The sequence below is a fragment of the Cribrihabitans pelagius genome, assembly GCF_048820915.1.
Lineage (GTDB): Bacteria > Pseudomonadota > Alphaproteobacteria > Rhodobacterales > Rhodobacteraceae > Cribrihabitans_A > Cribrihabitans_A pelagius.
In genome coordinates this window covers 1-54537 of sequence record NZ_JBMERR010000002.1, presented here as the reverse complement: position 1 = coordinate 54537, position 54537 = coordinate 1, and the positions used below count along the sequence as shown (strand labels likewise).

The following is a 54537-nucleotide window of genomic DNA, read 5'->3' as shown; positions in this document are numbered from 1 at the left end:
GGCCTGCGCCGAGGTGGCCGCCGGTGACCGAAACGGCCGAGATGGTTTCCTGCCGCAGCTCATGCGCCAGCTGGTCAAGCTGCCGGTCGCTCAGCCCCTTCAAATCCGCCGGGCGGGCGATCTGGTCCAGAAGCGGGGTCTTGGGCCGGTCGGACATGGTGTCTCCTTGGGCTGCGCCGGGCAGGATGCGGGGGCGTGGCGCGCGGGGTTAGCTGTCGCGGGCAATAACGAAACGCGCAGCCTCCTTCAAGGTTGCGGCCGCAGCGCCATATGGGACGAGCGCCTCGCAGGCCTCGGCGGAAAGCTGCCGGGCGCGGGTCTTGGCGGCCTCCAGCCCCAGGAGCGAGACAAATGTCGCCTTGCCCGCCTCGGCATCCTTGCGCACCCGCTTGCCGACCTTGGCGGCGTCGCCCTCCACATCGAGAATGTCGTCGGCGATCTGGAAGGCAAGGCCAAGCGCGGTTGCATAGTGCCGCAGCGGGGCGGGGTCGGCGCCTGCCAGCACCGCGCCGGCGGTGGCAGACCATTCGATCAGGCAGCCGGTCTTGCGGCTCTGGAGCAGGGTGATCTGGTCCAGCGTCAGCGGGGTGCCCGCGGTTTCAGCCGCGATGTCCAGCATCTGGCCCGACACCATGCCGTCCTTGCCGGAAGCCTGCGCGAGGCCACGGATCAGCGGCAGCGCATTGGGGCCGAGGCCGGGGTCCGTCAGCAGCTCGAAGGCGAAGCTTTGCAGGCTGTCGCCCGCCAGCACCGCCGTTGCCTCGTCCCACTTGCGGTGCAGGGTGGGCTGGCCGCGGCGCAGATCGTCGTCGTCCATGCAGGGCAGGTCGTCATGCACCAGCGAGTAGGCGTGAATGCATTCGATCGCCAGCGCCGCCTCCAGCGCTGCGGCCTCGGCGACGCCGTGCAGCCGGGCGCTTTCCAGCACCAGGAAGCCGCGCAGCATCTTGCCGCCGGCCAGCGCATAACGCATCGCCGCGTGCAGATCGTCGCCGCCCGCCAGCCGCGCCTCCGCATGGGCGGATATGCGGGACTGGGCGTCCGCGAGCGCAGTCGCAAAAGGGCGGGAGGCTGCCTCCAGCACGGCCGTCATGTTCAGCCCGCGTCCAGCGGCGTGGTGCCGGTCGGCGTGCCGTTGGCGTCGAGCGTGATGGCGGCGACCTTTTCCTCGGCGCGCTTCAACTCGTCCTCGCAGCGCTTCTTCAGCGCGGCACCGCGCTCGTAAAGCGCGATCGAGGCGTCCAGCGCCACGTCGCCGCGTTCCAGCTGGTCGACCACGCCTTCCAATTCGCGCATCGCCTGTTCAAAGCTCATCTGTTCGACGGGGGTCTCGGTCATGATGCTGCCCTTATCAATTCTTCCACATGCGCGCGCGCCGACGCGGCCAGCGCGTTCAGATCATATCCGCCCTCCAAAGTCGAGACGATACGGCCCTGGCAGAGCTCCTCCGCAAGAGCGCAGAGTTCGGCAGTGAGCCAGGCGAAATCGGCGGTGCTCCAGTTCAGATTGGCCAGCGGGTCGTCCTGGTGGGCATCGAATCCGGCGGAGAGGATGATCAGCTCCGGCTTGAAGGCGCGCAGGCGCGGAAAGGCCTGGTCCACATAGGCCGCACGCATGTGCGGGCCATCGGTGCCGGGCGCCAGCGGCAGGTTGAGGATCTGGCCATGGGCGCCGTCCTCCTCGGGCCGGCCGGAACCGGGCCAGAGCGGCATCTGCTGGCTGGAGATGAACAGCGCGCGCGGCTCGTCCCACAAAAGATCCTGGGTGCCGTTGCCATGGTGCACGTCGAAATCCACTACCGCGACACGTTCGAGCCCGTGGTGGCCGAGCGCGTGTTTCGCGGCCAATGCCGCGTTGCCGAACAGGCAAAAGCCCATCGCGGTTTCGGTTTCCGCGTGATGGCCGGGCGGGCGCACCGCGGCAAAGGCGTTCTGCACCTCGCCGCCCAGCACCATGTCCACGGCGCGCAGCACGGCGCCCGCGGCACGGAAGGCCGCATCGAGCGAGCCCGGCGACATGAAGGTATCGCTGTCGATCTGGGCAAAGCCTTCGGCGGGCAGGGTGTCGCGCAGTTCGGCCAGGTAGGCGGCCGGGTGGAGGCGCAGGATGTCGTCCTCGGCGGCCATCGGGGCGGTGACCCGGGTGAGGTCCAGCGGCTCCAGTGCGTGCAGCACGTGTTCCAGCCGCGCGACCCGCTCGGGATGGCCGTCGGGGGTGACGTGCTGCAGGCAGTCGGCGTGGGTGATGAGGGCCGTTCTGGGGGCGGTGATCATCGGCTTCTTGTCCTCCTGCGTCCGGGGTTGCCTGCGAGGGTAGGGGGCGGGGCGGCAGCGGGGCAAGCGGGAACTGGAGCGGGCAGAGCCGGGGCGCTGTCCCGGACCCCGGGGTATTTCGGGTCAGAAAGTGGGGCGGGGGCTGCGTTTCAGAGGCGGCGGGAGCGAGGGGGAGGCCGGGCTATGGGTATTTTTGGTCAGAAAGCGGCTGCCAGGGGTAGCGGCCGGACGGCGCCGGAGCCAGCCGGGGGATTGGAAGCCTGAGACTGGCGAAACGGAGTTTTCTTGAGCAGCTTCAGTCGGGGGCCAGCATGTAGCCTGCGCCGCGCACCGTCTGCAGGTATTGCGGCTGCTTGGGATTCGGCTCGATCTTGCGGCGCAGGCGGGTGATCTGCACATCGACCGCGCGTTCCTGAGCCTGGCCGCGGTCGCGGCCGAGGTCCTCGACCAGTTTGCTGCGCGAGACCGGCTCGCCCGGCTGCGCCGAGAAGATCCGCATCAGCTGGCTTTCGGTGCCGGTGAGGCGGATCAGCTCGTCGCCCTGCCACATTTCGCCGCGTTCGATGTCATAGCGGATCGCCCCCAGGTGCAGCACCTTGGGGGCGCTGTCCGCGGCGGCGGTGTCCGGCATCCGCCGCAGGATGGCGTTGACGCGCAGCAAGAGCTCCTTGGGCTCGAAAGGTTTGGAGAGGTAATCGTCGGCGCCCGCCTCCAGCCCTGCGATGCGGTCGTCGGTTTCGCCCTTGGCCGTCAGCAGCAGCACCGGCGTGGCCATCCGGCTGCGCAAGGAGCGGGTGAGGGCAATGCCATCCTCACCGGGCATCATCACGTCGAGGACGATGAGGTCGAAGTCCAATCCTGTCAGCAGGCGGCGGGCATGGGCGGCATCGCGCGCGGCCGTGACCAGAAAGCCCGCGCGCATCAGGAACTTGCGCAACAGGCCGCGGATGCGCTCGTCGTCGTCGACGATCAGCAAGTGGGCATCGGCCGCGTTCATGGGCCGCTGTCCCGGAGCTTGGCGTAGGCGCGGCGCATGTCGGCGTCCATCATCGCCTCCAGCACTTTCTTGAAGCCCTGCACCGCGTCCGGTCCCGCCTCTTTGTAGGCGGCGCGCATGCGGGCGCGCTGCGCGTCCGAGAGGGTTGCCTCCAGCGCCTCGCCCGCCTCGGTGAGGGAGAGGTGGCGTTCGCGCTTGTCGAGCTGGCCGACCCGGCTTTCCACCAGGCCGTCGCCGATCAGCGTGCGCAGCACCCGGTTCAGCGACTGCTTGGTGACGCCGAGGATCGACAGAAGGTTGTTGACCGTGGTGCCGGGCGCGCGGTTGATGAAATGGATGGCGCGGTGATGCGCGCGGCCGTAAGACATTTCCGCCAGGATCCGGTCCGGGTCGGCGGTGAAGCCCTGGTAGGCGAAAAACATCGCCTCGATCCCCTGGCGCAGCTGCTCATCCGTTAGAAACAGCAGGCTTTCGCTGCCAAATCCCTGCCCTGATCGCCCTTCCGGCATTGGTGTCCCCTTCTTCGTCTTGCCGTCAGTTTAAGTCAGCCTTGTTGACATTCCAAGTCCGAAGATGTATCGAATCGAAGCTTTGGCGCAATATTATGTCCGCAGCGGCCATTTCGGGCGCAACTAATGCAAACACCCTGAGGGTGAGGAGGTATGACATGGCGGGATATGAGGACCGTGACGGTTTGATCTGGATGGATGGCGAGCTGGTCGATTGGCGGGATGCCAAGGTGCACATCCTGACCCATGCGATGCATTACGCCTCCTCGGTATTCGAAGGCGAGCGCGCCTATAACGGCAAGATCTTCAAGAGCCGGGAGCATTCCGAGCGGCTGATCGCCTCGGCCGATGCTCTGGACATGCCGATGCCTTACACCGTGGATCAGATCGAAGCCGCCAAGGAAGAGACGCTGAAGGCCAGCGGGCTGCAGGACGCCTATGTGCGGGCGCTGGTCTGGCGCGGCGCGGGCGAGGATATGGGCGTGGCCTCGGCCCGCAACCCGGTGCGGATGGCGATCGCGGTCTGGGGCTGGGGCGCCTATTACGGCGATGCCAAGATGCAGGGCGCCAAGCTCGACATCGCGGAATGGAAGCGGCCCAGCCCGGAGACCATCCCGGTGCATGCCAAGGCGGCCGGCCTCTACATGATCTGCACCATCTCCAAGCACAAGGCGGAGGCCAAGGGCTGCTCGGATGCGCTGTTCATGGATTACCGCGGCTATGTGGCGGAGGCGACCGGCGCCAACATCTTCTTCGTGAAGGACGGCGAGGTGCATACGCCCCTGCCGGATTGCTTCCTCAACGGGCTGACCCGGCAGACCGTGATCCAGATGCTGAAGGACAAGGGCATCACCGTGCATGAGCGCCACATCATGCCCGAGGAGATGGAGGGCTTCGAGCAGTGCTGGCTGACCGGCACCGCCGCCGAAGTGACGCCGGTGGGCGAGATCGGGCCCTACAAGTTTGAGGTCGGCGCGCTGACCCGCGGGATTGCGCAGGACTACGAGAAGCTGGTGCGCTCGTAAGCCGGGCGCGCGAGGAACTTTGGGCCGACCCCCGCCATGAGCGCCAGCCCTTCGCGGCACAAGGTGCAGGCGGGGGTTCTCAGGGCTTGGAGCGCAATGGCCGTTCCGGGCCCACCTCAACCGATGCTGCAGGCTTTACTTGGGTCCGCTTTTTTTGTGCGCGCCGGCTTTCGCTGTTCCCGAAGAACACGTAGCTGACAGGTATGCTTCGCAGCCCTCAACCACCAAGTCGTCGTTACACCGGCAAAATTGCCGATCCCGAGCGCTGGAACAGCTTGAAGCCGCGGCCGGGTGACATTGTGGTTTCCACGCCCCCAAAGTCCGGAACGACATGGACGCAAGGTATTCTGGCATTGCTTTTATCCGGCGATCCCAACGTAGATGCCGCGATCTCCCGGAATGCACCCTGGATAGACATCGAAACACCCGAACAGGACGAGATCATTGCAGCGCTCAACGCTCAGACGGGCCGCCGCCAGATAAAGACTCACACGCCTCTTGACGGTATCCCCCTGTGCCCTGATCTCAGTTACATTTCAGTTTTTCGCCATCCAATCGACGTGCACCTTTCCTTCAGGCGGCACGTCGAAAACATGAAACAGGATGTGCTAGGCGATATTTATCCGCCTGACATTCATGAAGGATTCCGCATTTTTCTCGAAGGCGATCATCGCGACGGAGCGAGCCTTGAATCCATCGCCGATCATTTTCGCAGCGCACTGGAGTTGGCTGGCCAGACGAACTTTTTGTGTTTGCACTACGCCGACATGATCCGTGATTTGAACGCTGCCGTCCATCAGATTGCAGAACACGTCTCCATCCTGCATCCGCCTGCTTTGATGGATGAATTGATCGCCGCCGCAAAGTTCGAGAACATGAAGAAAAACGCGGAGCGCTTCGCGGTTTCAGCAGGCGAAGGTTTTTGGCAAAAGGACTCGGATTTCTTCGACAGCGGAACTTCTCAAAAGTGGCTCGGCGTCCTCACCGGCACAGATCTAGCCGCCTACAACGCCCGTATAACTGACCTGCTCAGCGAAGAGGAACGGCATTGGCTTGAGCATGGTGGCGGCAGCTTGCGCAACGCGTTTCAGTACTTGCGCTAAACCGGTGTTGGTGCAGCCTTGGAGAAAGCTCACTTCGTCCATTTAATGCGGGGGCTGGCGATGTGCCGAAAATCCGCGCGGGGGGTCATCAGTCCAGGGCGCGCAGCAGGTGTTTGGCGCGCCGCCCGTTTCCGCTACCGTGGCATTCAGGCGGCAGGAGAACGGGATGGAACTGAATTTTGCCTATGTGGAGCTGACGGAACTGTGCCTGCGGCTGCTTTGTGCAGCGGCGGCTGGGGCGCTGCTGGGGCTCGACCGGGAACTGAGGCACCGCAAGGTGGGTATCCGCACCTATATGATTGTGTCCTTGGGCGCAGCCAGCTTTGCGCTGATTACGATGGAGATGTCGTTGCAGGCGGTGGAGCTGGAGCTGAACGCCGATCCGACCCGGCTGATGCAGGGGCTGATCGGGGCGATCGGCTTCCTGGGTGCGGGGGCGATTATCCAGGGCGACGAGCGGGTCGGCGGCATGGCGACGGCGGCGAGCCTTTGGGTGGCGGGATCGGTTGGGATGGCGTCGGGGCTGGGGTATTACGTGCATGCGGGGCTGGCGGCGGCGGCGACGGCAGCCATCCTGGCGATGAGCCGCCTGATGAGCAGCCGCGGCAGCAAGGACCGCCCGGATATGGATGGTTGAGCGCTCGGTCTACTGGCTCAGCAGCCAGCGGGCGACGACTGCGGCGGCGGGGCTGCGGGCGGGCCAGAGCACGTGGAAGCCCTGGTCCCGGGCGTGATCTTCGGTTTCGGGGGCCTGCCAGACGGCTTCCAGGGGCTGGCCGCCCAGAAACAACCGCGGCACCAAGGCGATGCCCTGGCCGTTCACCGCCGCGTCCATTGCCAGTGCGGTCTGGTTGAATTGCAGCATTCTGCCGCGCGGGTTCAGCCCGGAGTCGCGCAGCAGCCGGTCCCAGTGGCGGTGGCCGTCCTGGATCAGCGTGGCGCCTGCCAGTGTCTCCAGATCCGGCGATTTCCCAAGTGTCTGAGCCACGTCGGGATGCACCGCCGCCACCAGATCGAGCGGCGCGAGCAGCGCTGTCTCCAGTCCCGCAGCTTGCGGTTTGCTGCCTTGGCGGATCGCCAGCCCGGCGCCGCCGGGGCGCAGGTCGGCGAGGCTCTCTTCCGCCACCACGCGCAGTTCGATCTCCGGGTGGGCGGCGCCGAAGGCGGGCAGGCGGGGCAGCAGCCATTTTGAGGCCAGCGAGGGCGGCACCGACAGGGTGACGCGGTGGACATCAGGGGCCAGCTTGCCCGTTGCCTCGGCGATCAGCGCCAGCGCCTGGCGCACCGGGGCGTGGTAGCCGCGCCCGGCGTCGGTGAGGGTGAGGCCGCGGGCGTGGCGGCTGAACAGCTTGTGGCCCAGCTCCAGCTCCAGCTTGCGCACCTGCTGCGCCACGGCGCCCTGGGTCAGGTGCAGCTCCTCCGCGGCGCGGCCGAAGTTCAAGTGGCGGGCAGCGGCGTCGAACATCCGCAGGGCGTTCAGATTGGGCAGGCGCATAGGATTTCAGCCAGTAGTTTTGCTACAGTCTGAAGCGATCAGACATGATTGGTCAAGCGGCGATGCGGCGCGCATATTCGCGGCAGCAGCAAATCAGGAGAATTCGCCATGACCAAGGTAGCAGTCTTTACCGCCGCAGGCAGCGGCATGGGCGCAGACGCGGCGCGGCATCTGCACGAACAGGGTTACGAGGTGGCGATCCTTTCGCCCTCGGGCCGCGGCGCGGCGCTTGCGGAGGAGCTGGGCGGCGTGGGGCACACCGGCTCCAACCTGTCGCCTGAGGACCTGCAGGCGCTGGTGGACAAGACGATGGACCGCTGGGGGCGGATCGACGTGCTGGTGAACTCCGCAGGGCACGGGCCCAAGGGCGATATCCTGGAGATCAGCGATGACGACTGGCACCTGGGTATGGACGTCTACCTGATGAACGTGATCCGACCGGCGCGGCTGGTGGCGCCGGTCATGGCGGCGCAGGGCGGCGGCTCGATCGTCAACATCTCCACCTTTGCAGCATTCGAGCCCGATCCGCTGTTCCCCACCTCGGGCGTGTTCCGGGCCGGGCTTGCAAGCTTCACCAAGCTGTTTGCGGACAAGTTCGCCGCTCAGGGCGTGCGGATGAACAACGTGCTGCCGGGCTTCATCGACAGCCTGCCGGAAACCGCAGACCGCAAGGCGCGCATCCCTATGGGGCGCTATGGCACCGCCCGCGAGGTCTCGGCGCTGGTGGCCTATCTGGCCTCCGATGCGGCGGCCTATACTACCGGACAGAATATTCGCATTGACGGCGGGCTGACCCGTGCGGTCTGAAGCGCGCAGCCTGCCGGCGGCGTTGCCGCCGGTCTTCGTACTGAAATGGGCGGCGTCGGTGATCCAGATCCTGGGTTACGCCGCCACCGCCTGGGGCGCGCACCCCTGGAACATCTACCTGTTCTTTGCCGGTCTGACCGGGTGGTTCCTGGTTGGCGTGTTGTGGAACGACCGCGCGATCATGCTCATCCACGCGGTGGCGCTGGGCGCGATGGTCGTGGGCTTCTGGTCAGGATAGAGCCACGAGCCACACTTCGGGGGCGGTTCGTTCAGCCGCCCTTGAAGTCCATCATCGGCCGCGCCTTGCCGCGCTGCACGCCAAGCCGGCTCTCGCGCCAGATCACTACGGCGTTGGCAAGGATCACCAGGGCAGCACCCGCCAGCATCACCAGCGTTGGCCATTCGTCGAACCACAGGTAGCCGATCACGATGGCAAAGATCATCGAGGCATAGTCGTAGGGTGCCAGCATCGAGGCGGGCGCAAAGCGGTAGGAAGAGGTGACGAGGATCTGCGCCACCCCGCCGATCAGCCCGGCGCCAATCAGCAGCCACAGCGCCTCCGGCGGCGGCATCACCCAGCCGAAGGGCGCGGTCAGCAGGGCGAGGCCGGAGGCGGTGAGCGAGAAGTAGAAGACGATGGCCGCGGTATGCTCGCTCTGCACCATGCGGCGGATGTGGATCTGCACGAAACCGCGCGCCACCGTGGCGGCGAGCACCAGCACCACTCCCAGCGCGGCCCCGTCGCTGAGACCCGCGCTGCCGCTCAGCCCGCCAAGCCGCGGCCAGATCATGATCAGCACCCCCAGAAGCCCCACAGCCACCGCGGTGATGCGCACCATGCGAATGGTCTCTCCCAGAAACAGGGCGGCGAGGATCAGGGTGAAGATCGGGGTTGCATAGCCGATCGCGGTGACCTCGGGCAGCGGCAGCAGCGCCAGCCCCATGAAGGTCATCCCCATCGCCGAGGTGCCGACAAGCCCGCGCCAGACATGCACCATCGGATTGCGCGTGATCAGCCCGTGCCGCAGATCGCCGCGAAAGGCGAGCCAGACAACGATGACGGGGATCGCGAAGAAGGAGCGGAAGAACACCGCCTCCCCCGCGGGCACCTCGTCTGAGGTGGCCTTGATGAGCGCGGCCAGCACGGTGAACAGCCCGATGGCGGCGACCTTGAGCAGGACAGCCAGCACCGGCCGATGCGATGTTAACGGTTTTGCCATGACGCGACCCTGCGCCCGCGGGCGGCAAAGATCAATGGCTTGATTTCGACAGAGGGCCGGGCGCAAATGGCGCCGGTTCAGACAGGAGAGAGCCGATGTATGACGCCAACCCCCTGATCCGCGCCTTGCGCGCCGCTTCACTCGGTCGCGAGGACGCGGTCTTTGCCGCGCTGCCCTCGGGCAGTTCCGTCACCTTTGGCGCGCTGTTTGCCGGGGCCGAGCGGATCGCCGCGGCGCTGGTGGCGGAGGGAGTGGAGCCGGGCGGCCGGGTGGCGGCGCAGGTCTCCAAGACCATCGAAGCGATTGAGCTCTACTTGGGCACGGTGATGGCGGGGGCGGTCTTCCTGCCGCTCAACACCGCTTATACCGCGCCGGAGGTGGCCTATTTCGTCTCCGACGCCAGCCCCCGTGTTGTGGTCTGCGATCCGTCCCGGCTGGCAGAGATTCAGGGCGTGGCGGGCGCGGCGAAGGTGCTGACCTTGGACAGCGCAGGGCAGGGCACGCTGCGCGATCTGGCCGATTCGCAGGCGGGGTTCGAGCCGGTTGCCCGTGCGGGTGACGATCTGGCCGCAATCCTCTATACTTCGGGCACCACCGGGCGCTCCAAGGGGGCGATGCTGAGCCACGATAATCTCGCCTCCAACTCGCTCACCCTGCGGGACTATTGGCGCTTCACCCAGGATGACGTGCTGATCCACGCGCTGCCGATCTTCCACACCCACGGGCTGTTCGTTGCCACCAACGTCGCGCTGCTGGCGGGCTGCCGGGTGGTGTTCCTGCCGGGGTTCGATGCGGCGGCGATCCTTGATGCAATGCCGCGGGCAACGGCGCTGATGGGGGTGCCGACCTTCTACACAAGGCTGCTCGCGGAGGACCGGCTGACGCGGGAGCGCGCGGCGAGCATGCGCCTGTTCATCTCCGGCTCGGCGCCGCTTCTGGCGGATACCCACGCGCAATGGGAGGCCCGCACCGGGCACCGCATCCTGGAGCGCTACGGGATGACGGAAACCAACATGAGCACTTCCAACCCCTATGAGGGCGAGCGCCGCGCGGGCACGGTGGGGCTGCCGCTGCCGGGGGTGGAGGCGCGGGTGATGAATGGCGCCGTCGAGGCCGCGCCGGATGAGATTGGCGTGCTGCACGTGCGGGGCCCGAATGTGTTCCAGGGCTATTGGCAGATGCCGGAGAAGACCGCAGAGGAGCTGCTGCCGGACGGCTGGTTCATCACCGGCGACCTCGCGAAGATCGGCGCGGACGGCTATGTCACCATCGTCGGGCGGGAGAAGGATCTGGTCATCACCGGCGGCTTCAACGTCTACCCCAAGGAGGTGGAGAGCCTGATCGACGATCTGCCCGGTGTGCTGGAAAGCGCGGTAATCGGCGTGCCGCATCCCGATTTCGGTGAGGCCGTGGTGGCCATTGTGGTGCCGTCCGGCGAAGGCACCAGTGCGGAGGCCATCGAGGCGGCGCTTGCGGGACAGCTGGCCCGTTTCAAGCAGCCCAAGCGGATCCTGCTGGCGGAGGCGTTGCCGCGCAACACCATGGGCAAGGTGCAGAAGAAAGCCCTGCGCGAAGAACACGCAGGGCTGTTCGGTTAACCTGCAGAGGGCAGTGCCCGACCGCGGGCGGAAGCGAAGCGCCCGCCCGTTTTGCCGTAGGCAAACCTGCGGTTTGACGGGGGCGGTCGGGCGCTGCCCGTGCCGCAGGCGGCACGTGCGTGTGGGGTGACTGTGCAGCTGTCCTTAGTGGAATTTCCCAAGGAGCGGACGCGCATCCGCAGCCCTCAGCTTTGATGCGCCAGGCGGTGCGCCTCTTCCTCGCGCCGTTCCCGGAGGGCCTGCACCAGGATCAGGAAGGCAGAGTTCAGGAACAGCCCGGCCATGATGCCGGCCACGATCAGATCCGGCCAGCCGGTGGCGGTGCCCCAGACCCCAAGCGCCGCGATCATCACTGCCACATTGCCAATTGCATCGTTGCGCGAGCACAGCCAGACCGAGCGCACATTGGCGTCGCCGTCCTTGTAGGCGGCAAGCAGCAGCACCGAAATCAGATTGGCCGCCAGCGCCATGAAGCCGATGATGCCCATCACATGCGCCTGCGGCACGCCCACGTAAAACACCTGATAGACCGTCGAGCCGAACACCCACAGCCCCATCAGCAGCAGGCTGATCCCCTTGCCAAGCGCCGCCAGCGACCGGGTGCGCAGGCTGGCGCCGATCACCGCCAGCGAAATCCCGTAAGTCATCGCATCGCCCAGAAAATCCAGCGCGTCCGCCTTCAGCGCCTGGCTGCCCGCGAGCTGGCCCGCGCCCATCTCCACCGCGAACATGCCCGCGTTGATGGCGATCACCAGCCAGAGCCTGCGTTTGTAATCCGCCGATACCCCGTCGAAACGGGCCTCATGGTTGCAGCATCCTGCCATTGGTCTCTTGTCCCTATTCCTGATTCGGGACCAAGGTAGGTGCTCTAGTCACTAGAGCTTCAAGAGGGTTCCCGCGATGTTTTCCATCGGCCAGCTGTCGAAAACCACCGGCGTGAAAGTGCCGACCATCCGCTACTACGAGGAGATCGGCCTGCTGCCGGAGGCGGAGCGCAATGCCGGCAATCAGCGCCGCTACGGGCAGGACGGGCTGGAGGCGCTGGGCTTCATCAAACACGCGCGCGATCTCGGCTTTGCGCTGGAGGACATCAAGGTTCTGATGGGGCTCGACGGCCATCTGGGCACCGACTGCGCCGAGGCCGACCGCATTGCCCGCAGCCAGCTCGCCAGCATCCGGCAGCGCATTGCCCGATTGCAGCGGCTGGCGGCGGAGCTGGAGCGGATCAGCCATCTTTGTGACGGCGGCAATGGCGGCGAGTGCAAAGTGCTGACGGCGCTGGGCGACCACAGCCAATGCGAAAGCGAACACGGCTGAGGGGCGCCGGAGAGCCCGCCCAGCCAAGGGGCCAGACTGCGCCGGCGCCGTTCAGAGCCTGATGTTCAGCCGATATGACCCTGGTTCTGGCCGACCTGGCCGCGGTGCAGGAGCAGGTGATCGAGGATCACGCAGGCCATCATCGCTTCCGCCACCGGCACCGCGCGGATGCCGACACAGGGGTCATGGCGGCCCTTGGTGATGACCTCGGTCGCGGTGCCGTCCTTGCGGATCGACTTGCGCGGCGTGAGGATCGAGGACGTGGGCTTCACCGCAAAACGCACCACCAGATCCTGGCCGGTGGAAATGCCGCCGAGGACGCCGCCTGCGTGGTTGGAGGAATACTCCGGGCCGTTCCCGCCCATGAAGATCTCGTCGGCGTTCTCCGAGCCTTTCAGCCGGGCGGCGTTCATGCCCTCGCCGATTTCCACGCCTTTCACGGCGTTGATCGACATCATCGCGGCCGCCAGATCGGTGTCCAACTTGCCGTAGACCGGCGCGCCAAGGCCCGCGGGCACGCCCCGGGCAACCACTTCGACCACGGCGCCAACGGAATCATGCGCCTTGCGCAAGCCTTGCAGGTAAGCTTCCCATTCCGGCACCGCGGCGGCGTCGGGGATCCAGAAGTCGTTCCGGCTGATGGCGTCCCAGTCAAACCGGCTGCGGTCGATCTCCAGATCGCCCATGCGGGTCATGTAGCCCGTGATCTCCACCCCCGGAGCCAGCGCCTTGATTGCTTCACGTGCAACACCGCCCGCCGCAACCCGCGCCGCGGTTTCCCGCGCCGAGGAGCGGCCGCCGCCGCGGTAGTCGCGGTTGCCGTATTTCTGGAAGTAGGTGATGTCGGCATGGCCCGGGCGGAAGGTCTGGGCGATGTCGCCGTAATCCTTGGAGCGCTGGTCGGTGTTTTCGATCATCAGCTGGATCGGCATGCCGGTGGACTTGCCCTCGAACACGCCCGACAGGATCTTGACCGCGTCCGGTTCCTTGCGCTGGGTGGTGTGCTTGCTCTGGCCCGGGCGGCGCTTGTCGAGCCAGTGCTGCAGCATCGCCTCCTCCAGCGGCACGTTCGGCGGGCAGCCGTCGACGGTGGCGCCAAGCGCGGGCCCGTGGCTTTCGCCCCAGGTGGTGACGCGGAAGAGGTGTCCAAAGCTGTTCATCGGCATCGGCGAGGGTCTCCTTTGCGGCAGGCTTAGCGGCGGGGGGCGCATGGCTCAAGGGCAATTGCACGGGTGCGGCAGGAAGGCGGGCGGGGAGGGGGCGCTGCCCCCGCCGCGCGGCGCGCGGCTCCCCCGGAGTATTTCTGCCAAGGTGAAGGAGCGGGTTCCGCTTGTCTTTATCTGCGCACGCGCCTAGGGTCTGCGCCACCTCGGGGTGCGCGGCAGCGCTGAGATCACACCCGTTGAACCTGAACCGGCTCACACCGGCGGAGGGAAGGTACTGGACGCATTCCACCCTTGCCCGATGCCGCAAAGGAGGATGCCATGAAACATCTTGTTTTTGCAGCGGGACTGCTCGGCGCGTCGGCGGCTTATGCCGAAACGCCCGAACTGGTCGTTTATACCTATGACAGCTTTATCTCCGACTGGGGCCCGGGCCCGGCGGTGGAGAAGGCGTTTGAAGAGACCTGCGGCTGCGACCTGAAGCTGGTCGGCGCCGGAGATGGCGCAGCCCTGCTGGCGCGGGTGAAGCTGGAGGGCAAGCGTTCGGACGCGGATGTGGTGCTGGGGCTCGACACCAACCTCACCGCGGCGGCCAAGGAGAGCGGGCTGTTTGCGGAGCATTCGGTGCGTGCCAGCTACACGCTGCCGGTGGCGTGGGCGGATGAGACCTTTGTGCCTTATGACTGGGGTTATTTCGCCTTTGTGCACGAGGCAGATGCGGACGCGCCCGCCGGCTTCCGGGAGCTCGCCGCGAGCGACAGGAAAATCGTGATTCAGGATCCGCGTTCCTCCACCCCCGGCCTGGGGCTTCTGATGTGGGTGAAGGCCGCCTATGGCGATGAGGCGCCGCAGATCTGGGAAGGGCTGGCGGACAATATCGTCACCGTCACCAAGGGCTGGTCCGAGGCCTACGGCATGTTTCTGGAAGGCGAGGCGGACATGGTGCTGTCCTACACCACCTCGCCCGCTTATCACCTGATTGCCGAGGAGGATGGCTCCAAGGCGGCGGCTCCCTTTGGCGAGGGTCACTACCTGCAGGTCGAGGTTGCCGGCAAGCTGGCGGCGAGCGACCAGCCGGAGCTGGCGGACCAGTTTCTGGAGTTCATGGTGTCGGACGCTTTCCAGTCGGTCATTCCGACCACCAACTGGATGTACCCGGCGGTGATGCCGGAGGCGGGGCTGCCCGCGGGGTTCGAGACCTTGATCGAGCCCGGCAAGGCGCTTTTGCTGGATGAGGACGAGGCCGCGGCGCTGCGCGATGCGGCGCTGGACGAATGGCTGAACGCGCTCAGCCAGTAAGCGCCGTACCGGGGCTGGGCGCGGCTGCCCTGGTGGCCGCGCTGATCCTGGGCACGCTGGCGGCGGTGGCGCTCAGGGCCGAGGCCGGGCGCGGGCTGGGGGCTGCCGACTGGGCGGCCCTGCGGTTTACGCTCACGCAGGCGGCGCTGTCGGCCGCCTTGAGCGTTGCGCTGGCGGTGCCGGTGGCCCGCGCGCTGGCGCGGCGGCGGTTTGCCGGGCGGCGGCTGCTGGTTGCGCTGCTGGGGGCGCCTTTCATCCTGCCGGTGATCGTGGCGGTGCTGGGGCTTCTGGCGGTGTTTGGCCGGGCAGGCTGGCTGAGCGCCGTCTTGCGCATCTTCGGCCTGGAGCCCGTGCAGATCTACGGGCTGCACGGGGTGGTGCTCGCGCATGTCTTCTTCAACCTGCCGCTGGCGACGCGGCTGATCCTGCAGGCCTGGCAGGAGATCCCGGCCGAGCGGTTCCGCCTGGCCGCTCAGCTGGATGCGGGACCGCGGGCGATGTGGCGTTTGTTGGAAGCGCCGATGCTGCGCAGCGTGGTGCCGGGGGCGCTGGCGGTGGTCTTTGCCATCTGCCTGTCCAGTTTTGCGGTGGCGCTGACACTGGGCGGCGGGCCGCGGGCGACGACGGTGGAGCTGGCGATCTACCAGGCGTTCCGCTTCGACTTCGACCTTGGCCGGGCGGCGCTGCTGTCGGCGGTCCAGCTGCTGCTGACCGGTGCGGCGGCGCTTCTGGCGCTGCGGGCCGCGGCGGGCGAGGGGTTTGGCGGCGGGCTCGACCGCAGTGTGCGGCGCTGGGACGGGCAGGGGGTGTTTGCGCGCCTGCATGACGGCGTGTGGATCGTGCTGGCGGCAGCGTTCCTGCTGCTGCCGCTGGCGGCGATCGTGCTGGCCGGGCTGCCCGCGGTTGCCGGTCTGCCGCTTTCGGTGTGGCAGGCGGCGGGCACCTCGCTGCTGGTGGCGGCGGTCAGCACCGGCGTGCTGCTGGCGCTGGCGCTGCCGATGGCGGCAGCGGCTGCGCTGGGGCGCGGCGGCGTGAGCGAGCTGGCGGGCATCCTGGGTCTTGCGGCCTCGCCCCTGGTGATCGGCACCGGGCTGTTCGTGCTGATCCATCCCGTGGCGGACCCGTTCGCGCTGGCGCTGCCGGTGACGGCGCTGGTCAATGCGGTGATGGCGCTGCCCTTTGCGCTGCGCATCCTGGTGCCGCGGGCGCGGGAGGTGCTGGCGCGCTACGGCCGCCTGTCGCTGTCGCTGGACCTTCGGGGCTGGGATTTTGTCCGCAGGGTCTACTTGCCGCGGATGCGGGCGCAGACCGGCTTTGCCGCCGGGCTTGGTGCGGCGCTGTCGATGGGAGACCTGGGCGTGGTGGCGCTGTTTGCCGATCCGGAGTTTGCGACCCTGCCGTTGCAGATCTACCGGCTGATGGGGGCCTACCGGATGGAGGCGGCCTCCGGCGCGGCGCTGCTGCTGCTCCTGCTGTCGATGGCGCTGTTCTGGATACTGGACCGCGGAGGGCGCTGGCATGCTGAAGCTTGAGAACTGCCGCATTTTGAACGGCAGCTACACCGTGGACGCCGATTTTTCAGTTGAGCCGGGCGCTTGCGTTGCGGTGATCGGGCCGTCGGGGGCGGGCAAGTCCACGCTGGTGGAGGCGGTGGCCGGCTTCCTGCCGCTGGAGCACGGGCGCATCCTGTGGCGGGGCGCCGACCTCAGCCGGGTGCCGCCGGGCAAGCGGCCGGTGGCGATGCTGTTTCAGGACGGCAACCTGTTTCCGCATCTGAGCGTCGCGCAGAACGTGGCGCTGGGGATCAGCGCCGGGTTGCGGCTTTCGCTTGAAGACCGGCAGCGGGTCGAGACCGCCCTTGCGCGCGTCGGGCTGGGCGGCATGGGCGCGCGCGAGCCCGCGGCGCTTTCCGGGGGGCAGCAGAGCCGGGTGGCGCTGGCGCGGGTGCTGGTGCAGGGGCGCGATATCCTGCTGCTGGACGAGCCCTTTGCCGCACTGGGCCCGGCGCTGAAGGCGGAGATGCTGGACCTGGTGGCGGAGTTGGCCCGCGAAAGCGGGGCGACGGTGCTGATGGTGAGCCACGACCCGGGCGATGCGCGCCGGATCGCGGATCAGGTGGTGCTGGTGGCCGAGGGCGTGGCCCATGCGCCGGAGCCGGCGGCGGCGCTGCTGGACAATCCGCCGCCGGCGTTGAAGGCGTATCTGGGCTAGGACCGGCCCGGGGCAGGATCAGGCGGCTTCAACCGCGGACTTTGCCGCGGCCTGCGCCTGCTCCCGCGTCCGGGTTATCATCAGCGCGGCATTGGCTGCCTCGCGCCCCTTCTCCACGAAATGCGCGCGGTAGATGGCGTTGTGATGCGCGGTCTCCTGGAACTGATGCGGGGTCAGCGAGACCGAGAGCACCGGCACGCCGGTCTCCATCCCGGCGCGCATCAGCCCGTCGACTACGGCCTGCGCCACGAAATCATGCCGGTAGATGCCGCCATCCACCACGAAGGCCGCGCAGGCCACCGCGGCGTAGCGGCCGGTCCGGGCCAGTCCCTGCGCCAGCAAGGGCATCTCGAACGCGCCGGGCACGTCGAAGACATCGACCTGCTCCGCCGGAATGCGTTCGAGGAAGCCGTCGAGCGCGCGGTCCACGATATCCGAATGCCAGTTGGCCTTGATAAAGGCATAGCGGGTGTGTGTCATCGTGATCTCTCCTTTGGTTCTGACACGTCACCCAAGGCGATCACGAGCGAAGGCGCGCACCTCTGGCGCGGCACTTCGCACGTTCTCTTCCATCCGGACTGTAACCGTCGGCTCTGGCCTCTCACCAGATCTGCTGACACTCCCAACCCCGGGGAAACCCGGACACCGGAAGCCGCTCGCGGGCTCGCGGGTCAATGCCCGCATACCGCCGGTGGGGAATTCCGCCCCGCCCTGAGAACAAGATGGAGCTTGCCAAGGCGGCGCGGAGATTTCAAGACTCGCGAGAAAGGAGCGGCGCCGATGCACCCCAACCCGGTATTTCATGATGCGGATGACGCCGCGAACCTGTCCTTTGCGCGCGAGCGGGCCTTTGGCGTACTGGCGGTCAGCGGCGGCGGGGGGGCGGCGCCCATGCTGAGCCATGTCCCCTTCCTGCTGTCGGATGACGGCGCGTGGGCTGAGCTGCACCTTATGCGATCCAATCCCATCGTGCGCGCCCTGAAGGTGCCTCGGGCGGCCAGGCTCGCGGTGAGCGGACCGGATGGCTATATTTCGCCCGACTGGTACGGGCTGGCGGATCAAGTGCCGACCTGGAACTACGTTGCGGTGCATCTGAACGGCGAACTGGAGCTGCGCCCGGAGAGCGGGCTGCGCAGCCTGCTGGACCGCCAGTCGGCCTTTTACGAGGCGCGGCTGGCGCCGAAACCGGCCTGGAGCGCGGCCAAGATGGATGCGGAGGCGCTGGCGCGGCTCATGCGGATGATCGTGCCGGTGCAGATGCGGATCAGCGCGGTCGAGGGCACCTGGAAGCTGAATCAGAACAAGCCGCACGATGTCCGCATGAGGGCCGCAGCGTCGGCGGAACAGGGCTTGGGGGCGGGCCTCGCCGAGCTGGCCGCGCTGATGCGCGCCGCGCGGGCGGAGCCTGCAACGCCCGGAAGCAGCAGCTGAAATAACTGACACAACAAGGAGAGATTGATTGAAACTGATTTACTCACAAACCTCGCCCTTCGTGCGCAAGGTGCTGGTATTGCTGCACGAAACCGGCCAGCTGGCGGATGTGACGCTGGAGGCCGCGGCGACAACCCCAGTGGCGCCGAGCCCGGACGTGCGCGCGGCCAACCCGCTGGGCAAGATCCCGGTGCTGGAGCGCGGGGACGGGCCTGCGCTTTACGACAGCCGGGTGATCTGCGCCTATCTGGATGCGCGCGGCAGCAGCGGGCTCTACGGCCGCGGCTGGGACAGCAAGGTGCTGGAGGCCACCGCCGACGGCATCATGGACGCGGCCGTGCTGATGTCCTACGAGAAGCGCCTGCGGCCGGAGGACAAGCGCTGGGACGAGTGGCTGGAGGGCCAGAAGGCCAAGGTGCTGGATGGCTGCGCAACGCTGGAAGCGCGCTGGATGAGCCATCTGCAGGGCAAGCTGGATATCGGCCAGATCGCCACCGCCTGTGCGCTCGCCTATCTGGATTTCCGCCACCCCGAAACCGGCTGGCGGCAGCGCTGCGGCGCGCTGGCAGACTGGTTCGACGGGTTCGAATCGCGCGCCTCCATGCAGGCAACGAAACCGCCCGCTGCCTGAGCAAAGCGGTGCCCCGGCCCTTGAATTCCGCAAGGGCCGGGCCAACATGGGGGTGAAACTGTCGCAAAGACGCAGCATAATCCGAGGGCTGCGTCTTTCTGCGCGCCTTTGAGCGCTGGACGAAAGCTGTTCTCCCCGCTAGATACCGCGCCAGAGCCACCGCGAGCGATCGCGGTGCATGCGCATGTTTGCCCTAAACGGGCGCTGGAATTGGAGAAAACCTCGTGTCCCACGCAGAAGACAACGAAGGAACCCGGAGAGATTTCCTCTACTACGCCACTGCCGGCGCCGGGGCAGTGACCGCGGGCGCCGCCGTTTGGCCGCTGGTCAACCAGATGAACCCCTCGGCTGACGTGAAGGCGCTGTCCTCGATCCTGGTCGACATCAGCGGCGTGGAAGTCGGCACACAGATCTCCGTGATGTTCCTGGGCAAGCCGGTGTTCATCCGCCGCCGCACCCCGGAAGAGATCGAAGAAGCCCGCCAGGTGGACGTGAGCGAGCTGATCGACCCGCTGGCGGAGAACGCCAACAAGCCGGGCGTCCCGGCAGTCGACGAGAACCGCACCCTGGACGAGGCCGGCGAATGGCTGGTGATGATGGGCGTCTGCACCCACCTGGGCTGCGTGCCGCTGGGTGACGGCGCAGGCGATTTCAATGGCTGGTTCTGCCCCTGCCACGGCTCGCATTACGACACCGCCGGCCGCATCCGCAAAGGCCCGGCACCGGAGAACCTGCACATCCCCGTCGCCGAGTTCGTCGACGAAACCACCCTCAGACTCGGATAACGGAGGCACTTATGTCGGGTATTCCGCACGACCATTACGAGCCCAAGACCGGTGCCGAAAAGTGGCTGCACAGCCGCCTTCCCATTGTCGGCCTGCTCTACGACACCATCATGATCCCCACGCCCAAGAACCTGAACTGGATGTGGATCTGGGGGATCGTCCTGACTTTCTGCCTGGCCCTGCAAATCATCACCGGCATCGTGCTGGTGATGCACTACACGCCGCATGTCGATATGGCCTTTGCCTCGATCGAGCACATCATGCGCAACGTGAACGGCGGCCACATGATCCGCTACCTGCACATGAACGGCGCCTCGCTGTTCTTTGTTGCGGTCTATGCGCATATCTTCCGCGGCCTCTACTACGGTTCCTACAAGGCCCCGCGCGAGATCACCTGGATCATCGGCATGCTGATCTATCTCCTGATGATGGGCACCGCCTTCATGGGCTACGTGCTGCCCTGGGGCCAGATGTCCTTCTGGGGCGCGACCGTGATCACCGGCCTGTTCGGCGCCATTCCCTTCATCGGCGAGCCGATCCAGACCTGGCTGCTGGGCGGACCCGCGGTGGACAACGCCACCCTGAACCGCTTCTTCTCGCTGCACTACCTCCTGCCCTTCGTCATCGCGGGCCTGGTGATCGTGCACATCTGGGCCTTCCACACCACCGGCAACAACAACCCCGCCGGTGTTGAAGTGCGCCGCGGCTCGAAATCCGAGGCCGAGAAGGACACGCTGCCGTTCTGGCCCTATTTCGTGATCAAGGACCTGTTTGCCCTGGCCGTGGTGCTGGTGGTGTTCTGGGCGATCGTCGGCTTCATGCCGAACTACCTGGGCCACCCCGACAACTACATCGAAGCCAACCCGCTGGTGACGCCTGCGCATATCGTGCCGGAATGGTACTTCCTGCCGTTCTACGCGATCCTGCGTGCCTTCACATCGGAAGTCTGGGTGGTGCAGTTCGCCTCCTTCGTGACCGGCGGCATCGTCGACGCCAAGTTCTTCGGCGTGATCGCCATGTTCGGCGCGATCCTGGCGATGGCGCTGGCGCCCTGGCTGGACACCTCGCGCGTGCGTTCGGGCCGCTACCGGCCGATGTTCAAATGGTGGTTCGCGCTGCTGGTGGTCGACTTCTTTGCCCTGATGTGGCTGGGCGCGATGCCCGCAGAAGAGCCCTATGCCTCCTTCTCGCTGATCGCATCGGCCTATTGGTTCGGCTACTTCCTGGTGATCCTGCCGCTCCTCGGCGTGATCGAGAAGCCGGAGCAGCAGCCCGCGACCATCGAAGAGGACTTCGAAGCCAAGAAGGCCAAGAAGTCCAGTGCTGCAGCCACTCCCGCCGAGTAACAAGAAGGAACACCTGACAATGTTCAAGAAACTGGCAACCGGTGCCGCCTTCGCTCTGGCCCTGAGCCCTGCTGCGTCATACGCTGCAGGCGGCGGCGAGCAGCATATCGTGGACTACGATTTCTCCTTCGAGGGACCGTTCGGCGCCTACGACCGCAACCAGCTGCAGCGCGGCCTGCAGGTCTACACCGAGGTTTGCGCAGCCTGCCACGGGCTGAAGCAGGTGCCGCTGCGCACCCTCGCAGACGAGGGCGGCCCGCAGCTGCCCGCGGACCAGGTGCGGGCTTATGCGGAGGAAAACTTCACCGTTTACGATCCCGTCCTGGATGAGGACCGTCCGGCCAAGCCGGTCGACCACTTCCCGGAAAACAACAACGCCGGCGCGCCGGATCTCAGCATGATGGCGAAGGCGCGGGCCGGCTTCCACGGGCCCTATGGCCTCGGCCTGAACCAGATGTTCAAGGGCATGGGCGGGGCGGAGTACATCGCCTCGCTGCTGGCGGGCTACACCGGTGAGACCAAGACCGAAGCGGGTGTGACACTGTATGAGAACACCGCCTTCCCGGGCGGCTGGATCTCGATGGCGCCGCCCTTGTCGGACGAGCAGGTCGAATTTGCCGATGGCCATGCCAACGACGTCGAGGCGATGGCCAAGGACGTGTCGGCTTTCCTGATGTGGACCGCGGAGCCGAAGATGATGGCGCGCAAGCAGGCCGGCTTTGTCGGCGTGCTGTTCCTGACACTGCTGTCGGTGCTCCTGTACCTGACCAACAAGCGCATTTGGGCGCCGCACAAGGGCAAGCATATCAGCTGAGCCGTCGCGCCGTGACTGTGAAACCCCCGCACCGGATGGCGCGGGGGTTTTTCTTTTGGCCCGCCGGGGGAGGGGAGAAAAGGGGCGCTGCCCCTCTGCGCGCTGCGCGCGCATTCACCCCGGGGTATTTTCGGTCAGAAAGTGAATGAAGGGTCCTTCAGCCGGCGAAGAAAGCCGAGCGGCCGGTCTTGCCGGCCAGTGCTGCGAGGAGGGTGGCGGCGTTTTCCTGCGGGGGGCGGCAACCATCCAGCGTGATGTCGTAACGCCGATCGTCGTGTATTGCGGCCGCGTCCCGTAATGCGCTGCCCGCGCACCGGTCCCCGCGCTGCCTTTCCCGGTCAGCGAGGACGTCAGGTGTCACATGCAGGCCGGTAAACAGCAGCCTGTGACCCGCCAGCAGCAGCTGCGGCTGCGGCTGCCAGCCCGGCATGTCGAGGATATGTTCCAGGATCAGGTCGTTGCCGCTATCCGCAAATCCGGCCACGGCCCGGTGGAAGCCGTCGAAGAAGGCAGCACGGCTTGCGGGCCACTCCGGGTCGTCCTGCGGCCGCCAGGCGCCGCTGTCGCGCATGTGGTCGATGGAAAGATGCAGTCAAGGCTGGCTGGACATGGACCGGATCGCCGCTGTCAGGGATGACTTGCCGCTGCTGGAAGCGCCGTGCAGGAAGATGATCCGGGCCATGGCGGTATCCTATCCGGGCGGGGCAGTGCGTCAAGCCAACACCGCCGGCAATGATGCGGGTCCGCTCTGGCGGGCCGTGGGGCGGACTGGGAGGGGCGCTGCCCTCTGCGCTCTGAGTGCATTCACTTCGGGGTATTCCCGGTCAGAATTTAGCGTGGATGGCGGGCCATTTGCTTGGGTTGACCGAGTCCCGGCAGCGCTGCGGGCGCGCTTGACGGAGAAAACGGAAGAGGTGCACTCTGGTTAGGTTGTATTGGGGATGAGTTTGGAGGAGCGGCCGTGAAGGAACAAACAAACGCGGAAATATTGCGGGAAGCCTATGCAAGATGGGATGCTTGCAAAGGGGCGGATCTGGCGATGTGGGATGACTATGTCACCGAAGGTATAAAGCTGTACTCCATGGCAGCAGGGGCTCACGGCCTGGATTTCAGTACGGCGCGTTCGGGCAGGGACGAATTGCACAGCTATCTGCGTGAACTGACGAGCGCGTTTGAAATGGAACATTGGACCATGCACGAGACGATCTCGGAAGGAGATCGCGTTGTGGGTCTGGGTGTCACGGCCTGGATCTGCAAGGCCACGGGCAAGCGCGTGGAGACGCCGGTTGCGATTGTGTGCAAATTCAGAGGCCGACAAGTGTGCGAATGCCGGGAATTCTACGATTCCGCCTCGCTGGCGGCAGCAGTCTGCTGACTCGCCCGAGGCCCTGATCAGGCCGCGAGTTGCGTGCCGGCCACGCCGCGGATGGTGGCGGTGACAATGGCGCCTTCTTTCCGGGGTGCGGCGAAGGTCACTTCGGTGAACTGCTCGGTACGGCCCATGTGAGGGTTCTCCATCAGAATGCGGTGGGTTCTGCCGAGCTGGTCCGCCAGATGCTGTGCGACCTGGGCGTCGCCTGCCGCGCGCAGGCGGGCGGCGCGGTCTTTGATCACCTTGCCGTTCACCTGTTTCGGGATCTTCGCCGCCGGGGTGCCTTCGCGTCTGGAGTAGGGGAAGACATGCAGCCAGGTCAGGCCGCAGTCGGTGACCAGCTTCAGGGAGTTCTCGAAATGCGCTTCGGTCTCGGTCGGGAAGCCCGCGATGATGTCGGCGCCGAAGGTCATCTCCGGGCGCAGGCGGCGGGCTTCCTCGCAGAAGGCGATGGCGTCGTCGCGCAGGTGGCGCCGGGCCATACGCTTGAGGATCAGGTCGTCGCCATGCTGCAGCGACAGGTGCAGATGCGGCATCAGCCGCGGTTCGGTGGCGATGGCCTGCATCAGGTTCTCGTCCGCCTCGATCGAATCGATCGAGGAGATCCGCAGCCGCGGCAGATCCGGCACCAGCTTCAGGATGCGCATCACCAAATCGCCCAAGCGCGGCTGCGCGGGTAGGTCGGCGCCCCAGGAGGTGAGGTCGACCCCCGTCAGCACCACCTCGTTGTAGCCCTTGTCCACCAGACGTTTGATCTGGTCGATGACGACGCCCGCGGGCACCGAGCGCGAGTTGCCGCGGCCGTAGGGGATAATGCAGAAGGTGCAGCGGTGGTCGCAGCCGTTCTGCACCTGCACATAGGCGCGGCTGCGGGTGCCGAAACCGTCGATCAGATGGCCTGCGGTTTCGGTCACCGACATGATGTCGTCGACCTGCACCTTTTCCGTCCGGCCGATGAAATCCGGCCCTTTGGCGATCTGTTCCCAGGTATCTGCCTGCATCTTCTCGGTGTTGCCGATGACGCGGGTGACCTCCTCCATCGCGGCGAAGGTTTCCGGCTCGGTCTGGGCGGCGCAGCCGGTGACGATGATCGGGGCGCCGGGGTTTTCCCGGCCCAGGCGGCGGATCTCCTGGCGCGCCTTGCGCACGGCCTCGGCCGTGACGGCGCAGGTGTTGACCACCACGGCATCGGTAAGGCCCGCTTCGCGGCTCAGCTCCTTCATCGCCTCGGTCTCATAGGCGTTCAGACGGCAGCCGAGGGTGGTGAATTTGGGCACGCTCATGCGAGGCTCTCCAGGAAGGCGGCGGTGAGGCTGCCGGTAAAGACATGAGCGGTGGGGCCGGTCATCCAGACGCCATCCTCGCGCCAGTCGATCCACAGGGTGCCGCCGTCGAGATCGACCTGCACCCTGCGGCCCGTGAGCCCCCGGCGCGCGGCGGCAACCGCCGTGGCGCAGGAGGAGGAGCCCGAGGCCAGGGTCACGCCCACGCCCCGCTCCCAGACCCGCATGCGCAGGCGGTCCGTGCCCGTCACCTGCGCCACCTGCACGTTGGTGCGCTCGGGGTAGAGCGGGTGGTGTTCGTAGCGGGTGCCGAATTCCTCCAGCGGGATCACCTCGGCGTTCTCCACGAAGAAGGTGCAATGCGGGTTGCCCATGCCGGTGGCGGTGGGACCGCCCTCGATCGGCAGCTCCAGCGTGTCCACGTCCTCGGCCAGCGGGATGTCCTGCCAGCCGAGCTGCGGCGGGCCCATGTTGACGGAGGTGAGCCCGTTGCCGGCATCCCGTGCCGCCAGGGTGCCGCGGCCGGTGGTGAGCTGCAGTTCCGTCTTGCCGCTCTCGTCCATCAGGTGGCGCGCGACGCAGCGGGTGGCGTTGCCGCAGGCGGCCGAGGTGGAGCCGTCGGCATTGTAGAAGGTCAGAAGCGCGTCCGCCCCGCGCTCACCCGGCGCAATCACCGTGAGCTGGTCGTACCCCACGCCGAACTGCCGGTGCGCGATGCCCCGGGCCAGCGCCGGGGTGATCTCAACCGGGTGCGCGCGCGCGTCGACAATGACGAAGTCATTGCCCAGCCCGTGCATCTTCATGAAGGGGAAAGCGGTATTTGCCGGAGTGCTCATGGCGGGCATATAGACCCGCGCCAATGATGAATCCAGCCTTGCCGCGAGAAAGTTGGAAAAAAGGGGTTGACCCCCCGTGCTACTCCCCCTAGATACGCCGCCTATCGGGACAGCGCAGCACACGCTGCCAAGCCAGCCCGAAGCGAAATAAGCGCTTGAACCTCTTGGGAAAAACGCTTAGACCGCGACGAAGAAGTGGGCCGTTAGCTCAGTTGGTAGAGCAACTGACTTTTAATCAGTGGGTCGCAGGTTCGAATCCTGCACGGCTCACCACTTCCTCCCCTGGATCATGAATGTGCGCGGAATGCAGCCTTGTGGCTGCTGATTGTGCGGCCGGAGCGGCGGCGCCGCATGCCGGATGCAGGCGGTGCCCGGGCCCCGCGGCCGCCTGCTGTGTCAGGCATTGTCCGCCGGGCTGGTTCGGACCGGCCGGTTCAGACGATGACGTCCTGGCGCTCCTGCTCGCCGACGCCGAACACGCGTTTGTAGCGTGCGATCTCGGCCTTGGGGCCCATTGCCTTCTCGGGGTTGTCGGACAGCTTCACCGTTGGCCGGCCGTTCGCCGCTACCGCTTTGCACACCAGCGAGAACGGCGCCAGCGCGTCGTCCGGGACCAGGCCGCGGAAGTCGTTGGTGAGCAGCGTGCCCCAGCCGAAGGAAACCTTGGTGCGGTCCGAGAAGCGGGCGTGCAGCGCCAGGATCTGCTCCACGTCGAGCCCGTCGGAGAAGATCACCCGTTTGTCTGCCGGATCCTCGCCGCGCTGGCGCCACCAGCCGATGGCGGTTTCGGCGCCCTTGGCCGGGTCGCCGCTGTCGATGCGGATGCCGGTCCAGCCGGCCAGCCAGTCCGGGGCGCGGTCCAGGAAACCCTTGGTGCCATAGGTGTCGGGCAGGATGATTCGCAGGTTGCCCTCGTGTTCGTCGTGCCAGTCCGACAGCACGTCGTAAGGCGCTTGGGCCAGCTCCGCGTCGCTTTCGGCCAGCGCGGAATACACCATCGGCAGCTCATGCGCGTTGGTGCCGATTGCCTCCACCTCGCGGCGCATCGCGATCAGGCAGTTGGAGGTGCCGGTGAACTTGTTTCCCAATCCCTCCATCATTGCCTGCACGCACCAGTCCTGCCAGAGGAAGGAGTGGCGGCGGCGGGTGCCGAAATCGGCGATGGTGAGACCCTCGCACTGGCGCAGCCGCTCGATCTTCTCCCAGACCCGGGTCATTGCGCGGGCATAAAGCACCTGCAGCTCGAACCGGCCCATGCTGTTGATCACTGCGCGTGAGCGCAGCTCCATCAGCACGGCGAGGGCCGGAATCTCCCACAGCATGACCTCGTGCCACTTGCCCTCAAACGTGAGTTCGTACTGGTCGCCCTTTCGCTCCAGGTGGTAGGGCGGCAGGCGCAGCCCCTCGAACCATTCCATGAAGTCCGGGCGGAACATCTGGCGCTTGCCGTAAAAGGTATTGCCGCGCAGCCAGGTGCTTTCGCCGCGGCTGAGCGACAGCGAGCGGATGTGGTCGAGCTGTTCGCGCAGTTCGCCCTCGTCGACCAGCCGGGCCAGCGGCACATGGCTTGAGCGGTTGATCAGAGAGAAGGTCACCGTGGTGTCCTGCCTGTTGCGGAACACCGACTGGCACATCAGGAGTTTGTAGAAATCGGTGTCGATCAGCGAGCGGACGATCGGGTCGATTTTCCATTTGTGATTGTAGACGCGGGTTGCAATATCCACCGGCGGCCTCGTGCAGATTGGGTCATCGGTTGATAGGACAGCGCGCGCCCGGGGGCAAAGGAAATCAGCCTGCCCGCCGCCCCTGCGCCCGCGGGGCCATTCGCTGCAGCACCGAGAGAAGGCGGTCGCGGTCAACCGGCTTGGTCAGGAATTCGTCCATCCCGGCTTCGATGCAGGCGTCCCGGTCGCTGTCGAAGGCATTGGCGGTGAGCGCCACGATAGCGGGTTGCGGGCGGGCCTGGCTGCGGATCGCGCGGGTTGCCTCCAGCCCGTCCATCACCGGCATCGACATGTCCATCAAGATGATGTCCGGAGCGGTGTCGCGAAATTTTTGCACTGCCTCGCCGCCATCGAGGGCAAAGCTGAGCGTGACGGGGGCGCCCTCCAGGAATTTCTCCAGAAGCACCCGGTTGATCTGGTTGTCCTCGGCGATCAGCACCCGCAGCCCGGCCAGGGCGGACGCGGCGCCAGGTGTGCCCGGTCCGCTGGAGCGCGCTGCCGCCAGGGCAGCTGGCGCCGCAGGGGCGGGACCAGGCACGCCAGCTGCGTCGGCGGTGGCCTCGGCGCCGCAGGGCGCGGAAGGATCCAACGCAGTGTCCAGCGCAGGGGCGGATTGCGGCGTGCCGGCATGATTCAGCATCAGCCGCACTGTGAAGCAAGAGCCGACGCCTAGTTCTGAGACAACGGTGATAGTGCCGCCCATCATCTCCGCCAGGCGGCGCGAGATTGCCAGGCCGAGCCCGGTGCCGCCGAAGCGGCGGCTGATCGCGGCGTCGGCCTGGGAGAAGCGTTCGAAGATCTGGTCCTGCATGTCGCGGGGAATGCCGATGCCGGTGTCGGAGACGGTGCAGACCAGCCCGCATCCCTCGTCTTCCGGTTCCGCGTCGAGGGTGACCAGCACCCGGCCGCGTTCGGTGAACTTGATCGCGTTGCCAACCAGGTTCATCAGGATCTGCCGGATTCTGCGGTCGTCGCCATGCAGCCGTGCGGGTACGCTTTCGCCGATGTCCAGCGCCAGCTGCAGCCCCTTGACCGCGGCCTGGGAGTGCAGCAGGCGGATGGTTTCCTCGAAGCAGATGCGCGGGCCGAAGTCGGTGCCGCTGAGGGTGATCTGGCCGGATTCCATCTTGGAAAAATCCAGCACATCGTTGATCAGCATCAGAAGCGTGTCGGCGGAGCTGAGGATGGTATCGGTGTAAAGCTGCTGTTCTTCGTCCAGCGGGCTGTCGCGCAGGAGCTGGGCCATGCCGATCACCCCGTTCATCGGGGTGCGGATCTCGTGGCTCATGGTGGCGAGGAACTCTTCCTTGACGCGGGCGCCATCCTCGGCGGCGCGGCGGGCCTGGAGCAGCTCCTCGGCGTAGTCCTTGGCGGAGGTGATGTCGCGTTCCACGGCGATCAGGGTCTCCAGGCGGCCGTTGCTGTCGAGCATCGGCACCTGGCTGGTCTCGATCCAGATCAGCCTGCCGTCCTTGCGGCGGTTGCGGATCTCCACCCGCGCGGGCTTGGAAAGCTCGACGCAGTCCTGCAGCGTGCGGATGGTGGCGCGATCGGTGTCGCCGCTGTTGAGCAGGTCGCCGGGCTTTTCGCCAAGGGCTTCCTCGAAGCTGTAGCCGGTGATGCGGGTGAAACTGTCGTTGACCCAGGTGATCCGGCCCTTGCGGTCCATCAGGATCACGCTGTCGTTGGCGTTGCGGGCAACCAGGGCCAGCTGGCGGGCTTCCTTCTGCTGTTCCGAGAGCCGGGTATAGGCCGCTTCCAGCTCCTCCTGCTGGGTGGCCTGGGCCAGCATCTGGCTGCGGGTCTGTTCAAAACTGCGGTTGACGTAGGCCAGGAACCACAGGATGGAGGCGTAGATTAGCGCCAGCCCGGCCAGGTGCAGCTCCGGTATAGGCGCAACACCGGCGCCGTGCAGGCTTTCTTCGGCAAGAAAGGCCGCCGGCAGTGTCCCATAGGTCAGCAGCTTCAGCGCGATGGCGGAGCGGTGGTAAGGCAGCAGCACGCAGACGTTGATGGCGGCGCCCAACAGGAGCCCGATGGAGAACAGCGGCTCGTTATGGGCCACTTCGTGCAGGCGGGAGGGGATGGCGTAGAAGCTGAGCGCCACCCCGGCCGAGAGCATCAGCGCCTGCACCCAGGAGGAGGCCGCGGTGAGCCGCCGCAGCCAGCGCAGCGGCAGGCCACGGTGCAAGAGCGACTCCGCCCGGCTGAGCAGCAGGCAATCGGCGGCATCGCCGGCCACCGAAAGGGCAAAGGCGGCGGCCGCCACCTGCGGCGGCACTGCCAGCAGCATCAGCAGGCAAGCCACGAGGGTGAACAGCAGGCGGCCGGGGAACTGCCGCACCCGTCCGCGGGCGTAGCGCAGCAGAAGCTCCTGCGCACCGTATCTGTGCTGAAAACTGGCCATAGGGCCGCCCGAGGGGCTGTCCATATGCTGCATCCGAAAACCTGCCACTCGATAACACCAGGTGAGGTTAGGCAGATGCGCGTTAAGAAATTGCTTATTCAGTCTATGGAAGTAACTCCACGCCGGTATCCCGCATCTGCTGCAGCGCCGTTTGCAGCGATCCGCCGAGGTCTATGGCCCGGCAGGCGGCCAGCGCCACCGAGACCTCGAACCCCAGCCGGCGTGCGTCCAGCGCGGTGAAGGCGACGCAGAAATCTGTGGCCAGCCCGGCCAGCGTCAGCCGGGTGATGCCGCGGGTGCGCAGGTAGCCCTCGAGCCCGGTGGGGGTGGTCTGATCGTTCTCGAAAAAGCCGGAATAGCTGTCCACCGCGGTGCGGAACCCCTTGCGCAGGATCAGGTCGCCGCCGGTGCGCAAGTCCTTGCGGAAGGCGGCGCCGTGGCTGCCCTGCACGCAGTGATCGGGCCAGAGCACCTGGGGGCCATAGGGCATCCCGATGCTGTCGAACGGCGCCTTGCCTGGGTGGGAGGAGGCAAAGGAGGAATGTCCGGCAGGGTGCCAGTCCTGGGTCAGCAGCACAGTATCGAAGTGGTCCATCATCGCGTTGATGGGGGAGACCACCTCGTCACCGCCGGGCACGGCGAGGGCACCGCCCGGGCAGAAATCGTTTTGCACGTCGATCACGATCAGGGCGTCGGACATGGCGGGCTCCTTTGCTGCTCCTCCATAGTTAACCGGATGGCGGCGGAATGGGAACGGCCGCCACTGGGGCGGCGATTGCGGACGCCGGCAAAGATGCGGGAAGAACCCATGTTTTGCTGGGCTGCGGAGCGGCTGCTTGGGCTTGAAAAGTGCCGCGGTTGGGACTAAGGGCGGCGGTATGTACACGATTGCCGCTCTCTACCACTTCACCCGTTTCCCCGATCCCGCCGCGATCCGGCCCGCGCTTCTGGAACTGTGCCGGGCCCAAGGCGTGAAGGGATCGCTGCTGCTTGCGCGCGAGGGGATCAACGGCACCATCGCGGGGCCGCGCGCCGGGATCGATGCGGTGCTGGCGCTTATCCGCGCGCTGCCCGGCTGCGGCGGGCTGGAGTGGAAGGAAGCCACCGCCTCCGAGCCGCCCTTCGGCAGGATGAAGGTGCGCCTGAAGAAAGAGATCGTGACCATGGGCCAGCCTGACGTGGACCCGCGCGCCTCGGTCGGGCACTACGTCGAGCCCGGGGACTGGAACGACCTGATCCGGCAGGATGACGTGGTGCTGATTGACACCCGCAACGATTACGAGGTGGCCATCGGCACCTTCGAGGGCGCGGTTGACCCAAAGACAGAAAGTTTCCGTGACTTCCCCGCCTGGTGGGAGGCCAACAAGGACCGCTTCCGCAACAAGCGCGTGGCGATGTTCTGCACCGGCGGCATCCGCTGCGAGAAATCGACCAACTACCTGCTCGGGCAGGGGGTGGAGGATGTCTATCACCTCAAGGGCGGCATTCTGCGCTACCTGGAGGAGGTGCCGCAGGAGAACAGCAGCTGGCAGGGCGAGTGTTTCGTCTTCGACAACCGCGTCTCGGTCGGCCACGGGCTGGCGGAGGGGCCGCACGAGCTGTGCCACGGCTGCCGCCGCCCGATCCTGCCCGCGGACAAGGCCCGGCCCGGGTTCGAGCAGGGGGTGAGCTGCCACCAGTGCATCGATGAGACCTCTGAAGAGGACAAGGCCCGGTTCCGCGAGCGGCAGAAGCAGATGCAGCTGGCCCGCGCGCGCGGGGAGGACCACCTGGGGTCCATTCCGCTTTAACCCCGGCCGCGGCGTCCCACTGCCGGGCGGGAGGGGTCAGGAGGCTGGGCTGCACGCCGAATTCTAACCCGTGCCCATAATCCGGTCCGCGGCCTCGTCCGGCACTGTGTCCGGTACCGCCTCCGGCGTGTGGCGGGCGATCAATTGCAGCATCTCCGTCCGGCTCATCGGCTTGCCGAAATAGAAACCCTGCACCGAATTGCATTTCTCGGTACGCAGGAAGTCCAGCTCGTCCTGCACTTCGACGCCCTCTGCCAGCACCGGGATGTTGAGCGCGGCGCCCAGAAGCAGGGTGGAGCGCACGATGGCGGCGCGCTGCTCGTCCTTGTGCACGTCCTGCACGAAGCTGCGGTCGATCTTGATCTTGTCGAAAGGGAAGGTCTGCAGCATCGCCAGCGACGAATAGCCGGTGCCGAAATCGTCCATCGCGATACGGATGCCGAGGCTTTTGAGCTTGTGCATCACCCTCAGGGTATGGGCCTGGTCGTCGATGATGCTGGCCTCGGTGATCTCCAGCTCCAGCCGCTCGGGCGCCAGGCCGGTTTCCATCAGGATATCCATTACCGTCTCGATAAAGGAGGGCTGCACCAGCTGCTGCGGCGCAACGTTTACGGCGACGCTGTAGGGCCGCGGCCAGCTGGCTGCTTCCCGGCAGGCGGTGCGCAGCACCCACTGGCCGATCTCGCGGATCAGTCCGGTTTCCTCGGCCACCGGGATGAACCGGTCCGGAGAGATCCGGCCGCGGGCCGGGTGGTTCCAGCGCAAGAGCACCTCGAACCCCACCGGCTCCAGCGAGCTGAGGTCGTTCTGCAGCTGATAGACCAGCTCGAACTGCTCGTCCGCACAGGCCTGGCGCAGGTCCTGGATAAGCACCAGCTTGTCGCGGCTCTGGCGGTCCATGTCCTCGTTGTAGAAGCAGATGTGGTGTTCGTCCTCGGCCTTGGCGCGATACATGGCGAGGTCGGACTTGTGCAAGAGATCGCGCGGCACCCTGCCATCGTGCAGGCTGGTGGCGGCGCCGATCGCGGCGCCAACCCGGACCGAGACGTCCTCCAGGTCGATCGGCTCGATGATCGCGGCATGCAGGCGTTCGGCAAAGGCGGCCACCTCCTCGATATGGCGGAAGCCGCGTTTCATAGCAACGAATTCGTCACCGCCGGCCCGGGCGGCAAATTCGTCGCGCTCCAGCACGGCCCTGATGCGGCTGGCGGCGGTCATCAGCACCTCGTCGCCCGCGGCATGGCCATAGAGGTCGTTCACCTCCTTGAACAGGTTGAGGTCGATGGTCAGGAAGGCCACCGCCTCGCTGTCGCCGCGCTCCAGCCGCGGGGCAAGCTCGGCCAGCTTGCGGGTGAGCCACATGCGGTTCTTCATGCCGGTCAGCGGATCATGCAGCGCGGCGTGCTGCAGCTGGCCGCGGGCTTCGTTCTCCAGGTTTGTCTCGATGCTGGCGGAGGCAAAGCCGACCAGCAGGATCAGCCCCATCACCGCAAAGATCAGCATCGCCAGCGAGGTATCGGAGATCACCTGGGCGGGCACGATGATCATCGGGGAGAGCTCGATGCGGATGGCGCTCATGCCAGTGAAATGCATGGCGCAGATCGCCGCCACCATCAGCGCCGCGGCCTTCACCCGGCGGTAGCGCAGACCGGGCCGGGTCAGGCACAGCCAAGACGCCGCGCCGAGCAGCACTCCCAACAGAACCGAGGCGGTGAGCAGCCCGGGCGACCACAGGATCTGGCCGGGCAGCAGGTAGGCCGACATGCCGGTGTAGTGCATCGCCGAGACCGACAGCCCGAAGACCGCGCCCGCGAGGCCGCCCGCCACACGGCGCGGGGCAAACCCCAGGATGCTGTTGGCCAGCGCCATGCCCAGCACCGCTACCCCCAGCGACAGGCCGGTGGCCACCGGCTCGTACCCATGCGGGTAGCCGGGCTCATAGGCGAGCATGGCGATGAAATGCGTGGACCAGATGGTGGCGCCCGCGATCAGGCTGTTCAGCCCCAGCTGCACAAGCCGCCGCTGCCCCTGCGCCCCCAGGAGCCGTCGGCCCAGCTGCACCGACAGCCAGGAGCCGATAATGCACACACAGGCCGCCGCCGCCACCAGGGCGAGGCTGTGTTCATTGGTCAGGCAGTCGATGACTCGGTACATGCTCGGCGCCTCAGTCGCAAAATTTCCGCAAAGTCCGGGTCTCACGCGGGGAGTTAACAAGTTCACAAGATGCCGCGGCAATACGCCGGCGATTTTATGCATTTGCATGGTATCTTTTCCCGCCGGCCCCGCGGGGATGCCGCCGCCCTTGCGGCCGGCGCCACTTCGCGGCAGGCTGCGCGGCAAAAGCAAACAGGGGACGGGCGATGGCGGAGACGCTTTTCGAACTGCCGGAGACACCGGTGATTGCGGTCACGGGGGAGCAGGAGGGCTACCCGGCGGGGCGGATCTTCTGCGTCGGGCGCAACTACGCCGCTCATGCTGCGGAAATGGGCAATGAAATCGACCGCGAGGCGCCTTTCTACTTCACCAAATCCGCCGCCAACGCGGTGCTGTCCGGCGCCGAAGTGCCCTATCCGCCGGGCACGGCGGATTTTCATCACGAAATGGAACTGGCAGTGGCAATTGGCGCACCGCTGTTCCAAGCCGCGCCGGAGGCCGCGATGGCGGCGGTCTACGGCTACGCCTGCGCGCTCGACATGACGCGGCGCGACCTGCAGCAGCGCGAGCGCAAGAAGCAGCGGCCGTGGGATCTTGGCAAGGACCTGGAGGCGGGCACGGTTCTTGCGCCCGTCACCCGCAGCGCCGATTGGGACGGGCCGGGGGCGCAGCGCATCTGGCTGGAGGTCAACGGCGAGATCCGCCAGGACGCGCAACTGTCGGAAATGGTCTGGCCAGTGGCGGAGCTGCTCAGCCACCTCTCTGGCTTTTACCATTTGCGGCCGGGCGATCTGGTGCTGACGGGCACCCCGGCCGGGGTGGGGCCGGTTGCGGCCGGGGACAGCATCCGCGGCGGCATCGATGGGCTGGAGCCGGTGCAGCTGACGCTGACGGCGGGTGAATGACCCGACTCCCGCTTGGCCTGCTGCGCAATGACGCAAGCTTCTGCGCCGCCCGCGCGCAGGATTGTTGTTGCCAGGCCTGCGGCGCAATGTGTATCGCTGAGAGCGGCTTTGCAGGGACGCTGTAACATGCCGGGCGGCCGTTTCTGCCGCCGGCGGCGGGTGTGGCGGTTTTAATGACTTGAAAATGCATGATCCGCTGTTGATGGTTACAAACGCACCCAATAGCACGGGGCGGACAGTTCGTTTTGCGAACGTCCGGCGTATCCAGGCGGAAGATCTGGGAAGTATCCGGCGGGCTGCCGCAGCATTGTGATCAGCGGCAGGCGCACGGGGGGAAGACTGGTCAAAGGGAGGACACACATGACCACTCGCAGAAAGCTATTGTCGGCGGCAGGGGCGGCGGCGCTCGCCATCTGCGCCGCAGCGCCGGCATTTGCCCAGGAGGTGACGCTGAAGCTGCACCAGTTCCTGCCGGCCCAGGCCAATGTGCCGAAGCTGATCCTGGACGTCTGGGCCGACAACGTTGAGGCCTCCTCGGACGGGCGCATCAAGGTCGACCGCTACCCCTCGATGCAGCTGGGCGGCAAGCCGCCGGAGCTGATGGACCAGGCCATCGACGGCGTTGCCGACATCGTCTGGACCGTGGTCGGCTACACCCCCGGCCGCTACCCGTCGACCGAGGTGTTCGAGCTGCCCTTCATGATGACCAATGCGCGCGCGGCTTCGCACGCCTATTGGGAGATGTTTGAAAAACACATGAAGGACACCGAGTTCAAGGATGTGAAGATCCTGGGCACCTGGGTGCATGGCCCCGGCCTGATCCACTCCTCCGACCCGGTGGAGACGCCGGACGACCTGCGCGGCATGAAGATCCGCGGCGGCGGCCGCTCGGTCAACGCGCTGCTGGAAGAGCTGGGCGCAACCCCGGTCGGCATGCCGGTTCCGGCGATCCCCGAGGGCCTCTCCAAGGGCGTGATCGACGGCACTACCATCCCCTGGGAAGTGACCGCCGCGCTGAAGGTGCCGGAGCTGGTGGAGAACCACACCGAATTCGCGGGCAAGGCGCTCTACACGCTGACCTTCGTGCTGGCGATGAACAAGGAGAAGTACGACAGCCTGCCGGATGACCTGAAGAAGGCCATCGACGACAATTCCGGGCTGGAGTTCTCGGTCTTCGCGGGCGGCACCCAGGCCGATTCCGATGGCCCCTCGCGCGAGCTGGCGCTGGATATGGGCAACACCGTGATCACGCTCGACGAAGAGCAGACCGCGGTCTGGCGCGAGCGCGCCCAGCCGATCTACGACAAGTGGATTGCCGACATGCAGGACAAGGGCATCGACGGTGCCGCGCTGATCGAGGAAGCCTCGGCCCTGATCGAGGAATACACGCCGAAGTACGAATAAGGCGCATGATCTCAGGCGGGGGGCCGGGCTAGGCCCCCTGCGCAAGACGAAAAGGCAAACTCGACCATGCACAAGCTGATGCTGGGACTGGCCCGGGCGATGGCATATCTGGGCGGCGCGGTGCTGTCGCTCCTCATCATCCTGACCTGCGTGTCGATCATCGGGCGGCAGCTGAACGGCCTGTTCCACAGCGGGCTGATGCAGGGGCTGGCGCCCGGCTTCTCCGACTGGATGATCGGCTGGACCGGCCCGGTCAACGGTGATTTCGAAATCGTGGAGGCCGGGGTGGCCTTTGCCATCTTCGCCTTCCTGCCGCTGTGCCAGATCACCTCCGGCCATGCCTGCGTCGACGTGCTGGCGAATGCCTTCCCGCGCCGGGTGAAATACTTCCTGCGGATGGTGACAGAAGTGCTGTTTGCCGCAGTGCTGGTGCTGATCGCCTGGCGGCTGGCCGATGGCACCCTCGGCAAGTACCAGAACGGCGAGACCTCCTTCCTGCTCCAGTTCCCGGTCTGGTGGGCCTATGGCGCCAGCCTTGTTGCGGCGGTGGTGGCGGCAGTGGTCGGGCTCTACATGGGCGCGGTGCGCACATATGAATATCTTACCGGCCGCATCCTGGTCTGGGACGGCGTGGAGGGCGAATAGTGACAGCTTTGGAAATTGGCATCGCATCCTTTCCGGTGCTGATGCTGCTGATCTTTTTGCGGGTGCCGATCGGGCTTTCGATGTTCCTTGTGGGGCTTGGCGGGCTGATCTGGGTCACCGGCGGCACCCAGGTCGCCTTCGGGCGGCTGAAAAGCGAGACCTACTCGACGTTCTCCTCCTATTCGCTGACCATCGTGCCGATGTTCCTGCTGATGGGGCATTTCGCAACGCTCGGCGGCATGTCGACGGCGCTGTTCAAGGCGGCGGAGGGCTTCCTGGGGCACCGCAAGGGCGGGGTGGCGATGGCCTCCATCGGGGCCTGTGCCGGGTTCGGCGCGATCTGCGGCTCCTCTCTGGCGACCGCTGCCACCATGGGCCGGGTGGCGCTGCCGGAGCTGAAGCAATACGGCTATGCCGGCGGCTTTTCCACCGCGACGCTGGCGGCGGGCGGCACGCTGGGCATCCTGATCCCGCCGTCGGTTGTGCTGGTGATCTATGCCATCCTCACCGAGCAGAACATCGCTAAGCTGTTCCTTTCGGCCTTTATCCCCGGGCTTCTGGCGGCGCTTGGCTATGTGATCGCGATCTCGATCTACGTGCGGCTTTATCCGGCCAGCGCAGGCACCCGCCCGCCGGTGCCGATGCGGCAGCGGTTCGAGGCTCTGTTTCACGTCTGGCCTGTGCTTCTGGTCTTTGCGCTGGTGGTCGGCGGCATCTACCTTGGCTGGTTCACCCCGACCGAGGGCGCCGCGGTGGGCGCGTTCGGCACTGGTTTTATCGCCTGGATGAACGGCGGGCTGACCCGGGCCACGCTCGCCGACAGTTTCCTGGTGACCGCGCGCTCCACCGCGATGATCTTCTTTATCGTGCTGGGCGCGGGGTTCTACAACGGCTTCCTGGCGCTCACCAAGGTGCCGCAGGAACTGGCCGATTTCGTGGTGAGCCAGGGTCTCAGCCCCTGGGTGGTGCTGGCGCTGATCCTCGCCTTCTACCTGGTGTTCGGCTGCCTGATGGATTCGCTGTCGATGATCCTGCTGACCATCCCGATCTTCTTTCCGGTGATCTCGGTGATGGATTTCGGTCTGCTCTCGCTGCCCGCGATGCAGGCTGAGGCAGCGATGGAGGTGCTGAAGGCGGGCATCCCCGAAGGCATGGGGGCCGAGATGCTGGCATCGATCCGCGACGCCATCGCCAGCGGTGCCGAGCTGACCCGCGAGCAGATGCGCGAACTGGGCATCCGGGTGACCGAAGGCCGGGTGAACCGGATCGAGGCGGAATATGTGGCGATCTGGTTCGGCATCCTGGTGCTGATCGTGGTCGAAGTCGGGCTGATCACCCCGCCGGTGGGGATGAACCTCTTCATCATCAACGCGATGGATCGGCAGACCCGGATGATCGACACCTACAAGGCGGTGATGTTTTTCGTCGCCTCCGACATCATCCGCGTCATCATCCTGGTTGCCTTCCCGGTGATCACGCTGCTGCCGCTGATGCTGATGCAATAAGGACAATCGGACGATGGCAGAGAGCAGAAGCGAGGCCCCGCGCGGCTTCGAGCATGAAATCCGGGTCGGCTGGGGCGATTGCGACCCGGCCAGGATCGCCTATACCGGCCGCCTGCCGGCCTTTGCGCTGGAGGCAATCGATGCCTGGTGGGAGCATCACCTCGGCGGCGACGGCTGGTACCAGATGGAGCTGGACCGCGGCACCGGCACGCCGTTTGTGCATATGAGCATCGACTTCCGCGCGCCTGTCACGCCGCGCCACCGGCTGCGCTGCGAGGTCTGGCCTGCGGCTCTGGGGGAGAAGTCGGTCACCTTCCGGGTGGCGGCGCGGCAAAACGGGGTTTTGTGTTTCGAAGGCAGGTTTGTCTGCGTCTTCATCGAGCCCAAGGACTTCTCCGCGAAAGCCGCGCCGCCCGACTACCGCGAAGTGATCGAAGCGCAGCTGCGCCCGGAGTAACAGGCGCCGTCTGTTGACCCCATGCGCCTCCGCCCGCCACGGGCGCCGGAATTATCGAATAATTCCGGCTCCCTGTCTCAGCCGGGCGCGCGCAGCCAGTGATCGGCGAATGTGACGCGGGCGAGGCCTGCAAAGCGCGCAACCCGATGCAGTTCCGCCTCCAGCCGCCGGGTGCGGGCCGGGCTCCATTTGATGCCCGCTTCCGGCCAGAGCGCGGTGACATGCAGGCCGTCCGCATCGCGCACCGCCTTCATGTCGATCCGGCCGATCAGGCGGCTGCCCTCCATCAGCGGGAACACGTAATAGCCGTAGCGGCGTTTGGCGGCGGGGGTGAAGACCTCGATCCGGTAGTGGAAGCCGAACAGCCGCTCGGCGCGCCTGCGGTCGCGCAGGGCCGGGTCGAAGGGGCTGAGCACACGGATGCGCCCCGGCGCCGGGCCAAGTTCCGCCGCCGTTTCCGCCGTGCCGGGCCGGGCAATGACGCGGCGGGGCTTGCCATCGGCCTGCTCCAGTTCGATTTCCTGCAATGTGCCCTCGCGCAGTCCCTCCGCGCACCACTCCCGCGCCTCCGCCGGGGTCGCGGTGTCCCAGAAGGCGGCGATCTCGCCTGCGGTGGCAAAACCGAGCCGGTCGAGCGCTGCGTTGCAGAGCCATTTGATCGTGGCGGCCTCATCCACGGTCCCTTCGCGCAGGTGCTCCTCGATCACCCGTTCGGTCAGGTCATAGCGCTTCTGGAAGCCGTTCCGCCCGGTGACCGCCAAGGCGCCAGACCGCCAGAGGTATTCCAGCGCGGTCTTTGACGGGTGCCAGTCCCACCAGCCGCCGGAGCTCTTGGGCTCGTCCCGGCCCACATCGGCCGCGCTGACCGGGCCATGGTCGCGGATGTGCCGCAAGACGGCTTCAAACCGCGCCTCGAACCCGTCGCGGCGCCAGTTGCGCCAGCGGCTCTTCAGCCGCGCGGCATCGCGGCGGAAGCGCAGGTCCCATTGCGGATAGAACGCCATCGGGATCACCGCCGCATCATGGGTCCAATGTTCGAACAGCGCGCGGTCGCGCTCGTAGAGCCGCTTCAGCGCAGGCGCGCGGTAGCTAGGACGGCGGCTGTAGAGGATCATGTCGTGCGCCCGCGCCACCGTGTTAATGCTGTCGATCTGAACGAAGCCCAGCCGTTCGATCAGCTCCAGCAGGGCCGCGCCCCTGGCAGGCCCCGCCGGCGGTTCCAGCAGCGCGTGGCGGTCGAGGAACAGCCGCCGCGCGCTGCCGTTGTCCAGCCGAGGCAGCAGCATCAGCGCCGCTTGAGCGTGTCGCCGTAGGTGATCGTGGGGGAGAGCGTCACGTGCTTTTCAATCGGCGCGTCGGGGTCTTCGAGTTGCGCCGCGATGATCTCGGCAGCCTTGCGGCCGATCTCCTGGCGGCAGGCGTCCATGGTGGCCAACTTGCGCGGCAGCCCCTGCAAGAGCTCCACCCCGTTGAAGCCGGCGAGGCCGATCTGGCCGGGCACGTCGATGCCCTGGTCGAGCAGGTACAACAGCCCGCCCGCGCCGATCATGTCGTTGGAGTAATAGAGGAAATCCAGCTCCGGCGTGCGCTCCAGCATCTCCTGGGTCATCTCCCGCCCCTTGGCCAGCGCCGAACCACCGGAATAGAAGGCGCGGTCCTCGATCTCAATGCCTTCCTTGGCCAGTGCCTCGGTGAAGCCCTCGAAGCGTTTGCGGGCGCGATGGTCCAGCGGCATCTTGGTGCCCATGAAACCGATGTGGCTATAGCCTGCCTTGAGGATCGCCTTGGCCATCTCGCGGCCCGCGCGGCGGTGCGAGATGCCGACCATCGCGTCGACCGGCTTGCCGTCGGTGTCCATGATCTCCACCACCGGGATGCCTGAGGCCGCAAGCATGGCGCGCGCGGGTTCGGTGTGCTCGAGCCCCGCGATGATCACGCCGGAGGGCCGCCAGGACAGCATCTCGTAAAGGACTTTCTCCTCTTTCTCGGGCTGGTAGTCGGTAACGCCGACCACCGGCTGCAGGTCGGTGCTCTCCAGCACCTTGTTGATACCGGTCAGCACCTCCGGGAACACCATGTTGGAGAGCGACGGGATGATCACTGCCACCAGGTTCACCCGGTTCGAAGCCAGCGCGCCTGCGATCTTGTTGGGCACGTAGCCCAGTTCCTTGGCGGCGCTCAGCACCTTGGCGCGGGTGCGTTCCGACACGTCGCCGCGGTTTCGCAGCACGCGGCTGACGGTCATTTCGGAAACTCCGGTCGCTTCGGAGACATCGCGGAGGGTCAGCGGGCGCTTGTTGTCCGTGGTCACGTGTGTGTGCTTTCTTGATTGCTGCTGGCTGCGAGGTTAGCGCAGACATTGGGCGCTGCACAATGGCGTCCGGCGGCTATTCGTGGCTCGCGCGCACTTGGCCGCGCACATGGCATTGTGGAGGCAGGCGGGATTTGCTATCGCCAAGGCGCACGCGGCCCCGTGGCTCAACTGGATAGAGCAGCCCCCTCCTAAGGGGCAGGTTGCAGGTTCGAATCCTGCCGGGGTCGCCAAGTTTCCGCAGCAGCTAATCGGCGGGGCCGGGCTTTCGCCCCGATCCGGTCCGGTCTATGGGTGCGGCGTTGCGATGATCCGGGGAGTACACGGCGATGGCAGGGTCTGGACCGGCGCGGGAGAGGCTGCGAGCTGCGGCGGAGGCGGCGCCGGGTGCGGGACCTGTGCGGCAGCGGTTCGGGGCGGGGATTGCCGCGGGCAGCAGCGCGGCGGCCTGGGCCGAAGCCTGGCTCAGGATGCTGCTGGTGCAGGACGGCTCCGCCACGCTGATCTGCGAAACCATCGCGGACGGGCCTGTGAAGCTGGAAGTGCTGCACCAGAAGGTGACCACTAGCGTGCCGCGCCAGGTGCGGGCGCATCTGCCGGGCAGCGCCTTCATCGAGCGGCAGGTCTGCATGTCGCATGCGGGCCAGGTGATGATGGACAATCTCAGCTACGTGGCGCTGGAACGGCTTGACCCCGAAGTGCGGCGGCATCTGGAGCAGGGGCTGTCGCCGATTGGCTATATCTTTGACGTGAAGCGCACCTGCAAACGGCCGGTCGCCTGTCCGGAGGCGGTGCTGAACCGGCTGTGGCAGCGCGCGGGCGTGCCGGATCCGGCGTCGGCGCGCAGCTATGTGCTGGAGATCGAGGCCACCTCCAGCATGCTGATCACCGAGGTTTACCGGGCCGGCATGTGCTTCGGCCTGCCGCAGTCCTGAGGGGCCGGGCGGCCGGACCCTGGGCGGCTCAGCCGTGGCGGGCGGCCACCGTCTTCAGCTGGGAAAAGCCGTAGAGCGCCTCGAAGCCCTTCTCGCGGCCGTGGCCCGACAAACCGCTGCCGCCGAAGGGCAGCTCCACCCCGCCGCCGGCGCCGTAGTTGTTGAGGAAGACCTGTCCTGCCCGCAGGGATTTCGCCAGCCGCATCTGGCGGCCGCCGTCGCGGGTCCAGACCCCGGCAACCAGCCCGTAGGGCGTGCTGTTGGCGATCTCCACCGCCTCGGCCTCGGATTCAAACGGGATCAGCACCTGGACGGGGCCGAAGATCTCTTCCTGTGCCAGCACGTGGCGGGGCGGCACATCGGCAAACAGCGTGGGGCGCACGTAGGCGCCTTCCTCCGGAGCCCCGGTGGCGATGCTGCCCTCGGCGGCCACGGTCAGATCCGTGCCCCTGGCGATATAGCCTTCAACAATCTCTTTCTGCCGGGCCGAGATCAGCGGGCCGAGGTTCAGGTCCTCGCCAGCCGGACCCGCGGTCAGGCCGCGATATGCCTCGCTCATGCGGGCCTTCACCGCGTCATAGACCCCGCGCTGCACCAGGATGCGGGAGGAAGCCGAACAGGTCTGACCGGCGTTCTGGATGCCCGCGTTCACCAGGAAGGGCAGGGCGCCGTCCAGGTCGGCGTCGTCGAACACCAGCTGCGGCGACTTGCCGCCCAGCTCCAGCGTCACCGGCACCACATTGGCGCCCGCCGCCTGCTGCACCAGCGCGCCGGTGCGGACCGAGCCGGTGAAGGAGATATGCTGCACGCCCGGATGCCCTGCCAGCGCTGCCCCGGCCTCGGCGCCGAGCCCCGGCACCACGTTCAGCGCCCCCGCAGGCAGCCCGGCCTCCATCGCGATATGGGCAAAGGCCAGCGCCGTAAGGCAGGCTTCCTCGGCCGGTTTCAGCACGCAGGCGTTGCCCATCGCCAAGGCGGCCCCAACCGAGCGGCCGATGATCTGCATCGGATAGTTCCAGGGCACGATATGTCCGGTGACGCCATGCGGCTCTCGCAGGGTGTAGACGGTGTAGCCGTCGAGATAGGGAATGGTCTCCCCCATCACCTTGTCCGCGGCACCGCCGTAGAATTCGCAATAACGCGCCAGCGCCACCGCGTCGGCGTGGGCCTGGGTGAGCGGCTTGCCGACGTCCATCGCCTCCAGCGCGGCGAGCTGCTCCACCCGTTCCAGCACAAATTGGCCGATGCGGGTCAGGACACGGCCGCGCTCCAGCGCGCTCATCCGGCCCCACGCGCCTTCGCGCGCTGCCTGCGCGGCGCTGACGGCGGCATCGATGTCTGCCGCGGTGCCGCGGGCGATATGGCAGATATCCGTCCCGTCGGAGGGGTTTACCAGCGGCAGGGTGCCGCCGCTCGCGGCTGGCTGCCAGCGGCCCCCGATCAGGCACATCGCGGGGTCGAACCAGAGAGGGGAGGGGTCAGTCATCATGCGCTCCTGCAATGTCGAATGTGTAGCTCTTGACCTGATGTTCGGTGAAAGGCGCCCCCGTCCGCAACTCGCGGATGCCGGGCATCAGACTGAGGCAGGTGCCCCAAAAGGCCGCGGCCTCGCGCGAGGTGCTGGAAATCCCCATGCGCCAGCGGCCGGGGAACTCGCAGAGGATCGCCTGTGCGGCCTGCTGGCCCCATCCCAGGCGGCGGTGCCGAGGGAAGATGCACAGCTCCGACAACTCGCGCCGGTCGTCCGGCAGGTTCAGCACCGCGGCAAAGCCGATGCGCGCGCCGTCACCCCTAATCCAGAAGGCGGTGACGTCCTTGCGGTGCAGCATCTGGCGTGCGCGTCCGTCCGGGTCGATCCCGGCCTCAGGCGCGACCTCGGCGAAATAGGGCGCAAGAGCGGCCGTCAGCAGCGCCGCCTCCCGTGGCAGGATCAGGGAAAGCGTGAGGCTCACGCAGCACCTGCTTCCGGCGCGGGCAGAACCGGGGCGGCGGCGATCAGCTGGCGGGTGTAGGCGTGCTGCGGGTCGTCGAACAGCGCGCCGGTCTCGCCCTGCTCGACGACCCGCCCGTTCTGCATCACCAGGCAGCGGTCGGTCACGCTGCGCACCACGCTGAGGTCATGGCTGATGAACAGATAGGTGAGCTGGTAGGCGGCGCAGAGATCGGCCAGCAGGTCGAGGATGCACGCCCGGACCGAGACATCCAGCGCCGACACCGCCTCGTCGAAGATGATCAGCGCGGGCCGGGTGATCAGGGCGCGGGCGATGGCGATGCGCTGGCGCTGGCCGCCGGAGAACTGGTGGATGTACTTCCGCGCATCATCGGGGTGCAGCCCCACGGCCGTGAGGGTTTCGGCAACCCGCTCCGCCCGGGCCTGTCCGGCGGGCGGTGCATCAAGCGCGTGGAAGGGTTCGGTGATCAGCCGCTCCACCCGGTGGCGCGGGTTGAAGCTGCCGTAGGGGTCTTGGAATACAACCTGCATGTTGCGCCGGATAGCCGGGCCGGGCCGGGTTGTGACCGGTGCGCCGTTTAGGCGGATTTCGCCGCCCTGCAACGGCTCCAGGCCCAATATCGCCCGTGTCAGTGTCGATTTCCCGCAGCCGGACTCGCCCACCAGCCCCAGCCGCTCGCCGCGGTTGAGGGTGAAGGAGACGTCATCGACGGCGCGGTGGCGGCCCGGCCTGGCAAAGAGCGATGCGCGCGGCAGCACGTAGTCGCGGATCGCGCCCTTCACCTCCAGCAGCGGAACGGGCGCAGGCGCGGGCGGCAGCTCGACCTGGTGGCGGGAGGCGGCAAAGAGCTTCCTTGTGTAGGGGTGGCGCACGTCGCGCAGGAGCTGCGCGGTGTGGCCTGTCTCCACCACTTCGCCGCTTTTCATCACCACGATGCGGTCCGCCAGATCCGCGACCACGGCAAGGTCGTGGGTGATGATCAGAAGCCCCATTCCTTCCTCTTGCACCAGCCCTTTCAGGAGGGAGAGGATCTGCGCCTGGGTGGTCACGTCCAGCGCCGTGGTCGGCTCATCCGCGATCAGCAGCGCCGGGCGCAGGGCGATGGCCATGGCGATCACCACCCGCTGGCGCTGGCCGCCGGAAAGCTCATGCGGGTAGCGGCTGAGCGGGAAGCGGTCCGGGGGCAGGCCGACGCGGTCCAGAACCTCGCGGGCGCGGGCCTCGGCGGCAGCGGGGGGCATCGCATTGTGGATCAGGATGGTCTCCATCACCTGGGCGCCGATGGTCTTCACCGGATTGAGCGCGGTCATCGGCTCCTGGAAGACCATGCCGATAGACTGGCCGCGCAGCACGCACATCTGGGTCTCGCTCTGCTGGAGCAGCGGCGTTTCTCCGAGGTGAATACCCCCCTGAACGCGCGCCCGCTCCGGCAGCAGCCCCATCACCGCCAGCGCCGTCATCGACTTGCCGGAGCCGCTTTCGCCGGTGACCGCGACGATTTCGCCCGGCGCCACGTGGAAGGTGACATCGCGGAGCACCGGCAGCGCGCCGATGGAAACCGAGAGGCGGGTGATGTCGAGAAGGCTCATGTCCGGGCCTCCCGCAGCCGCGGGTCGAGGTGGTCGCGCAAGCCGTCGCCCAGCAGGTTCAGCCCCAGAACGGTCAGAATGATCGCGGTGCCTGGGATCAGTGCCAGATGCGGGGCAAAGCTCACCATGGTCTGAGCATCGGCCAGCATCCGCCCCCAGCTCGGCGTGGGCGGCTGCGCGCCGAGGCCGACATAGGACAGCCCCGCCTCGGCCAGGATGCCGAGCGAAAACTGGATGGTGCCCTGCACGATCAGGAGGTTCATGACGTTGGGCAGGATATGCTCGGCAGAAATCCTGGCCGCGCCCTTGCCAGCGACGCGGGCGGCGAGGATGAACTCGCGTTCCCACAGCGACAGCGCCGCGCCGCGGGTGATGCGGGCAAAGACGGGGATGTTGAAGATGCCGATGGCGAGGATCGCGTTCAGTGCGCTGGGGCCAAGGACGGCGGTGATCAGGATCGCGATCACCAGCGACGGGAAGGCAAAGACCAGATCGTTGCCGCGCATGATCAGCTCGTCCAGCCAGCTGCCGCCGCGGGCGGCGGCGGCCAGGCCCAGCGGCACGCCTGCGCCCATGCCGATACCCACCGCCGCCAACGCCACCGCCAGCGAGGTGCGCGCGCCCACCATCAGCATCGACAGGATGTCGCGGCCGAAGTGATCGGTGCCCAGCCAGTGCTGCGCGTTTGGGGTTTGCAGCTTGGCGGGGATATTCATTGCGGCGTGGTCGAAAGGCGTCCACAGGAAGGACACGATCGCGGCCAGCAGCACCAGTGCTGCGAGGGTACCGCCAAGCAGAAGGGGGCGGGTCATTTGTCTCCCCTTGATGCGTCAATGTACTGAGGGGCGCGGCCCGGCGTTGCCGGGCTGAGAGACGGAAATGTTTCTGCGCAAGTCCGGGTCATGTCCGGCTCCTCAGCCGCGGGTCGGCAAGCGCATAGGCAAGGTCGACGAGGAAATTCACCGCGATCACGGCGAATACCAGCAGCATCACCACCGATTCCACCACGATCAGATCGCGCGCCGAGATCGCCTGGAACACCAGCCGCCCGAGGCCGGGCAGGAAGAAGACCTGCTCGATGATGATGGCGCCCGCGAGCAGGAAGGAAAACTGCAGCCCGATGATCGTCAGCACCGGGATCAGCGCATTCCTGACCCCGTGCCGCCACAGCGCCTGGCGTTTGGTCAGCCCCTTGGCGCGGGCGGTGCGCATGAAATCCTCGCCCAGTATGTCCAGCAGCGCCGAGCGCATCACCCGCGCGAGGATTGCCGCCTGCGGCAGCGCCAGCGCGATGGCGGGCAGGGTGAGCGCGTGCAGCCCGGCCCGGAGCCCGGCCTCCCAGCCCGGAAAGCCGCCCGCACCAAACCAGCGCAGGTTGATGGCGAAGATCAGCACCAGCATCATCGCAAACCAGAAGTTCGGCACCGCCACCCCCAGCTGGGTCGCGCCCATCACCGCCATGTCACCGGGCTTGCCGCGGCGGGCGGCGGCGTAGATGCCCGCGGGAAAGGCGATCAGCGTCGACAGCAGCAGCGCATAAAGCGCCAGCGGCAGCGATACCCAGAGCCGGTCGGCAATCATGCCCGCAACCGGTGTGCGGTAGGTGTAGGAGGTGCCGAAATCTCCCGCCAGCATGCCCCCCGCCCACGAGAGGTAGCGGGCCAGCTTGCCCTGATCCAGCCCCAGCTCGGCCCTGAGCGCGGCCACCGTGTCAGCTTGCGCATTGACCCCCAGCATGAAGGCGGCGGGATCGCCCGGGGCCACCTCGATCACGAAGAAGATCACCAGCGAGGCAACGGCCAGGCTGAGCAGCAGCGACAACAGGCGTTTGAGGGCATAGCGCAACATGGCTGCCACGTTAGGAGGCCCCAAAGCGCCGGTCCAGAGGGCGGCGGGCGGAAACGCCTTGGGATGAGCAAGAAAGGCTCCGGATCAAAGGCTTGGAGCGAGGTTGCGCGTATTGCGCGCGCGGCTTCGTGATGGCCGCCTGCGATGGCGGTACAAGCCGGGCGGGTGTGGGCCCCTGGGGTGGCGCGCCATAGGGTTTGCAGGGCAGTTATTGCCTCCGGGTGTTCCTCCTCCGTCCGGCGTGCCGCCACCCCAGCCAAAGCGCCCGCCCGCCGGGACGGGCAGACGCTCGCCTTGCGCCTTCGGCTGGTTCCGGGCGAACTCTTTGATCGCCGCCTTTGCGCGGGCTATCAAGGGCCCATGCTGGAACGGCCTCTCTTCATCGGTTCGGAAATTTACCGTGGCTCGTCTTACGGCGCGCGCCATCCGTTGCGGGTGCCACGGGTCTCCACGGTGATGGATCTGGCGCGGGTGCTGGGCTGGTTGCCGGGGCAGGCCTATGTGAACTCTCCGCGCGCCAAGCCCACGGCGCTCACCGCTTGGCACACGCCGGAGTATATCGCGGCGCTGCAGGCGGCCGAGGCGGCGCAGGACGTGAGCGCAGAGGTGCGGGCGCGCCATCACATCGGCACCCTCTCGAACCCGGTCTTCCCCGAAATCTTCCGACGCCCGGCCACCGCCGCGGGCGGCGCGATACTGGCAGGTGAGCTTCTGGCGCAGGGCGGCATTGTCTACAGCCCGGCGGGCGGAACCCATCACGGGCTGCCGGACCGGGCCAACGGTTTCTGCTACCTGAACGATCCGGTTCTGGCGATGCTGTCGCTGCGCCACCACGGCGCGCGCCGCATCGCCTATGTGGATATTGACGCGCATCACGCGGATGGGGTGGAGCATGGCTTTGCCGGGGACGCAGACGTGCTGATGATCTCGGTGCATGAGGAAAACCTCTGGCCCAAGACCGGCAGGCTGGAAGAAGACGCGGGTGGCTCGGCACTGAACCTGCCGGTGCCGCGCGGCTTCAACGATGCTGAAATGGCCTGTGTCCGGGAGGAGCTGATCCTGCCAGCTGTTGAAGCTTTTGCCCCGGAGGCCATCGTGCTGCAATGCGGTGCGGATGCGGTGCGGGAGGACCCGCTGGCGCATCTGGACCTCACCAACAACGCGCATTGGGGCGTGGTGAAGGCCCTGATGGGCATGGCGCCACGGCTGTTGGTGCTGGGCGGCGGCGGCTACAACCCGTGGACGGTGGGGCGGCTCTGGGCCGGCGTCTGGGCAACGCTCAACGGGCATGAGGTGCCGGAGCGCCTGCCTGCCGGGGCGGAAGGTGTGCTGCGCGGGCTGGCGTTCAAGGGCCACCGGCTGGGCCGCAACCCGCCGGAGCATTGGTTCACCACGCTGCGCGATACGCCGCGGGGCCGGGAGGTGCGCGATGTGATCCGGGAGCGGGTCCGTTACCTGCGGGTCAGACGGGAGTTATAGGAACCGCAACAGCGCCCGCAGAGCGGGGCGGGCGCTGCGTGCGGATCACTCCGCCCAGCGGATCGCGGTCAGGTCGATGGCTGCTGTGGGGGCATTCTCCCAGAGCCCCTCAATTCCTGCCTTGGCAATGCCCAGCTTGGGCAGCTGGAACAGGTAGCCGTTCACGTAATCCTGCGCCAGAATCTCCTGCGCCTCGCGCAGCAGGGCCTCGCGCTCCTCCGGCGCGGAGGTCGCGTTGAGCCGCGCCATCAGCTCCTGAAACGCCTTGCTGTCGTATTGGAAGTAGTAGTCGGGGCGGGCGTAGATGCCGATGTCCATCGGCTCGGTGTGGCTCACGATGGTGAGGCCGAAGTCCTTGCCGCGGAACACGGTTTCCAGCCATTGCGCCCACTCGACGTTGATGATCTCCGCCTTGATGCCGACCTCAGCGAGCTGGGCGGCGACGATCTCGCCGCCGCGGCGGGCATAAGACGGCGGCGGCAGGTGCAGCGTGGTCTCAAAGCCCTCGGCAATGCCTGCCTCGGCCAGCAGTGCCTTGGCTTTCTCAGGATCATGGGCGGACTGGCCGGTCAGATCCGCGTAGGCCGGATGGTGCGGTGCGAAATGGGTGCCGATTGGGGTGCCATAGCCGAACATCGCGCCGTCGATAATGGCCTCACGGTTGATCGCATGGGCCAGCGCCTGGCGCACGCGGATGTCGTCGAAGGGCGGCTGCTTGTTGTTGGTCGACAGTATCGTCTCGCCCTCGGTGGAGCCCACCAGCACCTGGAAGCGGGGATCGGCCTCGAACTGGGGCAGATTCTCGGGGGCGGGGAAGTTGTCGAAGGCGTCGATGTCGCCCGCCATCATCGCAGCAAAGGCGGCGGTGGGGTCGGAGATGAACTTGAAGGTGGCGGAGGCCAGCGCAGGCGCCTCGCCCCAGTAGTCCGGGTTGCGCGCCAGGGTGATGCGGTCGCCCTGCACCCATTCCTGAAACGTGAAGGCGCCGGTGCCGACAGGTTGGGACTTGATGCCCTCGATGCTTTCCGGCGCCACGATCACCGCGTCGCCCCAGGCGAGGTTGAACAGCAGGCTGCCGTCGGGCTTGTCGAGCGCGAGCTTCACCGTCCGCGGGTCCAGCACCTCCACCGCGGTGATGCCCTCGAACAAGGCTTTCTGCGCGTTGGTGCTGTCCTCGGCGCGGGCGCGGTCGAGCGAGAACTTCACGTCCTCCGCATCCATCGCGCTGCCGTCGTGGAAGGTGACGCCGTCGCGCAGGGTGAAGGTGTATTCGGTCCCGTCCCCGGAGATTTCCCAGCTTTCAGCCAGCCCCGGCACCACCGAGCCGTCGCCCATGAAACGGGTCAGCCCTTCGAAGATGTTGCTGTAGACCACCGAGTCGATCGCCTGCGCGGCGGCGCTGGTCGGGTCCAGATGCGGCGGCTCCAGCTGCGTCGCGATGATGACGCTGTCCTTGGCCGCGGCGGCGCCCGCCATCAGGGCCAGCACGGAACTGGCTGCCAAAACGAAGGATCTGAAGGCCATAAAACAAACTCCCTGAATGCTGTCTCTTTGCCGGGCCCGGGCTTGCCCCGGTACCTATTGGAAACGAGTTTCCCGTTTTCCCATGCGTAATCAAGGCCGGGAGGACATTTCGCGCACTGGAAGCACGCCGCGTTAATTGATACTCCCGTGCGCAATCCGAACCGGGAGCAGGACCGACATGAGCGCGACAGCCAGGAAACAGGCGCCCAACGCCGAAGACATCCGAGCCCGCAAGGGCGGTGAGCCTTTGGTGAGCCTCACCGCCTATACCACGCCGATGGCGCGGGTGATGGACAAGCACTGCGATTTCGTGCTGGTCGGCGACAGCGTCGGCATGGTGCTGCACGGGCTGCCCTCGACGCTGGGGGTGACGATGGAGATGATGATCCTGCACGGCCAGGCGGTGTCGCGCGGGCTGGAACGGGCGATGATGGTCATCGACATGCCCTTTGCCAGCTACGAGGAAGGCCCGCAGCAGGCGTTCCGCAACGCGGCCCGGCTGATGGCGGAGACCGGCGCGGGCGCGGTCAAGCTGGAGGGCGGCGTGGAGATGGCCGAAACCATCCGCTTCCTGGTGAAACGCGGCATCCCGGTGATGGCGCATATCGGCCTCACGCCGCAGTCGATCAACACGCTCGGCGGCTACAAGGTGCAGGGCCGCGACGAGCAGGCCGAGGCGGTGCTGGATGATGCCCGCGCGGTAGCAGAGGCCGGCGCCTTTGCGGTGGTGCTGGAAAAGGTGCCGCAGCGGCTTGCCGACCGGATCACCGAAGCGGTTGCGATTCCCACCGTTGGTATCGGTGCAAGCGCGGGCTGTGACGGGCAGATCCTGGTGGTCGACGACATGCTGGGCTTCTTCACCGCCTTCAAGCCGAAATTCGTGAAGCGCTACGCCGACCTCGGTCCCGCCGCAGAGGCCGCGATTGCCGAATACGCCGCCGAAGTGCGCGCCCGCAGCTTCCCCGCGGCAGAGCATGTCTTTGCCGATCAGGCCCCGGCCAAGGGATGAGTGCCGACATGACTGCCCCGATCCTGCGCCGCCTCAGCGATCTGCGCGCGGCGACCGCCCAGTGGCGCCGCGCGGGTGAGACCATCGGCCTCGTCCCCACCATGGGCGCGCTGCATGCGGGCCATCTATCGCTGGTGGAGGCCGCTAAGGCCGCGTGTGACCGGGTGATCGTGACCATCTTCGTCAACCCGCGCCAGTTCAACAGCCCGGAAGACCTGGCGAACTACCCCCGCACCGAGACCGAGGACGCGGAGAAGCTCGCCCCCTATGGCGTCGACCTGATCTACGTGCCCGACCCGGACCAGATCTACCCGGAGGGCTACGCCACCAATGTCTCGGTGTCGGGCAGCGTCACCGGCGTGATGGAAGGCCCCAACCGGCCGGGCCATTTCGACGGCGTGGCCACCGTGGTGGCAAAGCTGTTCCTGCAGACCGGCGCGGACAAGGCGTTCTTTGGCAAAAAGGACTACCAGCAGTTGATGGTGGTGCGCCGCATGGCGCGCGATCTCGACATCCCGATCGAGGTGGTGGGATGCGAGACCGTGCGGGAAGCCTCCGGTTTGGCGATGTCGTCCCGCAACCTGCGGCTTGACGCCGCTGGTTTGTCCAAGGCCGCAACACTCTATGCTGCCATGCAAGCAGCGGCTCAGGGTGCGGCGGCGGGGCAGCGCTGGGCGCCTCTGGAAGCGGAGGCGCGGCAGGCCCTTGGCGCGGCGGGCTTGGGCGAGGTCGAATATTTCGACCTGCGCTGCGCCGCCACGCTGGAGGCGCTCGACGCCCCCGATCGCCCGGCCCGACTGTTCGCCGCCGCCTGGCTCGACGGGGTGCGGCTGATCGACAATATCGCGGTCTCTCAACTAAAATTTTAGTAGGGGCTGGCAGCGCTGCCAGTTTTACGTTTATCCTCCGCGGTCAGAGGAGACTGGAGGGCGGACTATGACCTATATTCTGGCGATCGATCAGGGCACCACATCGACCCGGGCAATCCTGTTCGATGCAAAGATGCAGGTTGCGGGCACGGCGCAGAAGGAATTCACTCAGCATTACCCGCAGGCGGGATGGGTCGAGCATGACCCGGAAGAGCTGTGGTCCTCCACCGTGGAGGTCTGCCGCGAGGTGATGGCAGAGCTGGGCGTGGAGGCCGGAGACCTGGCCGGCATCGGCATCACCAACCAGCGCGAGACCACCGTGGTCTGGGAGCGGGAGACCGGCAAAGCCATCCATAACGCCATCGTCTGGCAGGACCGCCGCACCGCGAAGATTTGCGAAAGCTTGCGCGAGGCGGGTCACGAGGAGGTGGTTGCGGACCGCACCGGGCTGCTGCTGGACCCGTATTTCTCGGGCACCAAGGTGAAGTGGATCCTCGACGAGGTGCCCGGCGCGCGCGAGAAGGCCGCGGCGGGCGAGCTGATGTTCGGCACCGTCGACAGCTTCCTGATCTGGCGGCTCACTGGCGGGGCCGCGCATGTGACCGACGCCACCAATGCCGCCCGCACGCTGATGTACGACATCCGCAAGGGCCGCTGGAGCAGCACCATCTGCGGCCTGCTCGACGTGCCGATGGAGATGCTGCCCGAGGTCAAGGATTGCGCCGCCGATTTCGGCACCACCGATCCCGAGATCCTGGGCGGCGCGGTGCCAATCCTGGGCGTCGCGGGCGATCAGCAGGCGGCTACCATCGGTCAGGCGTGTTTCGAGCCCGGAATGATGAAGTCCACCTACGGCACGGGCTGTTTTGCGCTGCTGAACACTGGGGGCGAGCCCGTGGTCTCGAAAAGCCGGATGCTCACCACTATTGCCTATCAGCTTGACGGCAAGCCCACTTACGCGCTGGAAGGCTCGATCTTCATCGCGGGTGCCGCGGTGCAATGGCTGCGCGACGGGCTGGGGATCATCGGCAAGGCCAGCGAAAGCGGTGTGCTGGCCGAAAAGGCTGATCCCGGCCAAGACGTGATTCTGGTGCCCGCCTTCACCGGCCTCGGCGCGCCTTACTGGAAGCCGGACTGCCGCGGCGGCATGTTCGGTCTTACCCGCAACTCCGGCCCGGCCGAGTTCGCCCGCGCCGCGCTGCAGAGCGTCGCCTACCAGACCCGCGACCTCTACGAGGCGATGCGCGCCGATTGGGAGGATGACAGCCACCACACGGTGACGCTGCGGGTCGATGGCGGCATGAGTGCAAGCGACTGGGCCATGCAGAGCCTCGCGGACCTTCTGGGCGCGGCAGTGGACCGGCCGGTGATGCAGGAAACCACGGCGCTGGGCGCGGCCTGGCTGGCGGGGATGCGGGCCGGGATCTACCCGGACCAGGCGGGCTTTGCCGAAACCTGGCGGCTCGACCGCGAGTTCAAGCCCAAGCTGGATGCAGAAACCCGCGAGGCCGCCTATGCCCGCTGGCAGCGCGCCGTGCAGGCGGTGATCGGGGTCTGAGGCAGGGCCAAGGCGGGTGCGCTCCCGCCTGCTCCGGCATATTCACGGAATATGCCTCACAGTTGGGCTTGGCGGCGCGCTGACGCGCCCCGCTACTCCATTTGCCGGGAAGCGCATCAAAGGCGGGCTGCTGTCCGCGCTATGCGGGTGGCTGGCCCGGCGGCATTGCAGCGGGCGAAAGCGCGGTGCGGCGTCGCAGGGTTGTTCTTTGTGCTGAGAAGCGCATCAGGGGCAGGTCTGCCCTGAAGCGCCTGAGCCAGACTTTATCCGGCCGTCCCCGCCCCAAGAGTAAACCGCGCCTGCCGCGCGGGCGCCTTGCGGCACTTGCCCCGGGGCCGGGCCGGGGCGCGCCGCCGTTAATGCAGGGCGCTTGGCAGCACCGGAAGCGGGGGGCTTTAATCCGGGTAGCGTGCTGGGGAGGCCGTTTTTTGAGGAGATGTTTTCAATCCGTCTTGGTCCGCCAAGGGCAAATCATCGTGGCATCTATCGGCAAGCCGTGCATTGGCCGCGCACGCGGTGGCGATCCAAAGGGGTGTCATCGGCGGCGAATGCCCGCCAATCTCGTTCGCTTTACCGGCTGAGCTCCAAATCACCGCCTTGCAGGCGCGCGCCGACGATGCGCGGCGGCCATTGGGCTTTGTCCCGCGCTGGGTGAAATACGGAAAAGGGGTGCCTGGCTGGCGTTTGACGCTTTGCGTCGGGAATGGCGACGCGCTCCGTCCTGTTGCGAGCGGAAGCTGGACACCTCCGAAATCCGTGATTTTCTGATGTGCGGGGTAATATGAGCAGCCCTGGGGGGCTGCTACTGCGGCCTGATTGGCTTAGCGCTGTAGGTTCGAGGGGCGTGAGCCGTTAGGCGGGCGCAGTTCGGCTGAGAAGCCATCGCAATCGGCCCATGTTGCAGACCATGTTGGCCAGAGTAATTGTCGCCTTGGCGCGGGCCAGGCCGATGGTTCG

General features: G+C 66.7%; 52 protein-coding genes, 2 tRNA genes, 1 pseudogene and 2 riboswitches (1 of these 57 only partly in view). Of the genes and pseudogenes, 29 read left to right on the top strand and 26 right to left on the bottom strand.

What is annotated here, in order from left to right:
- From dxs to ACOHX0_RS01955, 6 genes are all read right to left on the bottom strand, one after another.
- Window positions 1–157 carry the 5' end (the start) of a 1-deoxy-D-xylulose-5-phosphate synthase gene (gene dxs / locus ACOHX0_RS01980; RefSeq protein ID WP_420674957.1) on the bottom strand. 1772 nt of this gene lie to the left of the window's left edge, so only the first 157 of its 1929 coding nucleotides appear in the window; the start codon lies at window positions 155–157; the stop codon falls past the left edge of the window.
- Between the two features lie 51 nt (window positions 158–208).
- Window positions 209–1093, bottom strand: coding sequence for a polyprenyl synthetase family protein (locus tag ACOHX0_RS01975; RefSeq protein WP_420674956.1), 885 nt, complete (start codon window positions 1091–1093; stop codon window positions 209–211).
- Window positions 1094–1095: 2 nt separating this feature from the next.
- Window positions 1096–1338, bottom strand: a complete 243-nt coding sequence (locus ACOHX0_RS01970; protein WP_420674955.1) for an exodeoxyribonuclease VII small subunit — start codon at window positions 1336–1338, stop codon at window positions 1096–1098.
- Entirely contained in the window at window positions 1335–2273 is a 939-nt protein-coding gene (locus tag ACOHX0_RS01965) for a histone deacetylase family protein (protein WP_420674954.1), read from the bottom strand. Before ACOHX0_RS01965 ends, ACOHX0_RS01970 begins: the two co-directional genes overlap by 4 nt.
- 295 nt (window positions 2274–2568) lie before the next feature.
- Window positions 2569–3270, bottom strand: a complete 702-nt coding sequence (locus ACOHX0_RS01960; protein ID WP_420674953.1) for a response regulator — start codon at window positions 3268–3270, stop codon at window positions 2569–2571.
- Complete coding sequence (locus ACOHX0_RS01955; protein ID WP_420674952.1) at window positions 3267–3779, bottom strand: MarR family winged helix-turn-helix transcriptional regulator; 513 nt, start codon at window positions 3777–3779, stop codon at window positions 3267–3269. Before ACOHX0_RS01955 ends, ACOHX0_RS01960 begins: the two co-directional genes overlap by 4 nt.
- Before the next feature lie 158 nt (window positions 3780–3937).
- Here ACOHX0_RS01955 and ACOHX0_RS01950 point away from each other — a divergent pair, with 158 nt between their 5' ends.
- The 3 genes from ACOHX0_RS01950 to ACOHX0_RS01940 all read left to right on the top strand — a co-directional run bounded on the left by ACOHX0_RS01950 (window position 3938) and on the right by ACOHX0_RS01940 (window position 6544).
- Window positions 3938–4804, top strand: a complete 867-nt coding sequence (locus ACOHX0_RS01950) for a branched-chain amino acid aminotransferase (RefSeq protein WP_420674951.1) — start codon at window positions 3938–3940, stop codon at window positions 4802–4804.
- Between the two features lie 203 nt (window positions 4805–5007).
- Window positions 5008–5907 carry a sulfotransferase domain-containing protein gene (locus ACOHX0_RS01945; protein ID WP_420674950.1) on the top strand — a complete coding sequence of 300 codons (900 nt, stop codon included), beginning with the start codon at window positions 5008–5010 and terminating at the stop codon, window positions 5905–5907.
- Between the two features lie 166 nt (window positions 5908–6073).
- Entirely contained in the window at window positions 6074–6544 is a 471-nt protein-coding gene (locus ACOHX0_RS01940) for an MgtC/SapB family protein (protein WP_420674949.1), read from the top strand.
- Between the two features lie 9 nt (window positions 6545–6553).
- Here ACOHX0_RS01940 and ACOHX0_RS01935 read toward each other — a convergent pair whose 3' ends face one another.
- Window positions 6554–7402 carry a LysR substrate-binding domain-containing protein gene (locus ACOHX0_RS01935; protein WP_420674948.1) on the bottom strand — a complete coding sequence of 283 codons (849 nt, stop codon included), beginning with the start codon at window positions 7400–7402 and terminating at the stop codon, window positions 6554–6556.
- 108 nt (window positions 7403–7510) lie between these two features.
- On the opposite strand from ACOHX0_RS01935, the gene ACOHX0_RS01930 reads away from it, so the two are divergent.
- The gene (locus ACOHX0_RS01930) at window positions 7511–8209 is read left to right on the top strand and encodes an SDR family oxidoreductase (protein WP_420674947.1); all 699 of its coding nucleotides are present in this window, start codon (window positions 7511–7513) and stop codon (window positions 8207–8209) included.
- Window positions 8199–8447, top strand: coding sequence for a DUF6552 family protein (locus tag ACOHX0_RS01925; RefSeq protein ID WP_420674946.1), 249 nt, complete (start codon window positions 8199–8201; stop codon window positions 8445–8447). Before ACOHX0_RS01930 ends, ACOHX0_RS01925 begins: the two co-directional genes overlap by 11 nt.
- 31 nt (window positions 8448–8478) lie before the next feature.
- Here ACOHX0_RS01925 and ACOHX0_RS01920 read toward each other — a convergent pair whose 3' ends face one another.
- The gene (locus ACOHX0_RS01920; RefSeq protein ID WP_420674945.1) at window positions 8479–9429 is read right to left on the bottom strand and encodes a DMT family transporter; all 951 of its coding nucleotides are present in this window, start codon (window positions 9427–9429) and stop codon (window positions 8479–8481) included.
- Window positions 9430–9524: 95 nt separating this feature from the next.
- Between ACOHX0_RS01920 and ACOHX0_RS01915 the strand changes: the two genes are divergently transcribed.
- Window positions 9525–11027 (top strand): malonate--CoA ligase, encoded by a 1503-nt coding sequence (locus tag ACOHX0_RS01915; protein WP_420674944.1) that lies wholly within the window; start codon window positions 9525–9527, stop codon window positions 11025–11027.
- Window positions 11028–11212: 185 nt separating this feature from the next.
- Here ACOHX0_RS01915 and ACOHX0_RS01910 read toward each other — a convergent pair whose 3' ends face one another.
- On the bottom strand, window positions 11213–11851 hold the full coding sequence (locus tag ACOHX0_RS01910; RefSeq protein ID WP_420674943.1) for a cation efflux transmembrane domain-containing protein: 639 nt from the start codon (window positions 11849–11851) through the stop codon (window positions 11213–11215).
- Between the two features lie 76 nt (window positions 11852–11927).
- Here ACOHX0_RS01910 and ACOHX0_RS01905 point away from each other — a divergent pair, with 76 nt between their 5' ends.
- Window positions 11928–12344: a MerR family transcriptional regulator gene (locus ACOHX0_RS01905; RefSeq protein ID WP_420674942.1), complete on the top strand. Its 417-nt coding sequence runs from the start codon at window positions 11928–11930 to the stop codon at window positions 12342–12344.
- A gap of 65 nt (window positions 12345–12409) precedes the next feature.
- Here ACOHX0_RS01905 and aroC read toward each other — a convergent pair whose 3' ends face one another.
- The gene (gene aroC, locus ACOHX0_RS01900; protein ID WP_420674941.1) at window positions 12410–13510 is read right to left on the bottom strand and encodes a chorismate synthase; all 1101 of its coding nucleotides are present in this window, start codon (window positions 13508–13510) and stop codon (window positions 12410–12412) included.
- Window positions 13511–13704: 194 nt separating this feature from the next.
- A riboswitch (TPP riboswitch) is annotated at window positions 13705–13796 on the top strand.
- Window positions 13797–13828: 32 nt separating this feature from the next.
- Here aroC and thiB point away from each other — a divergent pair.
- The 3 genes from thiB to ACOHX0_RS01885 are packed head-to-tail and all read left to right on the top strand — an operon-like array spanning window position 13829 to window position 17017.
- On the top strand, window positions 13829–14806 hold the full coding sequence (gene thiB / locus ACOHX0_RS01895) for a thiamine ABC transporter substrate binding subunit (RefSeq protein ID WP_420674940.1): 978 nt from the start codon (window positions 13829–13831) through the stop codon (window positions 14804–14806).
- Window positions 14782–16338 carry an ABC transporter permease family protein gene (locus ACOHX0_RS01890; RefSeq protein ID WP_420674939.1) on the top strand — a complete coding sequence of 519 codons (1557 nt, stop codon included), beginning with the start codon at window positions 14782–14784 and terminating at the stop codon, window positions 16336–16338. The genes thiB and ACOHX0_RS01890 overlap by 25 nt, the downstream gene beginning before the upstream one ends.
- Window positions 16325–17017, top strand: a complete 693-nt coding sequence (locus tag ACOHX0_RS01885; protein ID WP_420674938.1) for a thiamine ABC transporter ATP-binding protein — start codon at window positions 16325–16327, stop codon at window positions 17015–17017. The genes ACOHX0_RS01890 and ACOHX0_RS01885 overlap by 14 nt, the downstream gene beginning before the upstream one ends.
- Before the next feature lie 18 nt (window positions 17018–17035).
- Here ACOHX0_RS01885 and ACOHX0_RS01880 read toward each other — a convergent pair whose 3' ends face one another.
- Window positions 17036–17497 carry a 6,7-dimethyl-8-ribityllumazine synthase gene (locus ACOHX0_RS01880; protein ID WP_420674937.1) on the bottom strand — a complete coding sequence of 154 codons (462 nt, stop codon included), beginning with the start codon at window positions 17495–17497 and terminating at the stop codon, window positions 17036–17038.
- A gap of 77 nt (window positions 17498–17574) precedes the next feature.
- Window positions 17575–17740, bottom strand: a riboswitch (FMN riboswitch).
- Window positions 17741–17797: 57 nt separating this feature from the next.
- Between ACOHX0_RS01880 and ACOHX0_RS01875 the strand changes: the two genes are divergently transcribed.
- The 5 genes from ACOHX0_RS01875 (at window position 17798) to ACOHX0_RS01855 (ending at window position 22024) form a co-directional block, all read left to right on the top strand.
- The gene (locus ACOHX0_RS01875; RefSeq protein ID WP_420674936.1) at window positions 17798–18448 is read left to right on the top strand and encodes an FMN-binding negative transcriptional regulator; all 651 of its coding nucleotides are present in this window, start codon (window positions 17798–17800) and stop codon (window positions 18446–18448) included.
- Between the two features lie 28 nt (window positions 18449–18476).
- Window positions 18477–19079 (top strand): glutathione S-transferase, encoded by a 603-nt coding sequence (locus ACOHX0_RS01870; protein WP_420674935.1) that lies wholly within the window; start codon window positions 18477–18479, stop codon window positions 19077–19079.
- 224 nt (window positions 19080–19303) lie between these two features.
- Complete coding sequence (gene petA, locus ACOHX0_RS01865) at window positions 19304–19864, top strand: ubiquinol-cytochrome c reductase iron-sulfur subunit (RefSeq protein WP_420674934.1); 561 nt, start codon at window positions 19304–19306, stop codon at window positions 19862–19864.
- Between the two features lie 11 nt (window positions 19865–19875).
- Window positions 19876–21210 (top strand): cytochrome b, encoded by a 1335-nt coding sequence (petB, locus tag ACOHX0_RS01860; RefSeq protein ID WP_420674932.1) that lies wholly within the window; start codon window positions 19876–19878, stop codon window positions 21208–21210.
- Between the two features lie 19 nt (window positions 21211–21229).
- A complete protein-coding gene (locus ACOHX0_RS01855; RefSeq protein WP_420674931.1) occupies window positions 21230–22024 on the top strand; it encodes a cytochrome c1 in 795 nt (264 codons plus the stop codon).
- A gap of 157 nt (window positions 22025–22181) precedes the next feature.
- On the opposite strand, the pseudogene ACOHX0_RS01850 reads toward ACOHX0_RS01855, so the two are convergent.
- Window positions 22182–22706: pseudogene (locus ACOHX0_RS01850) on the bottom strand (chloramphenicol phosphotransferase CPT family protein).
- Between the two features lie 279 nt (window positions 22707–22985).
- Here ACOHX0_RS01850 and ACOHX0_RS01845 point away from each other — a divergent pair.
- Complete coding sequence (locus ACOHX0_RS01845; protein WP_420674930.1) at window positions 22986–23399, top strand: nuclear transport factor 2 family protein; 414 nt, start codon at window positions 22986–22988, stop codon at window positions 23397–23399.
- A gap of 17 nt (window positions 23400–23416) precedes the next feature.
- Here the strand turns inward: ACOHX0_RS01845 and mtaB are convergent, their stop codons facing one another.
- Both mtaB and dapF read right to left on the bottom strand, forming a co-directional pair.
- A complete protein-coding gene (gene mtaB, locus ACOHX0_RS01840; RefSeq protein WP_420674929.1) occupies window positions 23417–24679 on the bottom strand; it encodes a tRNA (N(6)-L-threonylcarbamoyladenosine(37)-C(2))-methylthiotransferase MtaB in 1263 nt (420 codons plus the stop codon).
- Window positions 24676–25524 (bottom strand): diaminopimelate epimerase, encoded by an 849-nt coding sequence (gene dapF / locus ACOHX0_RS01835; protein WP_420675208.1) that lies wholly within the window; start codon window positions 25522–25524, stop codon window positions 24676–24678. Before dapF ends, mtaB begins: the two co-directional genes overlap by 4 nt.
- 188 nt (window positions 25525–25712) lie before the next feature.
- Between dapF and ACOHX0_RS01830 the strand changes: the two genes are divergently transcribed.
- A tRNA-Lys gene (locus ACOHX0_RS01830) sits at window positions 25713–25788 on the top strand.
- 161 nt (window positions 25789–25949) lie between these two features.
- Here ACOHX0_RS01830 and pncB read toward each other — a convergent pair.
- The 3 genes from pncB to pncA form a co-directional block, all read right to left on the bottom strand.
- A complete protein-coding gene (gene pncB / locus ACOHX0_RS01825; protein ID WP_420674928.1) occupies window positions 25950–27239 on the bottom strand; it encodes a nicotinate phosphoribosyltransferase in 1290 nt (429 codons plus the stop codon).
- A 64-nt stretch (window positions 27240–27303) separates the two neighbouring features.
- Entirely contained in the window at window positions 27304–29646 is a 2343-nt protein-coding gene (locus ACOHX0_RS01820; protein ID WP_420674927.1) for a PAS domain-containing hybrid sensor histidine kinase/response regulator, read from the bottom strand.
- A gap of 103 nt (window positions 29647–29749) precedes the next feature.
- The gene (gene pncA, locus ACOHX0_RS01815) at window positions 29750–30346 is read right to left on the bottom strand and encodes a bifunctional nicotinamidase/pyrazinamidase (RefSeq protein WP_420674926.1); all 597 of its coding nucleotides are present in this window, start codon (window positions 30344–30346) and stop codon (window positions 29750–29752) included.
- Window positions 30347–30524: 178 nt separating this feature from the next.
- Here pncA and trhO point away from each other — a divergent pair, with 178 nt between their 5' ends.
- Window positions 30525–31436 carry an oxygen-dependent tRNA uridine(34) hydroxylase TrhO gene (gene trhO / locus ACOHX0_RS01810; protein WP_420674925.1) on the top strand — a complete coding sequence of 304 codons (912 nt, stop codon included), beginning with the start codon at window positions 30525–30527 and terminating at the stop codon, window positions 31434–31436.
- A gap of 63 nt (window positions 31437–31499) precedes the next feature.
- Here trhO and ACOHX0_RS01805 read toward each other — a convergent pair whose 3' ends face one another.
- Window positions 31500–33590 carry a putative bifunctional diguanylate cyclase/phosphodiesterase gene (locus tag ACOHX0_RS01805; RefSeq protein WP_420674924.1) on the bottom strand — a complete coding sequence of 697 codons (2091 nt, stop codon included), beginning with the start codon at window positions 33588–33590 and terminating at the stop codon, window positions 31500–31502.
- A gap of 206 nt (window positions 33591–33796) precedes the next feature.
- On the opposite strand from ACOHX0_RS01805, the gene ACOHX0_RS01800 reads away from it, so the two are divergent.
- The 5 genes from ACOHX0_RS01800 (at window position 33797) to ACOHX0_RS01780 (ending at window position 38506) form a co-directional block, all read left to right on the top strand.
- Window positions 33797–34495, top strand: coding sequence for a fumarylacetoacetate hydrolase family protein (locus tag ACOHX0_RS01800; RefSeq protein ID WP_420674923.1), 699 nt, complete (start codon window positions 33797–33799; stop codon window positions 34493–34495).
- A 360-nt stretch (window positions 34496–34855) separates the two neighbouring features.
- Window positions 34856–35899: a TRAP transporter substrate-binding protein gene (locus ACOHX0_RS01795; protein WP_420674921.1), complete on the top strand. Its 1044-nt coding sequence runs from the start codon at window positions 34856–34858 to the stop codon at window positions 35897–35899.
- A 66-nt stretch (window positions 35900–35965) separates the two neighbouring features.
- A complete protein-coding gene (locus ACOHX0_RS01790; RefSeq protein ID WP_420674919.1) occupies window positions 35966–36544 on the top strand; it encodes a TRAP transporter small permease in 579 nt (192 codons plus the stop codon).
- Entirely contained in the window at window positions 36544–38049 is a 1506-nt protein-coding gene (locus ACOHX0_RS01785; RefSeq protein WP_420674918.1) for a TRAP transporter large permease, read from the top strand. Before ACOHX0_RS01790 ends, ACOHX0_RS01785 begins: the two co-directional genes overlap by 1 nt.
- Window positions 38050–38062: 13 nt before the next feature.
- The gene (locus ACOHX0_RS01780) at window positions 38063–38506 is read left to right on the top strand and encodes an acyl-CoA thioesterase (RefSeq protein ID WP_420674917.1); all 444 of its coding nucleotides are present in this window, start codon (window positions 38063–38065) and stop codon (window positions 38504–38506) included.
- A 77-nt stretch (window positions 38507–38583) separates the two neighbouring features.
- On the opposite strand, the gene ACOHX0_RS01775 is transcribed toward ACOHX0_RS01780, so the two are convergent.
- Both ACOHX0_RS01775 and ACOHX0_RS01770 read right to left on the bottom strand, forming a co-directional pair.
- Window positions 38584–39792, bottom strand: coding sequence for a winged helix-turn-helix domain-containing protein (locus ACOHX0_RS01775; RefSeq protein ID WP_420674916.1), 1209 nt, complete (start codon window positions 39790–39792; stop codon window positions 38584–38586).
- Window positions 39792–40817 carry a LacI family DNA-binding transcriptional regulator gene (locus ACOHX0_RS01770; protein ID WP_420674915.1) on the bottom strand — a complete coding sequence of 342 codons (1026 nt, stop codon included), beginning with the start codon at window positions 40815–40817 and terminating at the stop codon, window positions 39792–39794. The genes ACOHX0_RS01775 and ACOHX0_RS01770 overlap by 1 nt, the downstream gene beginning before the upstream one ends.
- Before the next feature lie 156 nt (window positions 40818–40973).
- Here ACOHX0_RS01770 and ACOHX0_RS01765 point away from each other — a divergent pair.
- A tRNA-Arg gene (locus ACOHX0_RS01765) sits at window positions 40974–41050 on the top strand.
- Between the two features lie 96 nt (window positions 41051–41146).
- Window positions 41147–41752: a chorismate--pyruvate lyase family protein gene (locus ACOHX0_RS01760; protein ID WP_420674914.1), complete on the top strand. Its 606-nt coding sequence runs from the start codon at window positions 41147–41149 to the stop codon at window positions 41750–41752.
- A 28-nt stretch (window positions 41753–41780) separates the two neighbouring features.
- On the opposite strand, the gene ACOHX0_RS01755 is transcribed toward ACOHX0_RS01760, so the two are convergent.
- From ACOHX0_RS01755 to ACOHX0_RS01735, 5 genes are all read right to left on the bottom strand, one after another.
- A complete protein-coding gene (locus ACOHX0_RS01755; RefSeq protein ID WP_420674913.1) occupies window positions 41781–43238 on the bottom strand; it encodes an aldehyde dehydrogenase family protein in 1458 nt (485 codons plus the stop codon).
- The gene (locus ACOHX0_RS01750) at window positions 43231–43704 is read right to left on the bottom strand and encodes a GNAT family N-acetyltransferase (protein ID WP_420674912.1); all 474 of its coding nucleotides are present in this window, start codon (window positions 43702–43704) and stop codon (window positions 43231–43233) included. Before ACOHX0_RS01750 ends, ACOHX0_RS01755 begins: the two co-directional genes overlap by 8 nt.
- A complete protein-coding gene (locus tag ACOHX0_RS01745) occupies window positions 43701–45293 on the bottom strand; it encodes an ABC transporter ATP-binding protein (RefSeq protein WP_420674911.1) in 1593 nt (530 codons plus the stop codon). Before ACOHX0_RS01745 ends, ACOHX0_RS01750 begins: the two co-directional genes overlap by 4 nt.
- A complete protein-coding gene (locus tag ACOHX0_RS01740) occupies window positions 45290–46105 on the bottom strand; it encodes an ABC transporter permease (RefSeq protein ID WP_420674910.1) in 816 nt (271 codons plus the stop codon). The genes ACOHX0_RS01745 and ACOHX0_RS01740 overlap by 4 nt, the downstream gene beginning before the upstream one ends.
- Window positions 46106–46193: 88 nt before the next feature.
- Window positions 46194–47141 carry an ABC transporter permease gene (locus ACOHX0_RS01735; protein WP_420675207.1) on the bottom strand — a complete coding sequence of 316 codons (948 nt, stop codon included), beginning with the start codon at window positions 47139–47141 and terminating at the stop codon, window positions 46194–46196.
- A 360-nt stretch (window positions 47142–47501) separates the two neighbouring features.
- Between ACOHX0_RS01735 and ACOHX0_RS01730 the strand changes: the two genes are divergently transcribed.
- Window positions 47502–48620 carry an acetoin utilization protein AcuC gene (locus ACOHX0_RS01730; protein ID WP_420674909.1) on the top strand — a complete coding sequence of 373 codons (1119 nt, stop codon included), beginning with the start codon at window positions 47502–47504 and terminating at the stop codon, window positions 48618–48620.
- 45 nt (window positions 48621–48665) lie between these two features.
- Here ACOHX0_RS01730 and ACOHX0_RS01725 read toward each other — a convergent pair whose 3' ends face one another.
- A complete protein-coding gene (locus tag ACOHX0_RS01725; RefSeq protein ID WP_420674908.1) occupies window positions 48666–50144 on the bottom strand; it encodes an ABC transporter substrate-binding protein in 1479 nt (492 codons plus the stop codon).
- A 178-nt stretch (window positions 50145–50322) separates the two neighbouring features.
- Between ACOHX0_RS01725 and panB the strand changes: the two genes are divergently transcribed.
- The 3 genes from panB to glpK all read left to right on the top strand — a co-directional run bounded on the left by panB (window position 50323) and on the right by glpK (window position 53580).
- Window positions 50323–51153 (top strand): 3-methyl-2-oxobutanoate hydroxymethyltransferase, encoded by an 831-nt coding sequence (gene panB, locus ACOHX0_RS01720; protein ID WP_420674907.1) that lies wholly within the window; start codon window positions 50323–50325, stop codon window positions 51151–51153.
- Between the two features lie 8 nt (window positions 51154–51161).
- A complete protein-coding gene (panC, locus tag ACOHX0_RS01715; protein ID WP_420674906.1) occupies window positions 51162–52022 on the top strand; it encodes a pantoate--beta-alanine ligase in 861 nt (286 codons plus the stop codon).
- Window positions 52023–52089: 67 nt separating this feature from the next.
- Window positions 52090–53580, top strand: coding sequence for a glycerol kinase GlpK (gene glpK, locus ACOHX0_RS01710; RefSeq protein ID WP_420674905.1), 1491 nt, complete (start codon window positions 52090–52092; stop codon window positions 53578–53580).
- The last annotated feature ends 957 nt before the right edge of the window (window positions 53581–54537 follow it).

Coding starts and splice junctions, on each gene's coding strand:
- ACOHX0_RS01975 (WP_420674956.1), bottom strand. CDS start 1,093: ATGACGGCCGTGCTGGAGGCAGCCTCCCGCCCTTTTGCGACTGCGCTC.
- ACOHX0_RS01970 (WP_420674955.1), bottom strand. CDS start 1,338: ATGACCGAGACCCCCGTCGAACAGATGAGCTTTGAACAGGCGATGCGC.
- ACOHX0_RS01965 (WP_420674954.1), bottom strand. CDS start 2,273: ATGATCACCGCCCCCAGAACGGCCCTCATCACCCACGCCGACTGCCTG.
- ACOHX0_RS01960 (WP_420674953.1), bottom strand. CDS start 3,270: ATGAACGCGGCCGATGCCCACTTGCTGATCGTCGACGACGACGAGCGC.
- ACOHX0_RS01955 (WP_420674952.1), bottom strand. CDS start 3,779: ATGCCGGAAGGGCGATCAGGGCAGGGATTTGGCAGCGAAAGCCTGCTG.
- ACOHX0_RS01950 (WP_420674951.1), top strand. CDS start 3,938: ATGGCGGGATATGAGGACCGTGACGGTTTGATCTGGATGGATGGCGAG.
- ACOHX0_RS01945 (WP_420674950.1), top strand. CDS start 5,008: ATGCTTCGCAGCCCTCAACCACCAAGTCGTCGTTACACCGGCAAAATT.
- ACOHX0_RS01940 (WP_420674949.1), top strand. CDS start 6,074: ATGGAACTGAATTTTGCCTATGTGGAGCTGACGGAACTGTGCCTGCGG.
- ACOHX0_RS01935 (WP_420674948.1), bottom strand. CDS start 7,402: ATGCGCCTGCCCAATCTGAACGCCCTGCGGATGTTCGACGCCGCTGCC.
- ACOHX0_RS01930 (WP_420674947.1), top strand. CDS start 7,511: ATGACCAAGGTAGCAGTCTTTACCGCCGCAGGCAGCGGCATGGGCGCA.
- ACOHX0_RS01920 (WP_420674945.1), bottom strand. CDS start 9,429: ATGGCAAAACCGTTAACATCGCATCGGCCGGTGCTGGCTGTCCTGCTC.
- ACOHX0_RS01915 (WP_420674944.1), top strand. CDS start 9,525: ATGTATGACGCCAACCCCCTGATCCGCGCCTTGCGCGCCGCTTCACTC.
- ACOHX0_RS01910 (WP_420674943.1), bottom strand. CDS start 11,851: ATGGCAGGATGCTGCAACCATGAGGCCCGTTTCGACGGGGTATCGGCG.
- ACOHX0_RS01905 (WP_420674942.1), top strand. CDS start 11,928: ATGTTTTCCATCGGCCAGCTGTCGAAAACCACCGGCGTGAAAGTGCCG.
- aroC (WP_420674941.1), bottom strand. CDS start 13,510: ATGCCGATGAACAGCTTTGGACACCTCTTCCGCGTCACCACCTGGGGC.
- thiB (WP_420674940.1), top strand. CDS start 13,829: ATGAAACATCTTGTTTTTGCAGCGGGACTGCTCGGCGCGTCGGCGGCT.
- ACOHX0_RS01890 (WP_420674939.1), top strand. CDS start 14,782: ATGGCTGAACGCGCTCAGCCAGTAAGCGCCGTACCGGGGCTGGGCGCG.
- ACOHX0_RS01885 (WP_420674938.1), top strand. CDS start 16,325: ATGCTGAAGCTTGAGAACTGCCGCATTTTGAACGGCAGCTACACCGTG.
- ACOHX0_RS01880 (WP_420674937.1), bottom strand. CDS start 17,497: ATGACACACACCCGCTATGCCTTTATCAAGGCCAACTGGCATTCGGAT.
- ACOHX0_RS01875 (WP_420674936.1), top strand. CDS start 17,798: ATGCACCCCAACCCGGTATTTCATGATGCGGATGACGCCGCGAACCTG.
- petB (WP_420674932.1), top strand. CDS start 19,876: ATGTCGGGTATTCCGCACGACCATTACGAGCCCAAGACCGGTGCCGAA.
- ACOHX0_RS01855 (WP_420674931.1), top strand. CDS start 21,230: ATGTTCAAGAAACTGGCAACCGGTGCCGCCTTCGCTCTGGCCCTGAGC.
- mtaB (WP_420674929.1), bottom strand. CDS start 24,679: ATGAGCGTGCCCAAATTCACCACCCTCGGCTGCCGTCTGAACGCCTAT.
- dapF (WP_420675208.1), bottom strand. CDS start 25,524: ATGCCCGCCATGAGCACTCCGGCAAATACCGCTTTCCCCTTCATGAAG.
- ACOHX0_RS01820 (WP_420674927.1), bottom strand. CDS start 29,646: ATGGCCAGTTTTCAGCACAGATACGGTGCGCAGGAGCTTCTGCTGCGC.
- pncA (WP_420674926.1), bottom strand. CDS start 30,346: ATGTCCGACGCCCTGATCGTGATCGACGTGCAAAACGATTTCTGCCCG.
- trhO (WP_420674925.1), top strand. CDS start 30,525: ATGTACACGATTGCCGCTCTCTACCACTTCACCCGTTTCCCCGATCCC.
- ACOHX0_RS01805 (WP_420674924.1), bottom strand. CDS start 33,590: ATGTACCGAGTCATCGACTGCCTGACCAATGAACACAGCCTCGCCCTG.
- ACOHX0_RS01800 (WP_420674923.1), top strand. CDS start 33,797: ATGGCGGAGACGCTTTTCGAACTGCCGGAGACACCGGTGATTGCGGTC.
- ACOHX0_RS01795 (WP_420674921.1), top strand. CDS start 34,856: ATGACCACTCGCAGAAAGCTATTGTCGGCGGCAGGGGCGGCGGCGCTC.
- ACOHX0_RS01790 (WP_420674919.1), top strand. CDS start 35,966: ATGCACAAGCTGATGCTGGGACTGGCCCGGGCGATGGCATATCTGGGC.
- ACOHX0_RS01780 (WP_420674917.1), top strand. CDS start 38,063: ATGGCAGAGAGCAGAAGCGAGGCCCCGCGCGGCTTCGAGCATGAAATC.
- ACOHX0_RS01775 (WP_420674916.1), bottom strand. CDS start 39,792: ATGCTGCTGCCTCGGCTGGACAACGGCAGCGCGCGGCGGCTGTTCCTC.
- ACOHX0_RS01760 (WP_420674914.1), top strand. CDS start 41,147: ATGGCAGGGTCTGGACCGGCGCGGGAGAGGCTGCGAGCTGCGGCGGAG.
- ACOHX0_RS01755 (WP_420674913.1), bottom strand. CDS start 43,238: ATGACTGACCCCTCCCCTCTCTGGTTCGACCCCGCGATGTGCCTGATC.
- ACOHX0_RS01745 (WP_420674911.1), bottom strand. CDS start 45,293: ATGAGCCTTCTCGACATCACCCGCCTCTCGGTTTCCATCGGCGCGCTG.
- ACOHX0_RS01740 (WP_420674910.1), bottom strand. CDS start 46,105: ATGACCCGCCCCCTTCTGCTTGGCGGTACCCTCGCAGCACTGGTGCTG.
- ACOHX0_RS01735 (WP_420675207.1), bottom strand. CDS start 47,141: ATGTTGCGCTATGCCCTCAAACGCCTGTTGTCGCTGCTGCTCAGCCTG.
- ACOHX0_RS01730 (WP_420674909.1), top strand. CDS start 47,502: ATGCTGGAACGGCCTCTCTTCATCGGTTCGGAAATTTACCGTGGCTCG.
- ACOHX0_RS01725 (WP_420674908.1), bottom strand. CDS start 50,144: ATGGCCTTCAGATCCTTCGTTTTGGCAGCCAGTTCCGTGCTGGCCCTG.
- panB (WP_420674907.1), top strand. CDS start 50,323: ATGAGCGCGACAGCCAGGAAACAGGCGCCCAACGCCGAAGACATCCGA.
- panC (WP_420674906.1), top strand. CDS start 51,162: ATGACTGCCCCGATCCTGCGCCGCCTCAGCGATCTGCGCGCGGCGACC.
- glpK (WP_420674905.1), top strand. CDS start 52,090: ATGACCTATATTCTGGCGATCGATCAGGGCACCACATCGACCCGGGCA.